Below are 54946 nucleotides of genomic sequence, written 5' to 3'. Positions count from 1 at the left end.
GCTGAAGGCATCTAAGCGTGAAGCCCCCCTCAAGATGAGATATCCCATTCTTTAAAGAAGTAAGACCCCTTGAAGACGACGAGGTAGATAGGGCAGAGGTGGAAGTGCAGCAATGTATGTAGCTGACTGCTACTAATCGGTCGAGGGCTTGACCTGAGCACGGAAGTGCGAACGGCGGAGTTGAAAAAAGGTTTTTGAGTTTTGTATATGCGGTTTTGAAGGTACATTTCAGAAAATTGTTTTTTTTGAAAAAAAGTCTTGAAAGAAAATCTATTTTATGTATAATAATAGATAGGATATAGGGGATTAGTTCAATGGTAGAGCACCGGTCTCCAAAACCGTCGATGGGGGTTCGAATCCCTCATCCCCTGTTAAGAAAACTTTATAATTAAAGGAGAAAATGGCTGTATGTTGATATGAGTCAATATGACCGTTTGAATCCTTTGGTAAGCAGTGATATAAGAGTAAGATATATCTTATTTTTATATTACTGCTTATTTTTTATTGCATAGCACATTTGTGTGATGGACCAGTGTTCGAGACACCCAGAGCTTCATATCCGGTTTCTAAAAATTCTGTATGCGTCATAGCCACGTTTAACTGCCGAGGTGAAATAAAAACCCTTGCGTGTTAGATTAAGGCTTGCCGAAGGACACATAGACGTGTATATAGATAGGATCGTTTCGACAGAACATTATAATGGCTATAAATATACGTAGGTTTAGAGTGCTGGTTTCTGCAAGGCTATTGCATTCCTGTACAGGGTATAATAGAAACCGTGCAAGGTAAATTTTGCGTCTTAAAGTATGGAGCTGGAAAAGAGGGTATCAGGTTAAGAACAACAAGGCTGTATAAGAGCGAATCTGAAACTAGGGTGGCGATTCCAAACTATGGTAGACGTTGGCGTAATCCATATGATTATGAATATTAAAAAAAGACTGCATAATTACAGTCCTTAATGCAGAAGTTATTTGACCGGTGTTTCTGATGGTTAATTGTTTGATGAAAGTGTTCAAAATGCCTAATTAATATTAGTTTTAACTAGATAATATTGTTGTTTTTAATATAAATAAAAACTACTATTGACATTTACGACTATTCATTTTAACATAGTATATAGAAAGAGGTGAAAATGTGAGATATTGTGATGGATTTAAAAAGGGAATAATGGATTTTTTGTATTTAAGAATTCTTGTTGAAGGAGATTGTTATGGGTATCAAATCTCACAGATTTTAAAAAAGGTAACAAATGGTGTAATTGAGGTAACAAATGGTTCTATGTATACATCACTTGATAGATTAGTGAGTAAAGGGTACATAACAGATTATAAGCGGGCCGTTGGCGATACGCCTCCTCGTATATATTATCACATAGAAGATGCCGGAAGAGAAGTGTTAGGATATATGCTTGAAGGTTATGATGAATTTGAAAAAGCTGTCCATATGGTATTGGATTACGTTCCCCATGAGGTATCGCAGGAGGATGTTGTATAGTATGGAATTGGTCTATATGAGAAATAATTGTGCGAAAAAGTATTATAAGATATTGAGAGAATTATTCTTAAACGTAAATTATATGAATGGGAGGTTTTTAACAAATCTAAAATTCAATTTAACAGAATATGTAAAAGAAAATCCGGGATGTACATACGAAGAATTGGTTGAAGTGTTTGGACGGCCAGAGGAAGTTTTTTGTGAATATATTGCCGGACAAACCCCAGATTATTTAATATCAAGCATAAATAAAAAACATTTAAGAAAATGGGTGGTGTTAGGTTTAAGTGTAGTAGTTCTTTGCTGTTGTTTTGTCTGGGGATTATTTTATTATAGGTTATATATTGAGTGTAAAAATACTATTATTGATAAAGAAGTAATTATTATTGAGGAGGGGGATAGTTATAAAAAAAATTAAAAAATTAGTTGGGATCTTATCGGTTATAATGATGTTATGTTTACAAGTGGTGGTGGTTTCAGCAGCTCCAACAGATACACAAGAAAACATTATTAGTGTTGAACGAGAATATCTTGAAAATGTTGATTATATAGAGACTGTTTTAGCAGAATCACCAATTGCTCTGTATGGTAACGGAACTAAATCAGGTTCAAAAACGTCAACATATTACAGTAATAGAACGGCTTTATGGTATGTGAAAGTTACAGGAAGTTTTGCATACACAGGTAATAGTGTGAGGTGCACAAGTGCTTATGTGGATGCTGACTCATATACCAGTTTTTGGAAGAACACAGATTGTTCTTCCAGCCGCAGTGGAAATATAGCAACAGCAAGAGTTACAGGTACACATTTTTATGGAAACACTATTTTAGAAACAATTGATAAGTCTGTTAGTTTGTCTTGCAGCGTGGATGGTTCACTATACTAGAAGCTGTAATACCATCAGTTATGTCAAGCTATCCAAACGATGATATATTTTTAGAGTACAGTCAAATACCTCACTCTTTTTCAGGGGCTGGTGGCATAGGAACTGTCGTTTGTCATTCAAGCACTCAGTTGAAAAAGATACTCATAGATATGCATGTGCTGTTGTAGCTTTATTGAATATTTGTGCTCAATCTGGGACAATGCATGGTACTTTAGCCACAACATTTAATAATCTTTGGACAAAAACTAACACAGTTGAAGATCCGGAAACGAGTCCTGATAAAAATGGTAACATATTAGGAACAACAACAAATGGAAATATCGGGATAGGTATGAAAAATTATATGAAAACATATTTAAATAAAGATATATCATATACCCAAAACTCAAACCCATCATTTGAAGTTATAAGGGTGACAGTTAATGCTCCAAGACAGCAAACTTTTTCATATGGTCTTAATGTAGGGGGAGACCGTCATGGTCATACAATTACAGTTGACGGATATAGAATAATAACAAATGAGGGACATTATCTTCAGGTGGCAAATGGTTGGGATAGCTACACTAAATATTTAAATATGGATACAACTAGTTTTATGGATAAATATCAAACTACTTTTATAGGAGTTCCGGTTTACCTTGATTAAAAAAATTAAATTATGCATATGCCTCATATTTTCAATTATTGCATTAATAGTCATAGTTTATATGGTTCGAGAAAGTATAAATGTTCATTACATATCTAATTTGTCGAGTGGACCAGGAGATTTGAATTTAGAAGAATTAAAAGGTGAAGTGATTCAGATAATTGATGAGCATACTCTTATAATTAAAATTACGGATTTATTTGACTATGAATACGAAGAAATACAAGTGGATGACAACGTTATAGTAAAAAGTCATCTGGTATTATTATCGCCATATATTCATCCTGACTATAGTACACCGTCAAGAAACTATCAGATTAAGACGGGTGATGTAGTCTCATTTTATGCTTCGGATATATCAGATGAAAATGGAATAAATATTATAATTAATGACTATTTATCAATAAAAAAGGCGATTCCAATGGGGAGGAACCCCACTGGGTGCCTGCTACATGACGGAGTCTGGCACATACGAGCATTAAAGCACTCTGCCCATCCGGGAAGGCACAGATCGCTTTTGTTCGTCTCTTGATTTCACGGTTGAGACGCTCAATTGTATTATTGGTACGGATTCGATTCCAGTGCTGGTTGGGGAAATCCATATATGTAAGTGTTTCATCAATACCGTCTTCTAGTTTCTTGGCAGCGGCGGAAAGCTTCCTTTCACGGAGTTTTTGGGCTGCCTGAGCAGCTTTTTCACGGGCTGCTGATTTACATTCCTGTGAATGAATTGCCTTTAACATCATGGCTGCTTCCTTCATACATTTGCGTGGTGTTGCAGAGAAGATGTTGCGGTAGAAATGTACAGTACAACGCTGATATTTTGCATCAGGAAACACTTCGGGGATTGTTTCAAGCATACCAAAGCATTTATCACCTATGATGAGGCGTACACCATATAAACCACGCTCTTTGAGCCAGATAAAGAAGGAACGCCAACTCTCTTTATCTTCCTTCATGCCCTCGGCTGCGCCAATAATTTTACGGCAACCGTCCTGATTAACGCCGATTGCAACAAGGATGGAGATGTTTTGAACCTCACCGCCCCAACTGCGTTTCAGATATACACCATCCACATAAACATATGGATATTCTCCTGTCAGTGGTCTTGTACGCCAAGTTTCAATGTGTTCATAGGCCTTTTTGTTAAGGTTACTGATGGTTCCGGGAGACACTTTGGTTCCCCACAGAGATTCTGTGATATCCTCAACACGGCGAACAGAAACACCGGCAAGGTACATCTAGATAAGGGCTTCTTCAACAGAGCATTCTCTGCGGCGATACCGTTCGATAATAGCAGTTTCAAACTGAACACCTTTTAGTTTAGGAACTTTTAGGGTGACATCCCCAGCAGTGGTCAGGAAGTTACGGTTGTAATGGCCGGAACGGTACCCTTTACGATTACCAGAACGCCCATACTTCTCAGCATTTACTAACTCTTCTGCTTCATGATCAAGCAGGGCATTGAGAGTTTCCTCAACACTGGAGCGGACTAAATCTCGTAAATCGTGCTTTATTAAATCCTCGTTGAGTTGTATAATGTTATCAGACATGTTTTATAGCCTCCTTTGTGAGATTTTTGTGTGGTAACTTAATTCTACCAAACGGCTATAGAACATGTCTATTTTTATAAAAGTGAATTTTCGAAAATAATTATACGTCATCTTAGTGAGTGGTGGTTATTAACTGTTTTGAGAGGAGAAGTATATGAAAAAACGAATCATTTCTTTGATAATTATAGGGCTATTATGTGTTTCATCTGTTGTGCCTGTGGGTACAGCAACTGATGCAGAAGTCGCTAAAGCCGCAAGTGAATTTGCTTTTCGACAATAATGTATGTCTTTGGTAAATACGCTGGGTGATACTATTGAACTTGAAAGAGCAGAGGCTGGAATCTCAGATGTGCAATCATACAAGAAATATTGGATAACTGCATTGCGACTTCGACAGATGAAAATGGAAATGTAACTGATTTAAAAATAAAGGCGACAATAAGGGATTTGGGAACAGTCACGCGTTCTGCCAATGAAGAGAGTAGTAATTTATACGCATTAACTGCAGTAGCATCTGAGCAAGTATATAATGAGGAGTATGTAACTCAAGATGGAATTACTGCTTATAGAACTTTGATATGGATAGATAATTTTGGTCCGCTAAATGAGTTGTACGGGGTTAGTGGACAATGGGTTAGTAGGACAAGTGATTTTCCTAATTGGAGACAAGTAGATTATGGTTCTACCAGTGGGAATTACAGAATTGCATATCCTACCATTAATGCGTTTACTTATTACGGAGCCGGATATGGGTCTTACATAGGCTTAATCTTATATTTAGATATGGAATGTAATACCGGATACGGCACAGATGTTCGCTTACGAATATTAAGCCATTAAATTAAACATTCAGACTAATTGGAGATGAATTAAATGAGAAATGTTCTATACCAGATACTAAAAACATTGGGTTTATACTTATTTGCATTTGTTTTATTTTATCTTTGTAATATGGTAATAGCATGTATAACCAATAATAGCATGGTATGGTTTGTGTTAATATGTGTACTGATGGTGGTTGGAGGGATTTTGCTTTCATTATTCATCAGAAATAGCCATATAACAAAAAAAGAAAATTTGAAAAATATTGCGATTCAAATTGTGACTATTTGCGTGTTATTGATTTTGATTGATTTGAAATCATATAATCAAATTTATTATCCAATTAGTCTGTTGCGTGATAATTTGGAAAAAGTGATTAGTAAAGATGCCGCTTCATTCGTCACAAGAACGCTTCCTGTACTTCATACGACTTATTTTTTAATTGCGTCTATTTTCTGGGTGTTTTATACATTGACTCGTACTGTGAAAATACATAAGATGAATTATTAATTAGAAAGATAGGCGATACCAGTTATAGGTCAGTTCATCTAAAATACCGTATACTATAGTTATTATGATATGCGTGAAGGAGATGTATTATGGTTAGCATTTTCTATATAATCTTAGTATTGTTGCTGATTTTACATACGATTTTATCTTTAAAAAAGAATAAATTTTTAGGACTAATAGTACCATTAATAACTATATTTATACTATTCTGCAGAGATAAAACAGAATTATATAGTATTATGTGGAATAATAATATGTATGAATATTCAGCAAGAAGTGATTTTGAGGAAAAAGCAGCTGATCTTATTGAGCGTAATGAAAATTATACAGGTGTCATAACTGAAGGACATGGAAGGACCATGATACTTACGTTGGTTATAAAAGGTGTTTTATGCCTAGAAGTTGTAATTTGTATTATTTGTTGTCAAATAAGAAAAAGGAGAACGTAATATATGAGAAAAAATCAAAAAAATTGTTGAGTATGTCTATAGCAACATTGTTAATAATATCCACATTAAATAGTAGCATGGTATATGCTGCTGAAGAGAGTAGCGAGTCTCAAAAGACTATCAATTATTATTCAGTAGTGGTAGGGAATAGTTTTTTTCACTTTCTCAATACTTTTTCCAGATTCATCAATCAAAGTCTTTAAAGCGATTAGAATAGGTTAATCCTGTAAGCTGTTTTTCTGGTCGTGTCATGAAATTCAGCAGGTCAGCGCAGAAATGCGCTGACCGTAAGAATCCGCTTAGCAGCCAGGCAAAAATCCTATCGCCAAAGGTGGATTTGCGTGAATGTTTTTCTTTAACTTTGAGGGCACTGATTTAAATGAGCAGGAACATATATTTAATACTTTTTCATTAAGTGATTAAATATCACAATACCAATCACAATCTGAAAGACTAAATATCCGCCCAGGACTAAAACGATAATATTACCTGTTTGTACGATTTCCAGAGAATTTAAGACTGCAAAGAGCATCATGGAGACCGCAATCACAAAAAGTCCTGCCGTATATGCGTATCTTCCGGACTTGTCTCTCATCTTTTCTTTTAATTCATCGTGTAATTCGATTTTTTCATTTTCCAGTTTTTCAGCATAACGCTCTTTATTTTTCGGAGAGGACCAATAGCAATATTTAAATATCATCATGATTCCGGGGATGATACCGGCGCCTGCAAAACCGAAAAATAAACCATCTAATTTTGTATCAGTCAATAATGCGGTGCCCAGAAAAACGATTCCTGCCAATAAATACACGATTCCTGTGATTAAATTACTTTTTTTCATTTTGACAACCCCTTTCATGAATAAAAATTTTTTCTATGCTTGTGTCAAAGAAATCTGCAATCGTAAAGGCCAGTTCCAATGAAGGATTATACTTCCCTGTTTCGATTGAACTGATCGTTTGTCTTGAAACTCTAATTGCTTTTGCGAAATCATCCTGGTTCATGCCAGCTTTTTTTCTTAATTCTTCAACTCTGTTTTCCACATAATACCTCCTCTCTTCAAGGTTTTCTTATATCCTTCGTGTGATCCAATCTGATGTTATGACAAGTTTCCTTTACAATTTTAGTATATTCTACTATATGGGTTTTGTCAAGGTTCCTTTACATAAAAATGCAGCTTACGGCACGTTCTTATTGAAAGTATGCCGAGTATAGCAGCAGCTGCTATAAAAAAGGATGGAAATATTATGAATGATGCATTAGCGGCAGAACAGGTCGTCGCTTATTTAAAAGATTTGGCGGAGAATGTATGTGATAGATGGGAAAAGTTTGATAAAAGAGGCAAGATGGACCAGAGTGCAGATAAGTTTCTTCGGAAGCCGAAAGGCACAGATGCTCAAAATCGAATTCTGTCCTTGTCGGTCGGAATACCGTTGGTTATTGTTTCCCATTCGCCGTTTTTAAATACTTCGTAATTGGCAAACGCGCAGGGAATCCCCTTGGCTGAACACATATCATCACTGTCCATGAGCTGAAAATGCAGATGAGGAAAAAAGGAATTGCCGGAATGTCCTATGCAGCCTAAAAGGTCTCCCTTTTTTACCTTCTGTCCTATTCGGACCTTGACAGAGCCGTATTTTAGATGTGCAAACGCGGCATAGATGTGGTCATCATATTTTATAATAATATAGTTGCCTGTGACAGACTGTATGCTGTCTCTCCGGGGGCGAAAAAAATGTGCACTTTTTAAAGCAATAAAAATATCAGAAAGAAAAAATGCACGTCTTCTTTCTTTATAAAAATCTTTTGCATCAACTACAGTACCGCTGCAGGGGGCATAGATGTCTTTTCCCCAGCAATAGCATTTGCTCAGGGAGACGCCGAAGAGCAGGTAGGAAAGCCAGTGCACCCGATAATTCGGATGGCCTCTGCGTGTCCAGTCCACCTGTAAAAAATCATAGGCATATCGCGTGCCGAAACGGTTTGTGCCGTGGCTGGGGACCCGAGTTCCGGGGGTATTGGGAGACATCCACTCACCCCTCAGGGGAAAATCAACAATGACAGGCGTATTCACATCACTCATTTTGCACCTCACATTAGATTGCAGAGTTTTAGGCAGCATATTAAACAGTTTCCGATGTATAAAATATCTTGCGCAGTTCTGCAAAGTAATGATTCAGTCTGCGTATGAAAGCGTCACTGTCTATATGAGCCACTTCCATGCTTCGGATCTCTTTCAGTATCTCATTCGTAAAGCCGACATTGGACCAGAAGATAAACTGCTTGCAGGTTTCAATATCTAATCCTTTTCTGAATTTTGTTTCATCTATATTGTCAAATAATTTCGGATAGCAGTCGGCCGGCCTGGCAGTGTCGGAATTCTCTGTGTGTGAGAGCTTGCTAAACTCTAAAATCCAGGGATACTTTTCGGATAATTTAAGCTGCAGGAGATAGGACTGCTGCAGTCTGGCAAAGATATCCTTTTCATCAAAATTCATCTGTTCCCAATACTCTTTTTTTATCAGATTGGAAAAATAATCATGTACAATAAGATAGAGTTCCTGTTTGCTGTTCACATAGTGAAACATGAGTGCTTTGGATATACCGGCTTCTTTTGCAATGATATTTGTGGATGCCTTGTCATAGCCCTGCGATGAAAATTCTTTTAGCGCGGCATTTAACACAGCATCTCTTCTTTGAGGCTCCATGTTTAATAGTTTTGCGGGCATGATAAACTCCTTCCTGCTGTTTACCTATCAGATCAATATCTATTATAACTTTATTTACCTAAAAGGTCAACGAATTCTTCTGTTATTTTTTTGATCTTACATATGGTATTTGCAAGCAGGACAGTCACAGCTAAGTTCGGCATGATCAGGAGGGTTTCTATCCCCGGTTCGGCATCATATGGCAGTTTGGGTACGGCAGCATCTGTGTATTGCGGAATTGTTAATGGATACGGGGCGTAATGGCATGCTTGTGTTTTGGAGATCTTGTTTTACCGATTGTTTCCGAGGGATAAAAAAGGTATAATAGTTTTGAGATTACATGTGCGAATCACAGACAGAACCTATAAGGTAGGAAAGAAGGTCAATGTGAGATACATAAAAACAGAGAAAGGATATTGCGGGTATATCCTGTGCTGACAAAAAAAGGAGACAGTTTATGAAAAAGTATGAATACAAATTTATTGAGATTCCCCTTGTGCCGGTTAAGAAGGAAAAGGCAAAAACCGTACGCGGTGAGATGCCGCCGGTTCCCTTTGAAGCCTGCAGGGAGGCGATCGTCCGGGAAGCAGCCGATGGCTGGCGCTTAAAACAGATATTGGAACCAAAAGTGAGCGTTTACGGCGGCAATTGCTATCAGATAATTTTTGAAAGAGAAACAGAAGAATAAGAATCACAGATATAAGTGAGCCCTCCGGCCGTTTGAGCGAAACGGGCCGGAGGGCTCACTTATGTTTTTACTCGTTTGTTAAACTAGCGAGAACTTCATCAAGTGATTTACCTGATTCCATTACTGCTTTATATAAAGCCTCTTTTTTGTCTTCCGTGATTTTCTGTTCGATTTCTTTTTTCCTGCGGCGCAATTCTTTTAATTTTTCTTCATATGTGGCGATTTCCCCGATAACTGCCTGCAGTTGTTCGTCCAGTGTCCTTGTCTCTTTTTTGCGTCCTCTCGCCATTCTGTAATCCTCCTCATACATAAAATAAATTCATTTAACAGTATAACATTTAAAATAGGGAATTTCCACTATTTTATCCTTAATATTCTGAAATGTTTTGTCATAGGGGGTATAGGTAATCGCCATAAACGAAACACTTTTTTGTGTATTATTTCCGAAAATCAGTAAATTTTATCTGCAATTACTGCCAATTGACTTTATCCGGATAGAGTGGTATCCTACTATAAAAGAACGGTTCTGTAAGCGTGCTTAAAATAACTGGTAGTTTACAGTGCGAAAGTGAAAACGAGGAGGATTTTTATGAAAAAAGAGAGGAAATTCAAATTTTCTATGCCGCATGCCTATGTGATCATGATGACCATGGTTCTCATCAGTGCCATTTTAACCTGGGTACTGCCTGCAGGGCAGTTTGACCGGGCTGTGGATCCGGCACTTGGAAGAGAACTGGTGGTGCCGGGGAGTTATCACGGGGTGGATGCTAACCCAATCGGCCCTTGGGCTTTCTGCATGAGTATTTTTCAGGGGTTTGTAAATGCAGCGGATATTATATTTTTCCTGCTTTTCGCATGCGGTTATGTAACGCTTCTGATGAGCACAGGGACCCTGAATGCCCTGGTGGGATCCATACTTAGAAAAATTAAAGACAAGGATTATTTTCTGATTCCCATATTTTTCACACTTTTTGCCCTGGGAGGCACCACATTCGGAATGAATGAGGAGGCATGGGGGCTGATTCCTGCCTTTGTGGCCATTGCAATTACACTGGGATATGACAGGATCGTGGGTTCCTCCATTGTCATTCTGGGTACAGGTGTCGGGTTTGCTGCTGCAATCTTAAATCCCTTTACGGTTGGCCTGGGCAGCAGTATTGCAGGCATACCCAGTGTTGGGACGAAGATCACCACATTCCGCATCGTGGCATTTGTCTGTTTCGTGGCTGTGACGATCCTCTACATAATGCAATATGCAAAGAAAATAAAAAAAGACCCAACAAAGAGTTATCTCTATGGTGTACCGGAACCTACCGTCACGGCAAGCCGTGATGAGGTTATGCAGATGCCCTTTACAGGAAGACAGAAGATCACTTTGCTGGGATTCGGAATCATTATCATGACCATTGCCATAGGCGTGGCAAAGTTTGGGTTTTATCTGCAGCAGCTTGCAGCCGTATTCTTTATCGGTATGATCATAACCGGCTTGATCAACGGTATGGGGCCCAGCAAAATCGCGGATTCCTTTGTGGAGTCTTCCAAGTCCATGGTATTTACAGTTCTTATGATCGGATTTGCACGCTCCATTGAAGTTGTGATGAGTTCCGGTAACATTATCGATACGGCTGTTTTATATCTGTCAAATATCGTGAAAGGATTTCCATCAGGGTTTTCAGCATTTGCCATGCTGCTGGCACAGAATCTGATCAATTTCTTCATACCGTCAGGAAGCGGGCAGGCGGTTGTGACTGTGCCGATCATGGCGCCTCTGGCTGATGTTGTGGGGCTGAATCGTGAGATCGCCATCATAGCTTACCAGTTCGGCGACGGCTTTTCAAAAATGTTCTGGCCTACCGGATGCGCGATGATGTGCGGTGTCATGGGAATCGGGATGAATAAATGGTATAAATTTATCTGGAAGCTGTTTCTCATGTGGTTTGCACTGGAGGTTATCCTGATCATGGGAGCTGTAATGGCAGGTATATAAAAAGGAGAAGAATTGGATATGATACAGGAAAAAGAAAGATTATGCAGAAATATTGAAAAGAGAGAAGAAATTTACTCCCGGATCAGCCAAAAAATATGGGAATACGCGGAACTGGGATTTAAGGAACACCGGTCGGCAAAGCTGCTTCAGGAGACATTGGAGAGAGAAGGATTTCAGGTGGAAACTGGGCTTGCGGGAATCCCAACTGCTTTTAAGGGCACTTTTGGCAGCGGAGGACCTGTAATTGCCATTTTGGGAGAGTTTGATGCACTTCCGGGGCTGAGTCAGAAGCCGGGAACAGATGTGCAGGAAAAAAGAGAAGATACGGACTGCGGCCACGGATGCGGGCATAATCTGCTGGGAACCGGCTCTCTTGCAGCGGCTGTGGCTGTCAGGGAATATCTGGACCGGAGCGGGACACCGGGCACTATCATTTATTTTGGCTGTCCCGGGGAGGAAAAAGGCTCCGGCAAGACATTTATGGCACGGGAGGGATGTTTTAAAGGGCTTGATGCTGTGTTCTGCTGGCATCCCTGGGATGTGAACGGGCTTTTCGCATCCAGTTCCCTGGCAGATATCTGCGCCACTTTTATTTTCCACGGCAAGGCATCTCATGCCTCCGCCTCTCCTCATCTTGGCAGAAGTGCTCTGGATGCGGTGGAGCTTATGAATGTAGGGTGTAATTTCTTAAGAGAGCATGTGATCCCCGAGGCCAGAATCCACTATGCGATCACAAACGCAGGGGGAAATGCAGCGAATGTTGTACAGGAAACGGCAGCTGTCTACTATGAGGCAAGGGCACCGCGGCTGAACCAGGCGTTTGAAATATTTGAGAGAATCTGTGAAGTAGCGCGGGGAGCAGCAATCATGACAGGTACTTCCTATGAAATGGTGCGGGGAGATGGATTCAGCGATTACATACCCAACAAGGTACTGGGAAAAGTTCTGATGGAGAACTTTCAGGAAGCTGGTGCTCCGGCATTTGACCATGCGGATCATGAGCTGGCCGAAAAAATACGGGATACTTTTTCAGAACAGATGATACAGGAGGCCGCAGCAGCGGTGGAGAATCAGCATGGAGAAAATGCGGCAGCGGCAATGGAGGGCAAGGTGTTGGCAGATATAGTACTGCCTGTAAATCCGCTGAAAAGTACAATGCCCGGGAGCACAGATGTAGGGGATGTGAGTTATCAGGCACCCACAGGTCAGATTCTGACTGCCTGTAAAGCCTTTGGAACACCGGGGCATTCCTGGCAGGAGGTCAGCCAGTCAGGTTCCTCCATAGGAAAAAAAGGAATGTTGACAGCAGCAAAGGTCATGGGAATGGCTGCTATAGATGTCTTCCGAAATCCGAAAATCGCTGAGGATGCGAAAAAAGAATTTGACGCAGCAGTAAGAGGAGGATATCATTGTCCGATCCCGGAGGAGATAAAACCGGATTTATAAAAAATACAGGAAAATATGAGAGCAGCCATACGGGGATACCGGAATGGCTGCTCTCATGTTTCCTGAAAGGAATGTGCTGTCAGGTCAGTATTTCAGATTGATCTGGTAAATGTTGATGGGCCGCCCCTTATTGCCGGAGCGCCTCATACCCACAACCTCCGCATATCCGTCCTTCTGCAGCGCAGCCAGGAATTTGTTGGCAGCTCTGGAAGAGATATTCAGATGGTGCATCAGTTCCTGGGAGGTAAGTTTGTTGGTACCCTCTTGTTTCATGACGCGGATGATACGCACAATAGTTTCTGAGGAGAGACTTACCTTATCTGCGATATCATTGATATAATCGCCGGAAACCTTCATTCCAGCAGGAACCAGACCAATCTGCAGGACCGTGAGCTGATCATTTTCATCTATCAGATAACTGCCGTCTTCCCGGAGACTGCCGTTTCTGGAATAATGACTGGCATCAACGGCATTTATCCTGGCCTGATAAAAGGTGTGGCCAATGCCATATCCTACAGAACCTTTAAAAGAGAGCAGGCTGTGAAGCTGTTCCAGTATCTGGCATTTCTTAAAATCCCCTGTGATCTCTTTTATGATGCTGTAATCTCCATACAGTTCAAAATCCCGGTATGTGTTTTTTATCACAAGGCGGTTCAGGTATTTTTGGTTCAGCTCCATGATCATCTTATTGATCTCCAGCCGTGTCTTTTCGTATGACACCTCATCCTGAACCGGCATATTTTCCATATTAATATGTATGACAGCAGGCAGATGGCTCTTCATATTTTTTATGGATATGCTTTTTTTCATGCTTTTTACAATATCACTGATCATGTTTTCATCAGGATAGACATAAATACAGGGAATGGATGTATCCCGCATATTTTCAATCACGCTGTAGAAATAAGTGATGATCATATCCAGTTTGTTCTGGGCTGCCAGCTCCCTGTACTTTACGGAGAGCGCAGCCTCCCGTTCATCCAGATCCACAGAGGAAGAGAAGTCTCTCCACTCCTCCTCGAACTCACGGATGCGCTGGGCGAACCGGTTGCTGACAAGAAGCTCTTTCAGGGTATGGCCGTCCTGAATAAAATCCATACCGATTCTGGAGAGTTTCAGGTGTTCATCCAGCACAATCTGCTGGAGCAGAATGTGGTAGGTGTTCTCCACACTGATGTGGAAATAATCCACCACAGCGTCGGCTGCCTGCTCGCCAAGGGAATATATGGCTTTCATGGGGGCAATACCGCTGACAAGAAATCCTTCAAAATCATCTTTGATTTTCAGATAAATATTTTTAAGCTCGTCCAGAGTATCATAAGTGAAGTATTCTACGGAGACATCTTCGCTGATTCCAGGGAGATGATCATTATAATGCTGGTAATAGTGCTGTTTCAGCAGCAGTGCAATTCGGTATCCCATAAGTTTTCCCCTTTAATATATAACAATAGTAAATCAGCCGGGCATATTTCTATTGTTTTGTTACAAAGCGATCATAAATATACCGGTTGGCCTCAATCTCCTGGCTGTCGTCGAGAGGGGCAAGTTCTGCCTTTCCGTATTTGCGCTCCAGAGCGTTTGCAATGAGGTAATCGCAGATATGCGGGTTTTTGGGAAGGAGGGGGCCGTGGAGATAGGTGCCCACTACATTTTTATAGAGCACGCCCTCGGCTTTGTCTTCCCCGTTATTGCCGTTTCCGTAGAGGACTTTTCCGAAAGGCTCATTATCTCCGATATAGGTGCGGCCTCCGTGATTTTCAAAGCCGACGATGGGAAGGCTGAATTTATGGTTTTCCAGGACGATATTGTCAATCAGACGGGGGCTGCCCTGCTCTGTATACAGGTCAACAAGGGAAAGACCCTCAATGCGCCCGTCATCCGTGTCGTAATAATGGCCCAGAAGCTGATAGCCGCCGCAGACAGCGATCACTACGCCGTTGTCCTCCACATAGTCTTTGAAATCTTTTTGTATGCTGCGGAGTCTGTCGCAGACCAGCATCTGCTCCCTGTCGGAGCCGCCGCCCAGAAGCACAATATCAAGGGTGGAAAAATCAATGTTGTCCTCAAGCTGGAATTCCACAGTTTCTGCCTCGATGCCTCTCCACTGGCAGCGTTTCATCATGCACTGGATATTTCCCCTGTCCCCGTACAGATTCAGGAGGTCCGGATATAAATGTCCGATTGTGATTTTCATGATTTTCTGCCCTCCATTTTCTTCAGTATGTTGTGAGTGGTATAAAGGCCGGTATAGTTTACAAGCAGGTACAGGTTTTTAGTTCCGTTTTTGAGTTTTGAGAGGATGGCCTTTTCAATATCCGGTTCCAGAGTGGACGGGATGTCCACGTATTTCAGACGCAGGCGCATATCCTGGCAGCGGATGCCGCTTACGGTAATAGAGGCGGCATTGGCGTCCTTCAGCCTGTCAAAATCCACATCCCAGAGCCAGGATACATCTGTGCCGTCCTGACTGTTGTCATTGATCAGGATGATGATATCTTTTGGAGCCGTGTCTGTCATGACCGCGCCGATATTCTGGTTAAATCCTGCCGGGTTTTTAGCCAGGTTGAGCATGACCATGGTGCCATCAATCTCAAAGAGTTCGTTTCTTCCGAACTGGGGTGTGTAATCCCCCAGAATCCGGTTGAAGCTGTCAAGAGGGATACCCGCCAGGGAGGCGGCTCCGTAAACGGCCAATATATTATAAATATTGTAGAAACCGCGGTAATTTGCTTTTACATGAAAATCACCCACATCAAAGGACAGACCGTCTGACATATCAATATGGCTGCCGTCAAACTGGGGCACAGGGCGGGCAAATCCGCATTTGGGGCAGTGATAATCTCCAAGCTGGCTGTAGTGATAGAAGTTGTATTCCATCTTTTCCCCACAGCGTTTGCAGAAACGGCCTTCCCGGATCTCCCTGGAGTCCTGTTCCTGATATACCTGCTCACTGATGCCGTAGGTGGTGTACGCATTGTCATTGTCCATGGCAAGGAAGGCGGATAAGGAGTCATCCGCATTGACCAGAAGTTTCATGTCCGGCGCCATCTTCATGGCCCGGGACAGGAGATTCATGGTAGTGTCAATCTCCCCGTACCGGTCAAGCTGGTCACGGAACAGATTGGTGAGTACCATATAGTCAGGTTTGAAATGAGGAAATACACGGACTGTGGATGCCTCGTCAATCTCAATACAGGCGTAATCCGCCCGCAGATGTCCGTTTGCCCGGGCATTCAGGACAAAGGCGGAGACGACTCCGTTCAGCATGTTGGAGCCGGTGCGGTTGCAGACAACGCGGCAGTTATTTGCTTCCAGAACAGAGGCTAAAAGGTTGTTGGTGGTAGTTTTGCCGTTGGTGCCGCAGACAACGAAAATGTCTTTTTTGACCTCAGACGCCAGTTCTTTTAAAATTGGGGGATAGATGGACAGCGCTATCTTACCGGCCAGTGTCACACCCTGCCTGCCGGTGATCTGGCAGGCTGTCTTTATGAGCTTGGCGCTCCATACAGCGAAAAGTCTTCTTATATTCATATACAAAAGTTCCTTTGTTTTTATTTGCGGTTTATCGAGCCGCATTCAGGGTTTCCAGATTCCCCATTTATTATACATAAAGTGAGGAAAGAGTACAAGCGGCATTCTGAATTGAGAAAAAAATCCCCGGCCCTTTTCGGCCGGGGCAGGGCTAATCGTCGAAAAGCCCCATCTCTTTTGCTTTTTTAATGATGTTTTCCAGTATCTTATCTTCGTACCTGTCACAGATTTCGATAAATTGTTTTTTGTCGTATTCTGATGAATACTTTGGCTCCTCATGATTTGTCATAAAATATTCCCCCATTCCATTCTTTTGTTTTAAATATACTCAATATTTTGAGTATAGTCAAGAGATTGAGTATGATACTATTCAATAAATGCACTGGATAGGAGAAGGGATTATGATAAGCTACAAACCATTTTATGAGACACTGTTCAGAAGAAACTTCACAGAGTATCAACTAATCCATCACCATGGTGTATCAGCGAATACCTTACACAGAATTAAAAAAGGTGAGGCCATAACCACAAAGACGATTGATACACTGTGTGACATCCTCAATTGTGAGGTACAGGATATTATACTTCATATATGAGGAGAGGCAGCAAAATGGGGGGAGAGAAAAAAGAGAAACACAGCTTTTACAGTGTGTTTCTCTTTTTTGCTATCTTACCAGCATATAAGCGGCGGCAGCCAGTATTACCTGGATGATCAGGAAGCGGACCACTACTTGTGTATCTGACCAGCCGCATTTTTTCCTTACGTGGTCATGAATGGGAGTTCTTGTATTTTTCAGGATAGAGATTTTCAGAAATCTCTTCAGAAATACTTTTACAAGACCCAGGCCGCCGTCAATGATCAGTACGCCTGCCAGCAGAAGGTAAATAACCGGGTGCTGGGATTTGATGGCGATCACTGCAATATAAAAACCAAGGGCCCTGGAACCGGCATCTCCCATGAGCATGCTGCTGGGCGAGGAATTAAAGTACAGGTATGCCAGCAGAACTGCGGCAAAAAGGAAGTTGGCGATCACATAAGTACCCAGAGTTTCTTTGAAAATCAGGCCAAAGGACAGCATGACAATAACACAGAGGCTGGCGCACAGCCCGTCCACACCATCGGTACAGTTTGTCACATTGATGGAAACCCAGAAGAGGATAATGCCCAGTATGGCATAGACAGCTTTGGGGATTTCCAGCTCGGTGAAGCCAAGGGAGATAGTGGTGCTGTTGAAATTCAGGAAAGTGAAGACCGCTACGGCTGATATGATGAGGTCAATCAGCCCCTTTTTGTATTCGTTCCATGGTGTCTCGGCGGCATCATCCAGATAACCGCTGAGCATAATGCAAAAAAGCAGTATGGCATAGACAATGTACTCTTTGCCAAGAGGCATAAAAAGTACGGTGCCGATAATAAAGCAGATGACAAATGTCAGTCCAACGCCTCTCGTTTTTCCTTTTGAGAGTGCGCCGTTTAGGGCAAAATCACGCCCCTGGTCACTGGGGAGAAAGGAAAACGGGTGCTTCAGTGCAAAAAATGTGATGAGAAAGGTAAGGATGATCCCCAGCATCACAATCTGTTTGGTGTCTAAATATTGATTTAGTAAATGGTACATAAGATTTCTTTTGCTTTACAGCAATCCTCCTTCTTTGTTTTAAAACACTTTTAGTATACCACATCCGGAAATGAGGGGAAACAAAAAATTTATCAGATATGTAGACCCGGAAAAGGCCAAAAAACCGGCTGTGCGCTGCAGGTCATTCTGCGCGTCACAGCCGGTTTGGAGAGCAGCGCATCTCAGGGGCGGAACATGGATTCCACATATTCCCGCATCTCGTGGCGGGAATTTACCTGTCTTGCCTTGTCTACCAGAGGCTTCTGTTCCGACTTGGAAAGTCTGGCAAAATGGTTCAGGATATCTGAGTGCATGGCCAGTTCCATGGTGAAGCCGATGGGAAGTTCTTCGTTGTCAATCATTTCAGGTCACCTCGCTTCCTGTCAGCCTTCTCCGCCGGGGCCGTCTTTGCGCGGCACTTCGTCGGGGATCACGTCAGTGGCGTCGGACTCCCTGGGAAGGTCGATTTCAGGAATGTTTCCGTCATCATAGTCATTTCTGTAAGGTTTTTCTTTTAACATGGCAGTTTCCTCACTTTTTTTACTTGTGTTGGGAGGCAGCAATGTTGACCGCGCTGCAGAATTAGTATGCGGAAAAAAATTTTTTCTATGCAGAGTGTCACCTTTTGTCGTTTTCGTGCGTCTAATATATGGTTGGTTCATTCCCAGCAGAATTCTGTGACAGGATAGAATATGAAGAAAAATTTTCACATACAATAAAAAAATAGAAAGTATGACAAAAGCTTTAAATTTTTTTAAGGATTGATTTATATTTATCCGGTTGTAGAATTTTGTGTTATAATAGACAAGTGTTCGCGCTTATGTCGAATACTGGCGGCTGCGGCATGGAAAATCAGGTAAAAATAGCTGCAGGCCGGACAGAAATGTAATATCGGGGAGCAAATTAAATGAAGAAAAAAACACAGCAAAAGAAGATGCAGCAGGCAGAGAAAAAGGCAGAAGCTGCTGTCCGTCAAGGGGAGAAAAAGCAGACACAGCCTAAGTCAGAGATGGAAGCGAAAATCGACTCTGCCATGGAGAAGATCATCCAGGATACCATAGGAAGCCAGGAGGAAGCGGCTGTTTACCGGGAACCGGATAAAAAAGCTGAGAAAAAGCAGAAAAAGGCAGCTAAGAAAGAGATAAGGGCTGAGAAAAAGAAGGGTAAAAAGACCGGAATAAAAATTGCACTGGGCATCACAGGAGCTGTCATCATACTGGCAGCAGCCGGCTATGGCGCAGGTGCTTACTATTATAAAGATAAATTCTTCAAGGGAACGACCATCAACCATATAGCCTGCGAAAATATGACCGTGGAGCAGGCAGAAGACCTGATCCGGAAAAAAGTGGAGGATTATTCCATCCGGGTGCAGTTCAGGAATGACCAGACAAGAGAGATCAAAGGCCAGGATATCAGCTATGCCTATGTCAGTGACGGAAGTGTGCAGAAGCTTTTGGATGACCAGAACCCATTTACCTGGATCAAGGGATATTTCAGAGGAACGGACTATGAGACCGCGGAAAACATACAGTATGACAAGGAGGCCTTAAGGGCGCAGCTTCAGTCCTTTGACTGTATGCAGGCGGCCGGTATGGAGGCTCCCACGGATGCGTACATTGATTTCCGGGAAAATCAATTCGTCATTGTGGATGAGACGGCAGGGACCACTGTGCAGGAGGATGTCATGTTCTCTGCCCTGGAAACAGCAGTGGCAGGCAGTCAGGAATCCGTCTCCGCTGAGGAGGCAGGCGCCTATGCGGCTCCGGCTGTCACAAAGGAGGACCCCACGCTGCTCCATCAGAGGGATGTGTGGAATTCCTGTGCGGCGGTGACAATAACTTACACCTTCGGAGATAAAACGGAAGTGTTGGATGGCATGACTGTGAAAGACTGGATGACGTACGATGAGAACGGAAATTATGTGGAGGACCCGGCAACCCTGGAGGCCAGAGTGACGGAATTTGTGGGCTGGCTGGCTGAGAATTATGACACAGTGGGCAGAGACAGGACTATCACGAGCACTGCCACAGGGGAACCGATCACGGTCTCCGGCGGCAATTACGGTTTCCAGATCAACCAGTTAAAGGAAAAGGCACAGCTTTTGGAGGATATAGCAAACCATGTGGTGACGGTCCGTGAGCCTGTATACTCCAAGGCAGGCGTGACCTACGGGGATAATGATATCGGAGGCACCTATGTGGAGATTGACCTGACAAGCCAGCACCTGTGGTTCTACAGGGACGGTGCGCTTTTGATGGATACTGACTTTGTGTCCGGTACTTATGTCATGAGGGACAGAAGAACACCGGGAGGTGTGTATTCTCTCATGTATAAACAGACAAACCAGGTGCTTAGGGGACGTAAACTGGAGGACGGCACCTATGAGTATGAGCAGCCCGTAAAATACTGGATGCCCTTTAACGGCGGTATCGGCCTGCATGACGCCAACTGGAGATACAGCTTTGGCGGTTCCATCTACCGGACCAGCGGTTCCCATGGCTGTATCAATCTGCCGACCTCGGCGGCGGCAACCATATATGAAAATATAGAAGCCGGCTGTCCTGTGGTATGTTTTTACAGGGAATAGGGAAGAAATTAAGTCTTGCAGGGCACAGAAGATTGTGCTAAGATATAAGAAGAGACAGGAGACAAGAGGATAAAGCCGTATCACGGCTTTATTGTCTTGTCTTTTTAGAATCAAATGGTTTACTAGTTTACAGTACAGAAATGGAGCGTCTCATGAAACAACAGGAAATTCTGGAACAATTTGAGGACTGCCCTGTGGTGGCAGCCATTAAGGATGAACAGGGACTGAAGCAGTGCCTGCAGTCAGAGATTGGAATCGTCTTTGTGCTCTATGGGGATATCTGTAATATCGGAGATATTGTAGAGCGTCTGAAAAAGGGCGGCAAGACGGTTCTGGTACATATTGACCTCATCGGAGGTCTGAGCAGCCGGGAGGTTGCCGTGGATTTTTTGAAGAATACCACAGAGGCCGACGGTGTGATCTCCACCAAGCCGGGAATCATCAAACAGGCAAGGGAACTGGGGCTGTTCGCAGTCATGCGTTTTTTTGTCATTGATTCCATTGCTTTTGAGAGTATCAGAAGACAGACGGAGAGTGTGCACCCGGATATGATCGAGGTGCTGCCGGGGGTTATGCCGAAGATCATTGCAAAAATCTGCACGCACAGCAGAACACCTGTCATAGCAGGGGGACTGATCGCAGATAAGGAGGATATCGTGGCAGCGCTCAGTGCAGGAGCCGTATCCATATCCACCACCAACCAGAAGGTCTGGTTTATGTAAAAACATAGATATAACGCTGGAGAACAGAGACAAAGCGGAGGACACATGTAAGAAGCATGTGTGTTCGTTTTGTCTCTTTTTATTTTTTATGGAAAACAGGAGGAATGAAGAGATGAAGTATGATGTGGTGATTATCGGCGCAGGTGTTGTGGGAAGCGCTGTGGCAAGGGAACTGTCCAGATATGATTTAAAGACAGCCGTCCTGGAACGGGAGGAGGATGTGTGCTGCGGAACCTCCAAAGCCAACAGTGCCATTGTGCATGCCGGTTTTGACGCTGAGCCCGGTTCCATGAAGGCCAGGATGAATGTAAGGGGAAGCAAAATGATGGAGGCTCTGTCAAAGGAACTGGATTTTCCATATAAGAAAAACGGTTCTCTGGTCCTGTGTTTCCATGAAACGGACATTCTGAAGCTGGAGGCGTTAAAGACGCGGGGAGAAGAAAACGGCGTGGAGGGTCTCAGGATCGTGACGGGAGAGGAGATCCATAAATTGGAGCCGAACATTTCCCATGATGTGAAAGCCCTGTTATATGCGCCCACCGGCGGTATTGTATGTCCGTTCAAGCTGACCATTGCCTTGGCGGAGAATGCCAGTGTGAACGGTGTGGATTTCTTTTTGAACACAGAGGTTAAGGCAGTCAGAAAGCTTGAAAAGGGCGGTTATGAGATCGAGACTGACCGGGAATGTTATGAGACAGCCTGTGTCGTCAACGCGGCAGGCGTGTACGCGGATGTTTTCAACAATATGGTAAGCAAGAGGAAGCTTTCCATCACCCCAAGAAAGGGAGAATACTGCCTGCTGGATAAAAAGGCCGGAAATTTTGTGTCACATACCGTATTCCAGCTCCCCACCAAGATGGGAAAAGGTGTCCTTATCACCCCGACAGTTCACGGCAACCTTCTTGTAGGTCCTACTGCGGATGACATTGAGGACAAAGAGGGAATCCAGACAACAGCCCGGGGACTGGGAAAAGTGGCATCCCTGGCACGTGTCAGTGCCGCGGATGTGCCCCTGCATATGGTGATCACCTCCTTTGCAGGACTCCGGGCCACGGAAAAAGATGAGGATTTCGTACTGGGTGAGGCAGAGGACGCGGAGGGATTTTTCAATGCAGCGGGCATTGAGTCACCGGGTCTGTCAAGTGCCCCGGCCATAGGGGAATATCTGGCGGAGCTTGCGGCAGAGCGTCTGCAGGCCAAAAAGAAAGAGAATTTCATCAGCACCAGAGAGGATATCCCCAATGTGGCACAGGCATCCCCGGAGGAGATTGCAGAGCTGATCAAAAAAGACCCGGCTTACGGCAATGTGATCTGCCGCTGTGAGACTGTGACAGAGGGCGAGATCATAAATGCCATCAGGCGGCCTCTGGGCGCCAGGTCCTTAGACGGTGTAAAGCGGAGGACAAGAGCGGGAATGGGCAGATGTCAGTCCGGCTTCTGCGCGCCCAGAACCATGGAAATCCTGGCAAGGGAACTGCACATGGACCCGCTTAAGCTGACCAAGGCGGGAAAAGGCTCAAAGCTTCTGACCGGCGTGATCAAAGAGGACGAAACGGGAATTACAGAGACATTCTAAACGGGGAAAGAGAGGAAAAATCATGCAGTATGATCTGATTATAATAGGCGGAGGCCCTGCAGGCCTTGCAGCCGCTGTATCTGCCAGAAAAGAAGGGGTGGAGAACATCCTGATATTAGAGCGTGACAGGGAACTGGGTGGCATTCTGAACCAGTGTATCCACAATGGCTTCGGCCTTCATACCTTTAAGGAGGAGCTGACAGGGCCGGAATACGCCTGGCGTTTCATTCAGCAGGTGGAGGAGCTTCGGATTCCCTATAAGCTGCACACCATGGTGCTGGATATCCGGGACGGGGAAGACGGTAAGACCGTTATGGCTATGAACCGGGAGGATGGCCTTATGATGCTTACAGCCCGCGCTGTTATCTTAGCCATGGGCTGCAGGGAGAGGCCGAGAGGTGCCCTGAACATTCCGGGATACCGGCCGGCGGGTATATACACCGCAGGAACTGCGCAGAGACTGGTAAACATGGAGGGATATATGCCGGGCAGGGAAGTTGTGATCCTGGGTTCCGGTGATATCGGTCTGATCATGGCCAGAAGAATGACTCTGGAGGGAGCCAAAGTAAAAGTGGTGGCAGAGCTGATGCCCTTCTCCGGCGGTCTTCAGAGAAATATCGTACAGTGTCTGGATGACTTTGACATCCCCTTAAAACTCAGCCATACGGTGATCGACATTCAGGGTAAAGAAAGGGTGACGGGAATCACATTGGCAGAAGTGGATGAGAACAGAAAGCCGATTCCGGGAACAGAGGAATTTTACGCCTGCGACACCCTGCTTTTGTCCTGCGGCCTGATTCCGGAAAATGAACTGTCGGGAAAAATCGGTGTGGAGCTGTCCCGCATCACCTCAGGTCCAGTGGTGAATGAAAGTCTGGAGACAAATGTGCCCGGTGTATTCGCCTGCGGCAATGTACTCCATGTACATGACCTGGTGGACTATGTGTCCGAGGAGGCGGCAAGGGCAGGCGCCTGCGCGGCAGCGTATATCCGGGGTGAGAAGGAGAAAGAGGATACAAAAGAGATTCCCGTCTTCGCTGTGGACGGTGTGCGCTATACCGTGCCCCAGACAATACGTCCTGCCTGTATGGAGGATACCCTCACATTGCGTTTCCGTGTGGGCGCTGTTTACCGGGACTGTTATGTGAGTGTGTATCTGGGAGACCGGCGGATCTGGCATAAAAAGAAGAGAAAACTGGCACCCGGCGAGATGGAACAGGTTGTCCTAAAAAAATCGGATTTGACAGACCGGGAAAGTTTCGATAAGATTACTGTGAAAGTGGAGGAGGCATAGAGATGGAAACAAGAGAATTGATCTGTATTAACTGTCCTCTGGGATGCAGCCTCACTGTGACCATGGAGAACGGAGCTGTGAAAAAGGTGGAGGGAAACACCTGCAAAAAAGGCGAGGCATATGGAACGAAAGAAGTGACCAATCCCACAAGGATCGTGACCTCCTCTGTCCGTGTGACAGGAGGCACACTTCCCGTAGTGTCTGTCAAGACAGCTTCCGATATTCCAAAAGGAAAGATTTATGACTGCGCGAAAGCTTTAAAAACCGTGGCAGTGAATGCCCCGGTACATATCGGTGACGTGGTACTTAAAAATGTGTGCGGTACCGGTGTGGATATGATCGCCACAAAGAACATTCCGGCGGTATCAAAATAAACAGGTTTTACAAGGAGAAAAAAATGCTGACAGATAAGAACGGTAAAAATGCAGAGAGCTTAAGAGACAAGAAACTGTATCTTCTGGATATGGACGGAACCATCTATAATGAAGATGAGATTTTTGAGGGGACACTGGATTTCCTGGATGAGATTGAGCGAAGGGGCGGACAGTACATATTTATCACCAACAATTCCTCCAAGTCAGTGAACGACTATGTGGATAAAGTGGCAAAGATGGGCATACGGGCCGGATACGAGAACTTCTACACATCCAGCCAGGCGACTGCCATGTACATCCATGAAAATTATCCGGGCCAGGTGGTCTACTGTATGGGAACCCGTTCTCTTGTCAAGGAGCTGCGCGAGGCAGGTATTCAGGTGGTTACAGAGGTGGATGACAGAGCATCCATTGTCCTCATCGGATTTGACACGGAAAATACTTCGGAGAAGATCAGGAATACCTGTATCATGCTTGGTAAGGACGTGGTGTATCTGGCTACGAATCCGGACTTCGTATGTCCGGTGAGCTTTGGATATATCCCTGACTGCGGCTCTATGAGCATAATGCTGAAAAATGCCACAGGAAAAGAACCATTTTTTATTGGTAAACCTGAGCCGATTATGGTAAACTGTGTATTAAAGAAGCTGGGAATGAAGGCAGAGGATGCTGTCATCATTGGAGACCGGCTTTACACAGATATCAAAACCGGAGCAAATGCCGGAGTGGATACCATCTGTGTGCTTTCCGGTGAAGCGACTACACAGGACATAGAAGAAGGAGATGTAAAGCCAACCTATGTCTTTGACAGCGTTAAAGAGATTTATGAGGGACTGACAGAAGCATGAGATATAAGAATATCAGGGAAGGGCGCTTTGTAAGCCGCCCCAACCGTTTTATTGCCCGTGTGGAGATCGACGGGCAGGAAGAAATCTGTCACGTAAAAAACACTGGAAGGTGCCGGGAATTGTTAGTTCCCGGTGCCTCTGTTTTTTTGGAGAAAAGTGACAAAAAAGAACGGAAAACAGCGTATGACCTGATCGCTGTGAGAAAAGGGGACCGCCTGATCAACATGGATTCCCAGATTCCCAACCGGGTAGTGGAAGAGTGGCTGCGAAATGGCGGCCTTTTTGGTGAAGGCGCATACATCCGGCCTGAGACAAAATACGGAACTTCCCGTTTTGACCTGTACATAGAACAGGGAGAGCGGAAAATTTTTATGGAAGTAAAAGGCGTGACCCTGGAGGAAGAGGGAATCGTCCGCTTCCCGGACGCGCCTACGGAGCGCGGCATCAAGCATATAAAGGAGCTGTGCCAGTGTATAAAAGACGGCTATGAGGCGTATATTATGTTTGTTATCCAAATGAAGGACGTGAGATATTTCGAGCCGAACAAAAAGACACAGGAGGCGTTTGCCCGGGCACTTTTGGAGGCAGAACAGGCCGGTGTGCATATTCTGGCCTATGATTGTTTTGTGGAACCGGATTCCATCTTTCTGGGGGAAGCGGTGGAGGTACAGCTTATATGAAACTGGAAGAGATAATAAAGCCCCTGCTCTCCTGGTATGAGGAGAATAAGCGGGACCTGCCCTGGCGCAGGGAACCGACTCCCTACCATGTGTGGGTTTCTGAGATCATGCTGCAGCAGACTAGGGTGGAGGCTGTAAAGGGATACTATGAGCGTTTCCTTACAGCTCTTCCGCAGATTGAAGACTTGGCTGCCTGCCCGGAAAATAAACTCTTGAAATTGTGGGAGGGTTTGGGCTATTATAATCGTGTGAAAAATATGCAGAAGGCAGCTAAAGAGATTGTTTTGAAGTACGGAGGAGAGCTTCCCGCTGATTACGAGGAGATTCTGGAGCTTCCCGGCATCGGCAGCTACACGGCAGGTGCCATTTCTTCCATTGCCTACGGCCTGAAAAAGCCGGCCGTGGACGGCAATGTACTGCGGGTCCTTTCCCGGATCACAGAAAACGGGGAGGATATCCTGAAGCAGTCCGTAAAGCGCCGGGTGGAGCAGGAGCTGGAGGCAGTCATGCCCGCAGACAGGCCGGGGGCCTTTAACCAGAGCCTGATGGAGCTGGGGGCTGTGGTGTGTATACCGAACGGTATGGCAAAATGCCAGGTCTGTCCGGTACAGCATCTGTGCAGTGCCAGAGCTCACGGCACGGTTTTGGAGTATCCGAAAAAGGCAGCGAAAAAGCAGCGCAGGATTGAGGAAAAGACAGTCCTTCTCATACAGAACGGGCAGGAATACGCTGTCTGCAGGCGCCCGGACAAAGGGCTTCTGGCAGGTCTGTATGAATTTCCGAATATGGATGGATGGCTGACCGAGGAGGAAGTGATCAGGGCGGTTGAGGCGTTAAAGCTCATGCCTCTTCACATAAAACACGCCGGAGAGGCGAAACATATCTTTTCTCATGTGGAGTGGCATATGAAAGGATATGTGGTCAGAGTAGCCTCCACAGAGAAGAGGGCAGGAAATCTGCTCTTTATTGACAAAAAAGAGTCGAAGGGAAAATACCCGATTCCCTCCGCTTTTTCCGCATATAGAAAATATATTGAGGAGGACGAATAAAATGAAATTATTGTCCGTAACAGTTCCCTGTTATAATTCACAGGCATACATGGAGAAATGCGTGGATTCCCTGCTGGAGGGCGGGGATCAGGTGGAGATTCTGATCGTCGATGACGGGTCCGTGGATGACACGGCGAAGATCGCAGATGATTATGCAGCCAGATATCCCGGCATTGTAAAGGCCATACACCAGGAGAACGGCGGCCACGGGGAGGCCGTGAACACAGGTCTTAAAAATGCCACAGGAATCTTTTTCAAAGTGGTGGACAGCGACGACTGGGTGAACAAGGAGGCTTATGACGCGATCCTGACAAAGCTTTCAGAGATCGTGGGAGGGCCCCAGACCCTGGATATGATGATCAGCAATTTTGTCTATGAAAAGCAGGGTGCCAGACGGAAGAAAGTCATGCGCTATAAGAAATACCTTCCCCAGGGAAAAATTTTCACCTGGGAGGAGATCAGTAAGATGCCGGTGGGCAAATATATCCTGATGCATTCCGTGATCTACAGGACCGGACTGCTGAGGGAATGCGGCCTGGAGCTGCCGAAACACACCTTTTATGTAGACAACCTGTTTGTCTACCAGCCTCTGCCCTCTGTGAAGACCATGTATTATATGGACGTGAACTTCTACCGGTATTTTATCGGCAGGGAGGACCAGTCAGTACATGAGGATGTGATGATACGCAGGATTGACCAGCAGCTTCTGGTGAACCGTCTCATGATCGATTCCGTGGCCGGCAAGAGGATCAGCGACAAACATCTGCGCCAGTATCTGCTCCGGTATCTGGACATTATCACAGCCGTATCCTCCATCATGCTGATACGCTCCGGCACGGAGGAAAATCTGGAGAAGAAAAAGGATCTGTGGAAATACCTGAGAAACGAAGACATCCATATCTACAGAAAACTCCGCCTGGGTATTCTGGGCAGAAGTGTAAATCTGCCGGGATGGAGCGGAAGGAATATTTCTGTGGCGATCTATAAAGTGGTGCAGAAGTTCTATGGGTTTAACTAAAGGATAAAGGGCAGCGGCATTTGCCGGTGAAGCCATATAAAAAGGACGTTCCAAAAGCGGAACGTCCTTTTTATATGCAGAATTGTGAATTGTTATTTTACAAAAGCAGGCTGTTTCTGTCGTGCCGGATGTTCTTTGTAGAACATCTGGTAGCAGAAGACATTCAGCGCAAATGCCGCCACCACATCCACAAGTGTATGCTGCTTCAGGAATACGGTAGCCATGATGATAAGTATGGTCAGAAGCAGGGTACCGCCCAGAAGAACGGGATGCTTTCTTGCTTTTGCGTTTTTAAACACTGCGGTACAGCAGGCCACGGAATTAAACACATGGATGCTGGGCAGTATATTGGTTGGAGTGTCGATCCGGTATAAATGCCTCACCAGCTCTATGAAGATGCTGTCACCCGTAAGCTTGGGACGCAGGTCCTGTCCGTTGGGGTAAATGTAGGAGATGACGAGAAACAGTGTCATGCCCACTCCAAGGGTAAATATAAGCTGGTAAAATTCCCGCTTGCTGTCATTAAATAATGAGAAGTACAAAACGGTCACTGCGATGTAGGCAAACCACAGCAGATACGGGACGATGAAATATTCACAGAAAGGGATATAGTCATCAATCTTCATATGGATGATATGAGGCCGGACATCGCGCTGTTCCAGATACTGGAAAGCTGTAAGATAAAAGATGCCGTATACCGGGATAATCCAGGTGTGTTTGTATTTTTTCAGCAGATTCACATAATCACCTTCTTTTCGATGCCGGAGCCTTTCTTTGTCCTGCCCATTATAGCACAGGAAAATCAAGATAACAATGGGATTTACAGTAAATTCAGAAAAGCTTCACATCCCATTCACACTCTGAAAAAAACGTCTGTTCATGCCTGTTTTGGCGGAAGAAAGCTGTCAAAAATGACGGAATCAAAACGCTTTTTACAGGTTTCATAGGCTTCCGGCGTGCGCAGTGTCCAGGCAAATACAGGTGTTTTGTACAGATGGCGGTTCAGACAGAAGCTCAGGTTTCGGCTGTCCTTATAGCAGTAGGCAATGAAGTCAGGGCGTCCGATGCAGTTGGTGAGCAGATGCTTGACCAGAAAGCTTAAGACATATCCGCCCTCAGCTACCGGACTTGTCAGGTTGGAGGAGAGCTGTCCTCTCACAACATCCGGCCGGTTGCGGCGGTACCAGAAAAGTGCCAGGGAATTAAAGGATTCGATACAGTAGCTTCCCTGATACCCTTGTAACAGTTTATCCACCAACGCACATGGATATGTATGGTGAGAGTGAAGTTTTATCTCGATCAGCAGGGGAACCCGTCCGTCCACAAGCTTCAGTACGTCCGAGAACAGAGGAATCTTCTCACCGGTATTCTGCAGGGAGAGCTTCTGCAGCTCCTCGTACGTCTTTGTCTCCAGCGGGAGGTCAATGCCGCACATACGGCCCAGTGTGTAGTCATGGAAAACTACGATCTTGTTGTCCTTAGTCACCTGGACATCCAGCTCAATGGGATATCCGCACAGAACTGCCCGTTCAAATGCCGGCATGGAATTTTCCGGGATGCCCTCCCCGGGGTCGAACAGGCCCCGATGGGCAAAAAGCCTGTGCATAAAGGCGCGCGTCTGCGATTTTCTTGTAAAACGCGGCATGATACAGTAAAAGTAAAGTAAAAAACCGAGCAGTACAATGGAAGCGGTTATCAGCAGTAATTTCATAAGTTAAACCTTCTTTCAACTATCCGGTGATGACTGAGATCTGTTCCCGGGCTGTCGTTAGGGAAAGAGAATCCCTGAATCCAAAGGATTCCCCGTCACAGTGTACAGGGAGAGGACGCCGGCTGATGATCTCCACCACATGCCCCTTTTGTATTTCTATGCCGCGGAACCATATATGTTTCCCGATAAAGGCAGTGGGCAGCATGGTGATGATCTTTAACTTGGAGAGTTTCCCGGCTACACAGATATGTATATTTCCGTCTGCGTGATCCGCGTCCGGACAGAATTTGCATCCTCCGCCCTCATATTTCAGATTCATGCCCGCCACGAAAAAGCAGCGGGGAAAACGGCAGATCCTCTGCCTGTCCAGCCGGATATCCACACGGCAGGGGCGGTAGAGGAATAATTGTTTCAGGGCAATGGCCGCGTAGGTGAGCTTGCCCAGATGGTATTTGTTCAGAAAATCCTTGAGGCCGGAATTCAGCGCCTCGTGGCAGATGGAGGCATCAAAACCAATGCCTGCACTGATGAGGAAATACCGCTTCTCCCCGTTCGACTGCGCGATTCCAATGTCCATCTTCTCTATGTCTGCCGGGGCCAGGATCTGTTCCACGGCTTTTTCGGTGTCTTTGGTAAGCCCAAGGCCTCTGGCAAAGTCATTGCCGGAGCCGGTGGGGATATAGCCCAGGGTAATGTGGGTGTACACGGTTTTCACAAGCCCGTTCACCACCTCATTCACGGTGCCGTCACCGCCCACAACAACCAGGGTGCAGGGTATGGAAAGGGCAGCGATCTGGTGTGCCAGCTCAGCAGCATGTCCCTGCTTCTGGGTAAAATAGGCCTCATATTCCAGATTTTCCTCATCCAGACGTTTTTTTACACGGTCCCAGATCTCCTGTCCTTTGCCGGAACGGGAGCGGGGATTGATGATAAAATAGTACATATACTTCTCCTTCTTTGCCATTATTGTAGCAGTTTCCCGTTGTGAGGACAAGTAAAATATGTTATGATAAAAAAACAGTGAGCTGAAAGGAGTTAAGATACATGGACAATGAATTTGTAACCTTTACAATAGGTAAGAAAAAACATATTGCGCTGATCGCCCATGACAATGAAAAACCGAAACTCATCGAATGGTGCAAAGAGAATTATGATATACTGAAAAACCACAGCCTTTACGGAACCGGCACCACAGCCAGACTGATCGCGGACAAAGCAGGGCTTCGTATCAAGGGATACAACAGCGGCCCTCTGGGCGGTGACCAGCAGATTGGCGCCAAAATCGTGGAAGGTGTCATTGATTTTGTGGTGTTTTTCTCAGACCCTCTGACGGCGCAGCCCCATGATCCGGATGTGAAAGCCCTTATGCGTATCGCACAGGTATATGATATTCCCATGGCTATCAACAAGGCTACAGCGGATTTCATGATACATTCCCAGTTTATGGACGCAGAATATGACCATGAAGTGATCAACTTTAAAAAGAATGTGGAGAGACGTGCGGATTCCATGTAGGGATACGTGTACACTCTATAAAACCAGAAAAGATGTCTTCCTGCCGTAAAGCAGAAGACATCTTTTTCTTTGTTATCTCAGGTAGTGATCCAGGTGCTGTATCCTGCCCGCCGCAGGGTCTGCTCCATCCTGACGGCATTTGCCAGATACTGATAAGCGCCAACCTGCACTTTATAAAAGCCGTCCTCACTTAAAATGTATGCCGGAAATCCCTGGTCCTGCAGTTCATAGAGCAGGTTATCGGCGTATTGTTTTTCCCGGAACATGCCCACCTGTACCCGGTAAAGCACGGGCTCCCCTGCAGGCGGCTTCTCCACCTCTTCCTCCTCCAGTGTTCCCAGGATCGCGTAGGCGATGCTCTGGGCGATCTCATCAAATTTCTCGTCAAACAAAGCGTTGTCCGCGTCGTTGTTGATAAAGCCAACTTCAACCAGTACCGCGGGCATCTGTGTGCGGCGAAGGACTACCAGACCGGGCCTTGCTCTTACGCCCAGGTTCTTAAAGCCAAGTTCCCCCAAGGCTCCATTGATATTTTCCGCCATGTCAACCTTTCGTCCCGACAGGTCATAGACCAGGGATTCCACGCCGGAATACTGGTTGGGCTGAGGACTGGAGTTCCGGTGGAAGGAAATGAACCAGTCTGCCCCGGTCTGATTTGCGATGCGGGCTTTCTCAAATGGTGTCTGATATACATCGGTGGTGCGGGTGTACACCACATCCACCCCGTTCTGGGAGAGAATCCGGCCTACTGCCAGGGCCAGGCGGAGATTGTCATCTTTCTCCTGTCTGCCCTTATAGACAGCGCCGGGATCCGTTCCCCCATGCCCGGCGTCTATTACAACTTTATATGCCAAATGGTGACTCCTTGAATCGCTTTATGATTATTATATGCGCTGCCTCTGATTTTGTGCCCTGCACAGACGGCGGAATTTGAAAATCAGGGGCAGGATCATCAGGCACCAGATGATTGGCTCTGCAATGATGATCCCCATATACTGCAGAATGGGGGTCAGAAACAGGGCAATGAGCACCTTGCCTGCAAGCTCAATGAAGCTGGATATGACAGGGGTGATATGGTCCCCGATGGCCTGCAGGGCGTTTCTTAAGATATTGATCCCGCAGGCTACAAAGTACAGCAGAGAATTTATACGCAGATATTTGGATGCGTTCTCTATGACCGCCGGACTGCTGCTTCCTGTGACCAGATGGATCAGGAAGGGGGCGGCTGTGTAGCTTAAGAGGATGATAATAAAGGTCCATCCCCATGTGATGAACAGTGCCTGCCGAATACCGATCTTCACCCGGTCAAACTTTCCGGCGCCGAAGTTCTGTCCGCAGAAGGTAGCCATGGTCACGCCCATGACGGAGATGGGCAGGAAATAAAACTCGCAGATTTTTCTGGCAGCGGTATGGGCCACAATGATCTCCGTGCCGAAGGTGTTGATGGCACACTGAAGAGCCAGGGTACCGAAAAATACCAGGGACATCATAAGAGCCATGGACATGCCGGAGGAGTAAAGGACTTTAACCATGGTTCGGCTCAGCCTGAAGTCCCCGGGCTTCAGCCGGAAAATGGGATAGCGCCTCCACATGTACACAAAACTCAGCACAACGGATACGCTCTGGGCCAGGACCGTTGCCAGGGCAGCGCCTCTCACTCCCATATGAAACTGCAGGATAAATAAAAGGTCAAGCCCCACATTCAGAAGGGCAGCACAGACCAGGAACAGAAGCGGCGCTACGGTATCCCCCACTGCCCGCATGATCCCGGCCAGGGCGTTGTAGAGCATGGTGATGAGCATACCCATCAAAATGATTTTTATGTACCCGGATGCCTCTGAGAGGAGCTGGTCCGGGACCTGCAGCAGGGACAAGAAGCCATTGAGCCCCAAAAGGGACACCACAGTCAGTACCACTGTGGTCAGAAATCCCAGTAGAAAGGTTCCCGCAGCCGCTTTTCTCAGCCGCTCTTTCTTGTCAGCCCCGAAGTTCTGGGAGACAATGATGGAAAAGCCGTTGGTCAGGCCCTGCAGAAAGCCGATGAGCAGTGTGCTGATGGCTGTTGTGGCACCGACAGCGGCCAGGGAGGATTCCCCCAGTGTGCTTCCCACGATTCTGGTGTCAGCCAGACTGTAAAAAAGCTGGAACAGATTGCCCAGGCACACAGGCAGGGCAAAGGAGAGCATAAGCTTGGTTGGGTTCCCCTGAGTCAGATTCTTCATATTTTTAATCTCCAGTGATCGTATTTCTAAAAATCCTTTACCATAATATCACAAGTTGTGAAAATAGCAATAACAATTCTAAAATCTCCATAAAGTCTCGAAAAACCTCTTCCTTTCTCAATTTAGAAGTGATAAAATCTAAATCAGCATAAAAAAAGGACGGATGAGTGAATCAATGAAGAAACCACAGATGAAAGACGAAACAAGAAAAAAAGTTGACAATTTCTGGTACTATTATAAGTTCCACGTACTGATCGGAGCATTTCTGCTCTTTATGGTCATTGTGTTTATCAAGGATATGCTTGGGAAAGTGGATTATGATTACAATATTGCCTTTGTCACGGACTACATGATCGCGGATGAGGACAGCCAGGCGCTGCAGGGGTATTTTGAAGCCAATGCAGAGGATTTGAACGGAGACGGGGAAGTCCACGTACAGATCCAGAACTATGTGCTCCCTCCGGATGATGCCCAGGGATATGATCCCCAGATGCTGGCGGCAGGCCAGACGAAAATGACAGTGGATATGCAGGAAGGAACCAGCATGATATTCTTTATCAGCCAGCAGAATTTTGAAAAGTTCAAGGACGCCGGTGTTTTCCCGGAAAAACTGGAGGACTTTGCCAAGGTGGAAGACTGTGCCGCCTATGAAGAGATTGGCAGGCCTGCCTCTGTCAAGGATCTGTATGTCGCCATGCGCAGCCTGGAAGGGACTAAGATGGAGAAGGACGAAGAGATGACAACCTATTATGATGCCTGCGAGACACTCCTTGATCAGTTTGTCTCCGGCCAAAAATAAGAAAAAGATGATTGAGGAACCTGTCAGTTCAGTTCCCCAATCATCTTTTTAATATTCTGCATCTGGTTGTCAACAGCCGTGATGGTGTGGGCGCATTCCAGAAGCTCCATACTGATGAGTTCGTGGTCTTTGTTGCTTCCCAGTTCTTTTTTGTAGCGGAGCTGGTGTTCCAGGCTTGCCCAGAAATCCATACCTATGGTTCGGATCTGCACCTCAGCCCGCATGGGTGTCTTTCCCTCAGCGAAGAAAACGGGAATCTCCACGATCATGTGATAGCTTCTGTAGCCGTTGGACTTGGGATTCAGGATGTAGTCCTTGATGCGGAGGATTTTGATATCGTCCTGTTCCGCCAGAAGATTGGCAACTGTGTAGATATCGTCTATAAAGGAGCAGATAACGCGGATTCCGGCCACATCGTTTAACTGTTCCCGGATATTGGTCTCCGTAAATTCGTAACCCAGTTTCTGCAGCTTGCTGTAGATGCTCATGGGCTTTTTGATCCTGGTCTTGATGGAGGAGATGGGATTTCGGTTGTATTTTACGGAGAATTCATCATCCAGCACTTCCAGTTTGGTCTGGATCTCCCGTATGGCACAGCGGTACATCATCATGAGAGAGTTGTAGTAATCTGTATTTTTTATAAAGCGCTCAGGAAAGCGCACGTCAAAGTCCTGTGGAGCTATGTTCATATCCTCTGTTTTTTTCTGCAAAAATATGCCTTCTTTCATGTTTTTTTTCAGTATATCGGAAAAATAAGGTTACGTCAATGTGGGGATGGTATTTTGCAGAAACTTATAGTATAATAATATAGACTATGTCAAGAAGTAAGAACCTGCAGCAGGCAAGATGCTGCTGTTCAGAGAACTGCGTTTTTTGCAGGGCTGTGAATAGTAACGGCAGGAGAAAGGCAGCTAAATCATATGTTTGGATATGTGACGGTGGATAAACCGGAGCTGAAAGTAAAAGAATTTTATCAGTACAAGGCATATTACTGCGGTCTTTGCCGGACCTTGAATGAGGAATACGGATTTCGGGGGAGAATGACACTCACCTATGATATGACATTTCTGGTGGTACTCCTTACTTCTCTTTATGAGAGCGAGACCAGGGAAATCAGCTCCAGGTGCCCGGTGCACCCTGTGAAGAAAATTCCCATGCTCCAAAATGAGATCACACAGTATGGTGCCGGGATGAATATTCTGCTCTCTTTTTATCATTTTGCCGATGACTGGCAGGATGACAAGAGCATGAAAGGACTGACAGGCATTCATTTGTTTAAGAAACAGGCCAGAAAAATCAGTCAGGAGTACCCAAGACAGAGCAGGGCGATTAGGATGAAGCTTCGTAAGCTCTCGGAGTATGAGAAGAAGCAGGAGACAGACCTGGATCTGGTGGCTGGCTGTTTCGGGGAACTGATGGCTGAGATCTTTGTGATTCGGGAGGATGTCTGGGAAGAGTATTTGAGAAAATTCGGTTTTTATCTGGGAAAATTCATTTATATTATGGATGCCTATGATGACCTGGAAAAGGATATGGAGAAGGGCAGCTACAATCCGCTGAAACCCCTCTATGAATCTTATCGGGAGGACAGGGAAGGCTACGAGAAGGAAGTATACAATATTCTTCTCATGATGATGGCTGAGGCCAGCGGTGCCTTTGAGAAACTTCCCTGTATTAAGGAGTCTGAACTGCTTCGGAATATCATCTATTCAGGAGTATGGTCAAAATATAATAAATTAAAAAAAGAAAGACAGGAGATAAAAGAGAACCATGATCAACAATCCTTATGAAGTGCTGGGCGTATCACAAAACGCCAGCAATGACGAAATCAAGAGAGCATACAGGGACCTGAGCAGAAAATACCATCCCGATTCTTATGTGGACAATCCGCTGGCAGGTCTGGCAGAGGAAAAATTCAAGGAAGTACAGGAGGCTTACGACCAGATCATGCGCGAGAGGGACGGCGGCTACCAGAGCGGCTACGGCAGCAATGCAGGGAACAGCTACAGTTCAGGTTATGGCCAGCAGAATTACGCGTCCTCCGAGGACAATGTACAGCTTCAGGCAGCAGCCAATTACCTGAACGCCCGCCAGTACCAGCAGGCGCTTAATGTGCTGTCCCGTATACAGAACAGAAGTGCACAGTGGTATTATCTCAGTGCAGTAGCCAATATGGGAATGGGTAACAATGTAAATGCCCTGAATCTGGCAAGGCAGGCATCCAGCATGGAACCGGGCAATCCGGAGTATTCCAACCTGGTGAACCGTCTGCAGTGGAACAGCCAGCGCTACCAGGGCGGCGGCAGTCCTTACGCCAACAACGGCGGTTCCTCCTGTGGTACAGGAAACTTCTGCTGTGATCTGTGGTGCGCCGACAGTTTGTGTGAGTGTATGGGAGGAGATCTTTGTCCATGCCTGTAAATGGAAAGAAAATGGCCGTATCCGGCCTTCTGATGGCTTTGTCAGTGGTTATGATCGTACTCAGCGGTATTCTGGACTTTAATACTTTGTTTTTTCTGGCGGCAGCCGCCTTCTGTGTGGGTATCATTGTGAGAGAATATGAGCTGAAGACAGGAATCATCTTTTTCGGGGGAACCCTGCTTCTGGGATTTCTTCTGGCGCCTCAGAAGCTCTACTGTATTACCTTTGCCATGATGGGGGCCTATGTGCTTTTGATAGAGGGCCTGTGGCGTTTTCTGGGAAAACACCAGAATATGAAAAATCCTAAGCTGGTTTTTGCGGCAGGAAAGGTTGTGATCTTCAATATCATGTACCTGCCTGCGCTTTTTCTGTTTCCGAAGCTTCTCTTTGCAGGTGAGGTTTCCGGAAAGCTGATGCTTGTCTTTGTACTGGGAGGCCAGATTGCCCTGTATCTGTTTGACAAGGCATATGATTACTTTTTGATCCGCATGTGGGGGAATTTACGCGGAAAATTATTTGGGAGAGGTTAAAAAAATGCTGACAAATGAAATAATAGAAGATTATATTAAAATCCTGGAATCCGAGCTGGTTCCGGCCATGGGGTGTACAGAGCCCATCGCGCTTGCCTACGGCGGCGCCAGGGCAAGAGAAGTTCTGGGCCAAATGCCCGAAAAAGTTATTGCAAAGTGCAGCGGCAATATCATCAAAAATGTACGCTGTGTCACCATACCGAATTCAAAGGGGCTGGTAGGTATTGAGGCCGGCGTGCTTCTGGGTATTGCGGGAGGTAATGCACAGAAACAGATGGAAGTCCTGGAGGATGTTGCGGACGAGGATATTGAGAAGGCAAAGGATATGCTGAAAAAAGGTGTCTGTAAGGTGGAATTCCTGGACAGTTCCAGTGTACTCCATATTATTCTGGAGCTTTACACCGAAGAACACAGCGCCGTGGTGGAAATCCGTGACGGACATACCAACATCACCAGCATTCGGAAAGACGGGAAAGAGCTGCTCGAGGGTGCCGCTTTAGTTGAGCACGATGACACAGACGAGAGAAAAGTCATCCTGAATATGGAAAACATCAAAGAATTTGCCGACACGGTGGAGCTTTCCAAAGTGCAGCATTTGATAGAGAGACAGATCACCTGTAATATGGCGATCGCCAATGAGGGAATGAAAGGCGGATACGGCCTGGGTCTTGGAAAGCTTTTGGTGGAGTCTTATCCTGACACTACCTTAAATCAAATGAAGGCATATGCCGCGGCAGGCTCTGAGGCCAGAATGGGAGGATGCGATCTTCCGGTCATCATCAATTCCGGCTCCGGCAACCAGGGAATCGCCTCCTCTGTTCCTGTGGTGGTCTATGCCAGGATCAAGCAGGTGGACCAGGAGACACTTTACCGTTCCTTAGTATTTTCCAACCTTCTGACCATATACCAGAAGACATATATCGGCAAGCTGTCCGCCTTCTGCGGCGCGGTCTCCGCCTCCTGTGCCAGTGGTGCGGCTCTCACCTATATGGTGGGCGGAACCCTGGACCAGATCAAAATGACCGTGGAGAACACGCTGGCAAATATACCGGGTATTATCTGCGACGGAGCGAAAATCTCCTGCGCAGCCAAGATCGCCACCAGCCTGGATGCAGCCATTATGGCACATAACCTGGCAATGAAGAACAAAGTCTATGCCCCCTATACGGGTATTCTGCAGGAGGATACGCCTGAGACCATCAGTTGTGTGGGATACATAGGCAAGGAAGGCATGAAGCAGACAGACAAAGAGATACTGAAAATTATGATAGAACATAACGAATAGAAGGGATACAAATGAACTTTTTACGTTTACTTGCCGGGCCGCTCATCGGGGCGGTCATCGGCTACTGTACAAACTATATTGCAGTGAAAATGTTGTTTCGTCCCCTGTATCCGGTGAAGATCGGAAACTGGACCCTGCCCTTTACGCCGGGCATCATTCCGAGAGGAAAAAGCAGGCTGGCAAAGGCTCTGGGAAGCGCGGTGGGCGACCATCTGATCACAAAGCAGGATCTGGAGGACATGCTGCTGTCCGATGGTGTAAAGAATACCATTGTGGGCCGTATCAGCGAGGGTATCCAGAAGGTGCAGAAAAGCGATGACACAGTAGAGGGGTTCCTGCAGCACTATGTGGAGCAGGACGACTATGAGGCCATGCGGGAGAAGCTGGAAAATTTTATCACAGAACGCATCACAGAGGGGCTTAATAAGCTGGATGTGGGCTCCATCATTGCGGAGGAGGGTGCCAAAGAAGTGAAGCAGAAATTCCAGGGCTCCATGGTGTCCATGTTCCTTACAGATGATCTGATCAACTCCATTGCAGAACCCATCGGCAGAAAGGTGGGGGATTACATCCGTGAGAACGGCCATGACAAGATCCATCCGGTTGTGGTAGGAGAGATCGCGGCTGTGGAAAGCCGTAAAGTCAGTGAGATTGTGGAATCCATCCCTCTGGGCGAGGAGAGAATCCGTGGCCTGGTGGAGAGCATCTATGTAAAATTTGTAGGTGACAAAGCAGGAGAACTGGCGGAACAGTTCCAGATCGCCAAAGTAGTAGAGGAGAAGGTAAACGGTATGGATGTGCTGGAAGTGGAGAACATCCTCATGTCTATTATGAAGAAAGAGCTGAATGCTGTCATCAATCTGGGAGCATTGATCGGGTTTGTCATTGGGCTGCTGAATCTGCTGCTGTAGGGATGGCAGCCTGAGAATAGTGTGCCGGACAGAGATTATTTCTGTCCGGCACTTTTTAATTGCTGTTTTCTTTTTCCAGATTCCGCAGATGAAGGTAGACGGTGTTTTTAGAGATGCCAAGGCTTTCCGCCGCCTTAATGACTGCGTCCTTCATATTAAAGATACCTTTTTCGTACAGGAGATGAATGATCTCCTTATTTTTATTGGTGGTGGAGATCAGAGGATTGGCGTATACTTTGTTTTTGGCCTCGTCCAGTGCAGAGGTGATCAGGTCGTCCACATTGTCGCTGAAGGTCTCTGTCACACCGGGGACAATGCTGTTTGCAGGGGTGAAGCTTGCCAGGATGCTGGCGAAGGACACTTCTGTGTGAAAATTGATGCAAAGAAGGCCGATGATGCGCTTCTTTTCCCCCAGGATAGGGATGGTAGCGGATTTTAATGTGTTTCCGTTTTTCTTATTAAAATAACACAGGGCCGCGGGCTCCTTTTTCTGACGGATATTATCCAGCATTTTTAAAGCAAGGTCCGTGATGGGGGCGCCCTCCACGCGTCCGGTATAGTGGCCGTTGATGATCTTGATGACGGAGTGCTCCAGATTCTCCAGACTGTGAAGAATCAGTTCATATCCATCGCCTAAATATTCTGCAAGTCCGTCCAGGACTGTCTTATATGATTCCAAAATAGCTTTGTCTGTTTCTGTCAGGGTAAGGTAATTCATGGTAAAATCCTCCTTTTACCCATTATAACTTTTTTACGGGGGAAACGCAACCTGGACTGAAAAATATTTCAGTCAAAATGATGAAAGAATGAAAAAATAACTATTGACTAAAAAATAGTTTAGTGATATACTCTTTAATATGATAAAACGACAGAGAAATGGGGGGACTGAAATTATGGAAATCATCAGTACAGAAAAAGCACCGGCCGCAATCGGCCCATACTCACAGGGAATGAAGACAAATGAACTTTTGTTCACTTCAGGTCAGATACCCATTGACCCGGCTACCGGCCAGGTAGTGGAGGCGGAGATCACCGCTCAGGCAAAGCAGTCTATTGAAAATGTAGGTGCCGTGCTTGCAGCAGGCGGAAGCAGTTTTGAAAAAGTGATCAAGACGACCTGTTTTCTTGCGGACATGAAGGATTTTGCGGCATTTAATGAAGTTTACGCAAAATACTTTACCACCAATCCGGCGCGCTCCTGTGTTGCGGTTAAGACGCTGCCAAAGGGTGTGCTCTGTGAAGTCGAGGTGATCGCCGAGCGTTAGAAAGGGGGGAATGGAAGCATGCATTTGCTGGAGACTTTTTTGGAGAAGACAGAACGCGTACCGCTGATGCCCGCTCCCACGCCGCTTCACCGTCTGCACAGGCTGGAAGAGCAGTGGGGCTGTCCGGAAATCTATATCAAACGTGATGATATGACAGGCATAGGCCCCGGCGGCAACAAGATCAGAAGCTTGGAATACATACTGGGAGAGGCAGTAAAAGAGGGCAGTAAAGTGATTCTGGCTGCAGGACCTGCCCAGTCAAACCTGTGTACCCTGACAGCTGCAGCCTGCGCGAAAGTGGGACTGGACTGTGAACTGGTTCACAATGGCATCGAGCCGGAGAAGAAGCAAGGAAATCTGCTGCTGAATCAGATTCTCGGGGTGAAATCCCATTTTCTCGGGGACGTGGATTCTGACGCACGCAATGCCTTTGTGGAGGAGCTTTTTGAAAAATACCGCAGAGAGGGGAGAAATCCCTATGTAGTGAGAAACGGGGCTACCACGGGAAGAGGCGCTCTGGGCTATACGGCAGCCGTACCGGAGCTTATGAAACAGTGCGAGGCACAGGGAATCACCGGCATGACAATCTTCGCACCGGGTGGCAACGGCGGTGTGGCAGCAGGGCTGGTGTATGGAAATGCAGTTATGGGAAATCCCTTCCGGATCGTGATCGTGAGTGTGGAGGATGACAGGGAAAACCTGAAGAAACACATTGCGGACACTGTGCGGGAAGTGGAGGCTATAACCGGAATCCCTGCAGGGAAGTCCGTGGAAGAACTCTGCAGTATTGAGGACGGTTTCCGGGGCCGGGGCTGGGGCGTAAATACCAGCGAAAGTGCCCGGGAGATTTTTGAATTTGCCAGGGCAGAGGGTATTTTCATTGAAAATATCTACAACAGTAAAGTTCTGGTCGGCATGAGGGACTGGTTGGAAAAGGGGAAAGCAAAGGGGCCTGTCTGTTACCTGCATACAGGAGGGTTTGGCTCTTTGTTTGCCCAGTATTGACACAAAAGAGGAGGGAATACTATGGATTATGGATTTTTGACATTAATTCCGCCGATCATTGCCATTGCATTTGCTATTGCGTTTCGTAAGGTGGCGCTTGCTCTTTTGATCGGTATTTTTTCCGGAGAACTGATTCTGTGCGGATGGAATCCCATCACCGCTGTAAATGAGCTGGTGAACCAGATTCTAAATGTATGTGCAGATACCGGAAATCTGAAAACGTTTTTGTTTACCACGCTGATGGGCGCATTTGTAATACTGGTGCGTGTGTCGGGCGGCGTCAATGGCTTTGTGACGTATTTGACTGAGCAGGGAAATAAAGTGAGAAGTAAAAAGATGGCTATGATGATCGCCTATATTATCGGTGTCATTATTTTCATTGACGGCCTTTTAAGTATCATGTTCACCGGCGTTGTGACAAGACCGCTGATCGACAAATATAAAGTTTCCAGAGAAAAGCTGGCTTATATCTGTGACTCCACGTCAGCGCCCATCAATGCCATTATTCCGCTGAACTCCTGGGGTGCCATGCTCATGGGACTGATCGGGGCGGAGATCACTGCCGGCGTTATCGCCGGAGACCCTATGAATCTTCTGATCCGGAGTCTTCCGTTCCAGTTCTACAGTATCGTGTCTCTCGTTATGGTATTGTTCTACATACTGAGCGGAAAAGACTGGGGCCCTATGAAGAAAGCTGAGGAGCGTGTGCAAAAGACAGGCAAGCTGTACGATGACGGAGTGGTTCCTCTGTTAAACGACAGTGAAGGATTTGATGAGCTGGTAGAGCCGGGCAAGGAGAACAAGTGGAACATGATGCTTCCGCTTATCGTGCTGATCGGCGGTACCTTCATCGGCCTGCTGGTCACAGGAAAAGGAAATATCACAGAGGGTGACGGAACCACATCCATCCTCTATGCAGTTACCATTACACTGCTTGTTATGGGTGTGCTCTACACAAGACAGAAGATCATGACCGGAAAACAGTTTGGGGATTATGTGCTGAAAGGTGTCAGCAATATGCTCACACTTGTCATCCTGCTGGTTCTGGCATTTGCCATCGGCGGTGTGATCAAGACACTGGGTACCGGTACCTTCCTTGCCAGCCTGATTGGAGGAAAAGTCAGCGGAGCCTTCGGACCTGCTATCATTTTCCTGTTGGGTGCAGTTATGGCATTCAGTACAGGTACAAGCTGGGGAACGTTCTCCATTATGATGCCTATTGCCATTCCAATGGCGGTTGCCATGGATTCCAATATTCTGCTGGCAATCGGAGCGGTTGTTTCAGGAGGTATTTTCGGAGACCACTGTTCTCCTATATCAGATACCACCATTCTGTCCTCCATGTCGGTGGGCACGGACTTGTTCTCGCATGTGAAGACACAGCTTCCCTACGCACTGGTGACGGCGGCGATTGCTACGGTGCTGTATGTGGTATGCGGCTTGGTAATGTGATATTGCATGAAATAATGCGGCGTCTGCCTTCCCGAAGATGGGGGGCAGGCGCTTTTTCTTTTGTTATACTTAGAAAAATCCGTGAACTTTTTAGCCGCAGGCGGCTGCACTCAGGAGCGGGAGTCCGAAAACCGGACTCTTTCTTCTTTTTGTTTGATGCAGGAAAGGGTTTTCGGTTTGACAAGAAAGAGGGTACAGGGTAGACTGGTAGAAAAGGAAAAATGGAGGCAGTTATGGCGAAAGCAAATATGAAGATCCAACTGTCCGCCAGCGCGGAACAGGTCTGGAAGGTGATCACGGATAATAAGAATTACGGCTGGCGCAGCGATTTGGACAGGATAGAAGAGATGGGGGATGGGAAGACCTTTGTGGAGTACACAAAGAGCGGGTTTCCCACTACATTTACAATCACAAAAAAGGTACCGTTTTGCCGGTATGAATTTGACATGGAGAATGAAAACATGAAGGGCCACTGGACAGGCCTGCTCCGTGAAAGCAGAAATGGCACGGAGATAGATTTTACTGAGGATGTGGAGCTGAAGAAACCGTTTATGAAGTTTGCAGCGGGGATGTATCTGAAGAGGCAGCAGAAAAAGTATGCGGAAGATTTGAAAAAAGAGCTGGGAGTATAGAGGTGACAGAAGTGTCCCCTGCTTTACGGGCAGTCCATCTATTACATACCGGATGCAAAACATAGCAACAGAATAGAGTTTCTGCCGGGGTACACTTACAGGGGGCTGGAAGGGGAGAAACTTGGGGAGCTTCAGGGAACAGAGGGATTTGACAATTCCTTGTTGTTTGATGAGAAGGGAAGAACAAATACATATATAGTGTTTTATGCGGAAATACATGGAGAGATTGCAGGGCTTGCCGGGGCCTCCATAGAATCCGGAAGGGTTTGGGAGATCGGCGTGGATGTAAAGGAAAGGTATCGTAAGGGTGGACTGGCATCAGTGCTGGTGAATCATTTGATGCATGATATTCTGGAGAGGGATATTCTGCCTATTTACTGCGTCGCTTCCTCAAATGCAGCATCCCAGGCAACAGCATTCCGGGCGGGATTGAAGCCTTGTTGGATCAGTACATATAAAAATATACTGGATGGGAGTTCGGGGTATGATGAGTTGGTGCGGAGGCTGTACCTAAAATAGGGTATTTTTCCTGACCTGGGATGTAGGGCATTCCCATGTGGATTCCAAAGAGTTTGAGAGCTTTATTTTGGAGCATGAGAAGAAATTGGTACATTTTCATATGCATGATGCGGCCGGAAATAAGAATCATCTGGCTTTGGGGACAGGAGAAATTGACCTGAAAGAGAAATTTGAGATTGCCGGCAAAAGAAACTGCAGATGTGTGCTGGAGACAAAGACTGTTCAGGCACTCAGAGAGTCTGTGGTATGGCTGCAGGAAAATGGTATGATGGAGAGGTAAATGAGCGGAAGGGGAATCGCCAGCAATGGTTCAGGAAAAATATTCAGATATTATCAAAGAACAGACAAACAGGGCATTGTGGGAAGTGGAAAATGTAGTTACCTGCATTCCGGATGCGATGTGGGAAAAGGAATACTGCGGAATGCCTTTGTGGAAACATGTGTACCATATGCTGCACTCCCTGGATTTGTGGTTTATAAATCCAGATGACCCGGGGTATGCAAACCCCTGGTTTCATGAGAAAGATTTGAATAATCTGGATGTGGTTACGAATAAATTGCTTTCCCGTGAGACTTTGGAGGCGTATTTTCTGGAGATTGAGAAGAAAATTAAGAATTATACGGAAAATCTGGAGGATGATATGCTGCTTTTGAAACCGGAAGGGTGTAAGTATAAAAGATTTACACTTATACTGGCGCAGCACAGGCATCTGCATACGCATATGGGAATGATTATGGGCGTTATAACAGCAGAGACAGGCCTTTGGCCCAGAGTCCTGGGACTGGAAGGTAAATTCCCGGATGGGGAATATGAGAAATATTTTTGAGGCGAAGATGCTTTTCTGGAATATTTGGATTAGGTGTGTTATAATGATATAGTGCTTTGGTGGTGCGAAACGTAAGTGGACATTAATTTCTTAGGGGATTCGCACTGGAAAAAGCGCATTGTGATAGAGGGATTGGTGGAGGAATGGGGTGGAGAATATAAAATATTGGTTGATTTGTATAAGGAAATGTGTAGAATATAGATGAAAATTGGTAATAATTGCTGTCTCCGGCTTCGCGCTGGAGTGGATTGAAATACTGTGTTTTTATGACCGGATGTGATCCGGTTGAAGTCTCCGGCTTCGCGCTGGAGTGGATTGAAATCGCAACAGACTTGAGCCATTTATCATGGCCTTCCGTCTCCGGCTTCGCGCTGGAGTGGATTGAAATAAGCTCCGCCTTTATGTCTTCGCATTTCTTCCTAGTCTCCGGCTTCGCGCTGGAGTGGATTGAAATCGGAGCTTGCAGCAGGCAGGCTGGAGAGTGTACTGTCTCCGGCTTCGCGCTGGAGTGGATTGAAATAGGCGGCTGTTCCTGTTTGTCCAGGGCCTCCACTGTCTCCGGCTTCGCGCTGGAGTGGATTGAAATTTCGTAAATTGTACCTTTTACTATATCTCCTTCTGTCTCCGGCTTCGCGCTGGAGTGGATTGAAATCGACAGACACACTGGCTACAATGCTTAAAACGTGTCTCCGGCTTCGCGCTGGAGTGGATTGAAATTCTCTCACACCCTGGTATATCTTTAATCTTTTCCGTCTCCGGCTTCGCGCTGGAGTGGATTGAAATTATTTTCGCATAAAGAGATTCCTCATGTAATTTGTCTCCGGCTTCGCGCTGGAGTGGATTGAAATTATTTCTACATCGTAACTCACATTCATCTTGACTTGTCTCCGGCTTCGCGCTGGAGTGGATTGAAATGAGTTTAATATACAGACAAACGTGGGAAATGCTTTTGGTCTCCGGCTTCGCGCTGGAGTGGATTGAAATCTATGCTCTTCCAGGTATTTCCTCCACCTCTAAGTCTCCGGCTTCGCGCTGGAGTGGATTGAAATTTATTCTTTTCCCATTTATCTGGATGCAGCTGTCCGTCTCCGGCTTCGCGCTGGAGTGGATTGAAATCTATTATATGGCGACATATCACCCACGTTTGAATGGTCTCCGGCTTCGCGCTGGAGTGGATTGAAATTGGGAGAGGTGGAGATTAACGCTGCAAAGTTCGAGTCTCCGGCTTCGCGCTGGAGTGGATTGAAATTCATTAAAGAGGCAGCTTTAACCATGAATCTGCGTCTCCGGCTTCGCGCTGGAGTGGATTGAAATCTTACTTTGTCATTCAAATCATAGAAATAAATCTCGTCTCCGGCTTCGCGCTGGAGTGGATTGAAATGGAGAACACACATGATAAAAAGTTAGAAGATATGTCTCCGGCCTCGCGCTGGAGTGGATTGAAATTGCTGATAACATCTGTTTTAATGCTTTGTCTGATAAAGTCTCCGGCTTCGCGCTGGAGTGAATTGAAATATGCAACATCTGCTTCTACTCTTGGACAATTACGTCTCCGGCTTCGAGCCGAAGCAGATAGAAATGCTTGTAGGAATACAACCACAGTTTTAGGTATTGTCTTTAGCTTCACACCGAAGACAGTCACAATAGTATTAACACTAAATACACCGGACAAAATTCGTACCTTGAAATTAACGTCCACTTAAATTAGAATCAAGACATGATCACCTACCATTTATTCAACATTTTATATTTACGTTTAATAAAGACATAAAGATAATAATCAGCACTGCAAATTCAAATTTTTATCGCATTTATGCATAAAAATCATCTTGCAAATGATTCCCCAACAATAATACATCCCAGGAGGTTTACAGCGTTATAACGTGACCGGAATCTGTATACCAGAGAAACATTATATGGTAGACATATCACAAAAAGTAAAACAAATTGTAGAAGAATACATTGAGCCAGGGTATTATTTTGCAATTAACAGAGGCAGACAATACGGGAAAACCACAACGCTGTATCAGTTAGAAAAATATTTGCAGGATCAGTACATGATTATCAGTATCAGTTTTGAAGGCGCAGATGATTTATTTGATTCCAGAGAAAATTTTGTAAGAGGATTTGCGCAGCTGGTCACCAAAGAATTGGAAAATGAAAGTTTAGATGCTAATGTAATTGAACAATGGAATCATTATGAAGAAGATGAGCTGACTTTTCAGAACCTCGGCGATAAGATAAGCCGGTTATGTACGGATTCAGATAAGGAAATCATCCTTTTGATTGACGAAGTTGACAAAAGCTCAAGCAATCAGATATTTCCCTCTTTTCTCAGTTTACTTCGAGACAAATACCTGGACAGAGAAAAGGGAAAAGAGAATTTTTTTCATAACGTGATTCTTACGGGTGTTTACGACATAAAAAATTTAAAATTGAAGATCAGGCCGGATGCAGAGCATAGATATAACAGTCCATGGAATATTGCAGAAAGTTTTGATGTAGATATGTCCTTTTCGCCGAAAGAAATAGCTACAATGCTGGAAGAGTATGAGGCAGATTATAAATATGGAATGGATATAGACAAATTAAGTAATGAAATATATGCCTATACGTCCGGATATCCATACCTTGTATCACAAATCTGCAAATTGCTGGATGAATCAGTCTGGAAAAATAAAGATTTTGGTGACAGAGCCTCTGTGTGGTGCCCGGAAGGAGTAAGAGCTGCTGTTAAATATATGCTGATGAGCCGGAGTACACTATTTGATGATATTAACAAAAATCTTGACTTGTATCCTGACTTAAATGAGATGCTCCATCATATACTTCTGGGCGGAAAATCGTACCCGTTTTCGCTTGCGGATAATACAATTCAAATAGGCACAATGTTTGGATATTTGAAAGAAGAAGACTATAAAGTATCCATAACAAACCGTATTTTTGAAACGTATCTGTATGATTTATTTTATCTCAATGAAACAAAGAACAGCAGGCTGGCGGATGCTGCGGCAGTTGAAAGAAACCAGTTTATTTCAGGACACTATTTGGATATGGATAAAGTTTTGGAACGATTTCAGGCTCATTATACTTCTTATTATGGAGAAAAAGATTGGGAATTCCTGGAGGAAGATGGCAGATTTCTGTTTCTTACATTTTTAAAACCAATCATTAACGGTACAGGACATTATTATGTGGATGCCGGAACACGCGACCAGCGGCGGACAGATATCATTGTAGATTACCATGGAAAACAATATATCATTGAACTGAAAATATGGCATGGTGAAGAATACCAGGCAAAAGGTCGAAAGCAGCTCTGTGATTATCTGGACAGCTATGAGCAAAATAAAGGATGGCTGGGGTCAGTTTCTGTTTTAATAAAGCAAAGGAAAAGAAGACCGGAATTAAAAAAATCAACGAAGCCGGAAAGATAATCACCGAAGTGGTCGTATAGGAGGAACATGCATTGATATACTTAGAAACAGAACGCCTTATTTTACGGGATTATACAAAGGATGATGCAGAAGAGTACAGCAGACTTATGGCAGACGACGAGGTGATGTATTATCTTCAGGATATCCAGCACCATTCCAGGGAGGAATCGGAGAAGTATTTTGCGGATATTCTGCAGGATATCCGGGGGAAAGACAGGTGCAGATATTTTCTGCACATGCAGAAAAAGGATACAAAAGAACAAATCGGCAGTATCGGATATACGGTCATGGATACAACACCTGTGGGAAAGCTGGTGCACCTGGGGTATTTTACATATCCGAAATTCTGGGGCTGCGGTTATGTGACAGAAGCGCTGGAAAAGGTGATGGACTTTGCTTTTTCAAAGGGCGGCGTATACCGCATCACCACCGGATGCCTCAAGGAAAACAAAGGCTCCGAGCGTGTTATGCAGAAATGCGGCATGATCAGGGAGGCAGAACATGTGGACTACGAATGGCATGACGGTAAAATGAAAACACGTATGGAATACCGCATGCTGAAAAGCGATTGGGAGAGTATCCCTTGCCGCGCAAAGCGTGCCTGCCGCAGGCATGAATGACGGAATGCGCTTTGAGGTATGCCTTAAGATTCCACAGGGGTCAGCCCCAGCAGGTCTACAAATGTATAGGACATCATAATAAACAGCCTGACATTGGCATTATCCAGATTAGTATGGATGATGCCGTTTATTTTTTTCAGTCTCTGGTACAGGGTGTTCCTGTGGATATAGAGTTTCTGCGCGGTCAGAACCGCATTTCCTCCGCAGTCCAGATAAGCCCTCAATGTTTCCAGAAGATTTGTTTTATTCTTAGAATCATATATATAAAGCTGCACTACACCGGGATGGCACAGATGTCTTCCGTCGATCCGGCTGGTGCCGTAGTGCATAAAATAGTGCAGCACATAGTCCTCAAAATCATAGCACCACTCATGAGGACTATATTTTTCTCCCATCTCAAGAGCTCCCAGAGTCTGTTTATAATAGCTGGAAAAAGTGCTGAAATCAAAGAAAATATAACTGATGCCGGCGTGAAATAATCCCTCTCTCAGGAAAATAGAGAGCATATGGACAGCATCCGTCTTGGTCAGGCGGGCCTGGTCCAGATTGATAACAGTGAGAAGATTGTCTTCAAAATAAAAGGCAAAACTCTCAGGTATCTGTTTTTCAATGTTTCCGCAGATGTTATTGTAGATAGAATTGATCTTGTCGAAACGGTTAGTCTGAAAGGTAACCAGCAGGTAGTTGTCCCCGTTTTTCCAATTCATAGCCAGCAGATAGCGGTCTATCACGGCCTGTTCAATCTGCGTGTCGTACAGAAGCTCTTTCAGAAAATCCTCAAACCGCAGAGAATGTCCGGAGCTTAAATGATTTCTTCCCAGGGCAAGCCGCAGAATACCGGAAAAGTACAGGGCAAGCTGCCGGTGTACCCGGGTGAGAGGGCAGTTCGTCTCCATAACAGCCAGGGTCAAAGGGGAGCCGCTTCCCTCCACAGGGGCAAAAAGCGTATTGTATGCAAAATATTCCTCCGATACAAAACAAATATCAGAGGATTCAGAAGCTCTGCGGTATTCCGGAGAAGTCTTGATGGCATTGACTGTATCAATGGAGAGCATTTTGGAATCCGACCATTTGTCACACACCAGCTCCAGTTTCTCCAGGCGGGAATCCGCTTCCCCTAAAATGCAGTAATTTTTATCGAAAAGAATGAGAGGGTTTCCGAAGAGGGCCTCACCGATTTTCAGTATTTCCTGCAGAGGGGCGTTTTTCATGACAGCAGAACTGAGCCGCGTGTCAATCGCCTGGTATTTTAGGAAAACGGAATTAAGCGCATTGAACATGTCGCTGAATGTGCACTGTGCATCCCCTCGATCCAGTATCAGAATATCCGCGTCCGCTGTATCCGGCAAAAGCCCGGCTGTATTTCCCATGACAGCCAGTGTGATGCCAAAAGGGCAGCTAAAAGAATCCGAAATACTGTCTGCATCCACGGCATAACAGATTTCCGGCGACAGGGAGGATTGGGAATGGTACAGGCCGACACCCTGCAGGTTTGGCGCTGTAGTATCTGATTTTTTCCTGCCTGCCCGTCTGGGGGAGAAGGCAGATAATTCTTCTGCGATGATATCCAGATTGATTTTCATAAGAATATACTCCTTTGTCAAAATATTATAATTTATGCCTCTATTTGTCAAGAAAAAGTATGGGCAGAGTGCCTATAAGGAGTGGAAAAACAGATACAGTCTGTACATTTTCTGAAAACATAGATTGTTATACAATAGAACTATAAAAGTAACTGTTCAGTCAGGTCTGCGCATTTACTGCGCTGACCGTGCATAAGAGTAGTGGCAGCAGGTATTCGCCCCATCGCGAAGCGATTTTTAATGGGCGAATACCCGTAACGATTCAGCTGGCTGAATAGTTACCTATAAAAAGTTTTCGGAAGACAAAGGAGGAAACGATCATATGAATCTGCGGGAAAACGCTATGGCGATTTATAACAGGGAACAACCGGATTTTTACGGGGATTTGATGGATGCCATCGTACTTGTGCCGGACCCTGTGCTCATGGGAGACATGTGCCCTCAGGATGGGCTGGAGCACAAGGATTCCTGGGGAACGGTCTATGTTTATAAGCCGGGTGCCCCCGGCCCTCATCCAAGGGTGAACAGTGAAAATGCTGTCATCAAGGATATTGAAAAATGGGAGGAGCAGCTCACCGTACCGGATCTGGATCATCTGGACTGGACGCTGGTGAAAGAGGAAGCGGCTAAAGTGGACCGCAGGGAAAAATTTGTGGGATTCATGTGCGCCGGAGGCCTTTTTGAGCGCTCTCACCATCTGATGGGAATGGAGGAGGCCCTGGTAAATTATCTGGAGTATCCGGATGAGATGGCAGCACTGCTCCGGGTGATTGCTGATTATAAAATAAAGTATATCAAGATGGTGGCAGAACAGATCCACCCTGACATAATCTTTTATCACGATGACTGGGGTTCCAAGCAAAATGTTTTTCTTCCGCCAAGGGTATGGCGCCAAATCATAAAACCTCTGCAGAAAGAGATCGCGGATACCATACATGCCTGCGGTATGATTTATATGCACCATGCGGACTGCATCTGCCAGCCCATTGTCACAGATATGGTGGAAATCGGCGTGGATATCTGGCAGGGTACGATCGCGCAGAATGATATTGTGGAAATCCAGAGAGTGACAGAGGGAAAGCTTGCTATGGTCGGAGGCATTGACGGCCCGAAAGTAGATATTGAGAATATCACGGAGGAGGAGATCAGGGCAGAGGTCAGAAGAGCGATTGATACCTATTGCCCGGGCGGAAGATTTTATCCATCCATACCAAACGGCATCTGTTTCAGGGAGTGGAATAACAGCATTGTCATGGATGAACTGCACTCCTACGGAAGAAAATATGCGCAGGAGCATCCGGTTGGAAAATATCCTGGCTAATCAGTCCGGCAGTATCCCGTAAGATACCGCGCATCAATATGGCGGAAGCGTGAAAGGCAAAAGAATAGAATACAGAAACGAAAAAAGGAAGCAGATTTTTATTTTCTGCTTCCTTTTGCACTATTATATTACCACAAAACAGGGTTTTTTTCAAGGCTTGTAATGGACTTTCTGCGACTGTATAATGAGCGTTACCATTCATATCCACTGTCCTGCCAAGTGTTTTTTGCCCAAAGCATGCAGAGACCGCGGCGGCCGGTGAGATATGGAACAGAATGTTCTGTGTCTGTGTATCGCGAAGTGCACTGCCGGGCACAGAGTGAGCAGTAATGAATGAGCAGCTATAGAAACCGGCCGGCAGCTGTCTGGCCGGCCTAATAGTTCCACCGGTTAAAGGTTTTCAGGAAAGGACAGGTAGATAAGTCATGGAAAAACAGATTGTTGAACTGCTTACAGAAAAGAGGCAGAAGGATGAACTGGCTTTGCTGGACGCGTACAATCAGAAGACGGAAAAATTCGGGCTTACACTTACGGAGCAGGAGGCAAAAGAATTGATCGTAAGGCGAAATGAAAGTCTGAAAAAGTACGGCAGAGTTGAGTTCGGCAGGGGAATTTTAGACAAGATCGTCTATAACTTCTGCGATTCCCAATATGTCAGCCAGGAAAATTATCTCGCTGTTCTCACCAGACTGCAGGACATCTTTTATCATTTTAAGAACGAGTCTCAGGATAAAATGACAGATGATGAGCTTTTGAATTTTATGAGGCAGCAGTTTGAATCTGTGTGCTTCGGGGACCTGGATTATCTGGAAGATACGTGCCTGGAACGCTTTGCAAAGGCTGTCAGAGAAGGCTATCAGGGGTTTACGGAAAGCGGTGGATTCGACGAATATGAATCACTCAGTGAGGAAAAAAGATGGGATGACGAACTCTATCAGTCTGTCCTGAGGGAGCTTTTCTGGGAGTAAAAAGAGGGTGTTATCTGTAATTTGGAAAGGGGAAAAAGCAAATGGAATACCAATTGGAAGAATTACTGCCGCTGACAGCACGGCTTGCGGAGAAATACACCTCCAAGGAGAGCAGTTCTGTGACGTATGAGACAGCGCAGATGCTGATGGAGGCAGTGCTCTATTGTGTGAGGGAATGCCGGGATACCTCAGAATATACATTAGTGTCCGAACATACAGTGAAAGCGGAAGATGCATATAGAATCGGCTATGACAGGGTAGTAGAAAAGACCCGCAAGGCAAAAGAAATCTACGATAAACTGATCAAAGATTTCTGTGATTACGGCTGCAGCAACTACAGGGAGACGATACTGAAAGGAATGCCTGCATTTTTTATTGCCTATGATGCCAGATTCAGGCCGCAGGACCATTTGCTCACACTGGATTATCCGACCGTGAATATTCAAAGAGAAATGTGCGGAATTGATGTCATCTATCAGTATTTATGTGATATAGTAGTGGAGAAGGATTTTCTGGAATGTTTTCCGCAGCAGGCTGTGAGGCAGCTTCTGGAACGTGTTCAGAGAGGGAATAGTACTGGATATATGGGGAATCTCAGTGAATTGGTGCTCGTCACGGCATTTGGCTGCATGATAACGGACAGGCAGCTTTCACAGCTTCGGCTCTGCAGTCAGGATATGGAGGCAGCAGAACAATATTTCCGGGGGGATGATCTGCAGAGGACAGAGGGAAAACTGAGAATGCTGCTTCGGGTTCTTGCTGAAAAGTCCGGCAGACAGATATGGACTTCTTACTTTGACAGCCTGTGTCATGAATATGCTGTCCGGATTCAAAACGGCTTAGCCTACGGCAATCTGGAGACTGTATTTTTCGGATAGGAGACAATATGGAACGTAAGATAAAATATGCGCTTCCCTGGATCATTTATCTGGGGAGCCTGTTGGGATTCGTACTTGCCAGGTTTATCCTGCGGGGGATTGGGGTTGAGTTCAGATTGTGGGTGCAGGCCCTGTTCTGGGCGCTGGTTTTCCTTTTTCCGGCCCTGCTTATCGGATATTACCTGACCAGAATAAAGTATAAGGTGCTGGCTGTTGTACTGACAGTTATTTATGCTGTTTTGGCAGTGATTGTGTTTATAGGAGGCTTTGTTTACTTCCTGTTGACATCGCCCTCGGAGCATGATATCGGCCTGGGTATGATCTGCGTGGCAGAGCAGTCAGGTGGTTATACAACAGGCTATACCTATTGGGATAAGATATCTTTCTTCGGAAGAAGGCAGTTTGAATGGGACGAGGAGAGAGATATCAGGCTTCTTGAGGACAAATACGGAATGAAATTTGCGGAGAATTCCGGCGCGTATGTGACGGAAGAATATCCGCAGATCGCGGTACATATTTTAGGCTATCCCACCGTTTCCGGCAGCGGGCTTTCTGATGAT

The 54946-nt window shown here is 45.6% G+C and carries 59 protein-coding genes, 1 tRNA gene, 1 rRNA gene, 1 pseudogene and 1 CRISPR repeat array (1 of these 63 running past the window's edge); of the genes and pseudogenes, 41 read left to right on the top strand and 21 right to left on the bottom strand.

What is annotated here, in order from left to right:
• The 6 genes from MUB35_RS18970 to MUB35_RS18945 all read left to right on the top strand — a co-directional run.
• Nucleotides 1–156 (top strand): 23S ribosomal RNA (locus MUB35_RS18970); the annotation flags it as partial.
• A 144-nt stretch (nt 157–300) separates the two neighbouring features.
• Nucleotides 301–371: transfer RNA gene (locus tag MUB35_RS18965), tRNA-Trp, on the top strand.
• Between the two features lie 763 nt (nt 372–1134).
• Entirely contained in the window at nt 1135–1494 is a 360-nt protein-coding gene (locus MUB35_RS18960) for a PadR family transcriptional regulator (protein WP_054353843.1), read from the top strand.
• Nucleotide 1495: 1 nt separating this feature from the next.
• The gene (locus tag MUB35_RS18955; protein ID WP_103733235.1) at nt 1496–1912 is read left to right on the top strand and encodes a hypothetical protein; all 417 of its coding nucleotides are present in this window, start codon (nt 1496–1498) and stop codon (nt 1910–1912) included.
• Nucleotides 1881–2381, top strand: a complete 501-nt coding sequence (locus MUB35_RS18950) for a hypothetical protein (protein WP_244806629.1) — start codon at nt 1881–1883, stop codon at nt 2379–2381. Before MUB35_RS18955 ends, MUB35_RS18950 begins: the two co-directional genes overlap by 32 nt.
• 109 nt (nt 2382–2490) lie before the next feature.
• Nucleotides 2491–3027 (top strand): hypothetical protein, encoded by a 537-nt coding sequence (locus tag MUB35_RS18945; RefSeq protein WP_244806628.1) that lies wholly within the window; start codon nt 2491–2493, stop codon nt 3025–3027.
• Between the two features lie 386 nt (nt 3028–3413).
• Here the strand turns inward: MUB35_RS18945 and MUB35_RS18940 are convergent.
• Nucleotides 3414–4580: pseudogene (locus tag MUB35_RS18940) on the bottom strand (IS256 family transposase).
• A gap of 154 nt (nt 4581–4734) precedes the next feature.
• Here MUB35_RS18940 and MUB35_RS30505 point away from each other — a divergent pair.
• Together MUB35_RS30505 and MUB35_RS18935 are read left to right on the top strand one after the other, a co-directional pair.
• Nucleotides 4735–4860 (top strand): hypothetical protein, encoded by a 126-nt coding sequence (locus tag MUB35_RS30505; RefSeq protein WP_255786139.1) that lies wholly within the window; start codon nt 4735–4737, stop codon nt 4858–4860.
• A 1141-nt stretch (nt 4861–6001) separates the two neighbouring features.
• On the top strand, nt 6002–6361 hold the full coding sequence (locus MUB35_RS18935; protein ID WP_244806627.1) for a hypothetical protein: 360 nt from the start codon (nt 6002–6004) through the stop codon (nt 6359–6361).
• 397 nt (nt 6362–6758) lie between these two features.
• Here the strand turns inward: MUB35_RS18935 and MUB35_RS18930 are convergent, their stop codons facing one another.
• The 4 genes from MUB35_RS18930 to MUB35_RS18915 all read right to left on the bottom strand — a co-directional run bounded on the left by MUB35_RS18930 (nt 6759) and on the right by MUB35_RS18915 (nt 9090).
• Complete coding sequence (locus tag MUB35_RS18930) at nt 6759–7202, bottom strand: hypothetical protein (protein WP_244806626.1); 444 nt, start codon at nt 7200–7202, stop codon at nt 6759–6761.
• Complete coding sequence (locus MUB35_RS18925) at nt 7189–7404, bottom strand: helix-turn-helix transcriptional regulator (protein WP_033144073.1); 216 nt, start codon at nt 7402–7404, stop codon at nt 7189–7191. The genes MUB35_RS18930 and MUB35_RS18925 overlap by 14 nt, the downstream gene beginning before the upstream one ends.
• 353 nt (nt 7405–7757) lie before the next feature.
• The gene (locus MUB35_RS18920; protein WP_187370679.1) at nt 7758–8444 is read right to left on the bottom strand and encodes a peptidoglycan DD-metalloendopeptidase family protein; all 687 of its coding nucleotides are present in this window, start codon (nt 8442–8444) and stop codon (nt 7758–7760) included.
• Between the two features lie 40 nt (nt 8445–8484).
• Complete coding sequence (locus MUB35_RS18915; protein ID WP_199687331.1) at nt 8485–9090, bottom strand: TetR/AcrR family transcriptional regulator; 606 nt, start codon at nt 9088–9090, stop codon at nt 8485–8487.
• Between the two features lie 436 nt (nt 9091–9526).
• Here MUB35_RS18915 and MUB35_RS18910 point away from each other — a divergent pair, with 436 nt between their 5' ends.
• Entirely contained in the window at nt 9527–9757 is a 231-nt protein-coding gene (locus MUB35_RS18910; protein WP_033144072.1) for a DUF4177 domain-containing protein, read from the top strand.
• Between the two features lie 67 nt (nt 9758–9824).
• Here MUB35_RS18910 and MUB35_RS18905 read toward each other — a convergent pair whose 3' ends face one another.
• Nucleotides 9825–10046, bottom strand: a complete 222-nt coding sequence (locus tag MUB35_RS18905; RefSeq protein ID WP_033144071.1) for a hypothetical protein — start codon at nt 10044–10046, stop codon at nt 9825–9827.
• A 300-nt stretch (nt 10047–10346) separates the two neighbouring features.
• On the opposite strand from MUB35_RS18905, the gene MUB35_RS18900 reads away from it, so the two are divergent.
• Nucleotides 10347–11744: a YfcC family protein gene (locus MUB35_RS18900; protein WP_148393573.1), complete on the top strand. Its 1398-nt coding sequence runs from the start codon at nt 10347–10349 to the stop codon at nt 11742–11744.
• Between the two features lie 18 nt (nt 11745–11762).
• Nucleotides 11763–13190 carry a M20 family metallopeptidase gene (locus tag MUB35_RS18895; RefSeq protein ID WP_148393574.1) on the top strand — a complete coding sequence of 476 codons (1428 nt, stop codon included), beginning with the start codon at nt 11763–11765 and terminating at the stop codon, nt 13188–13190.
• An 84-nt stretch (nt 13191–13274) separates the two neighbouring features.
• On the opposite strand, the gene MUB35_RS18890 is transcribed toward MUB35_RS18895, so the two are convergent.
• The 4 genes from MUB35_RS18890 to MUB35_RS18875 form a co-directional block, all read right to left on the bottom strand.
• Nucleotides 13275–14612, bottom strand: coding sequence for an HTH domain-containing protein (locus MUB35_RS18890; protein ID WP_103732145.1), 1338 nt, complete (start codon nt 14610–14612; stop codon nt 13275–13277).
• Between the two features lie 49 nt (nt 14613–14661).
• Nucleotides 14662–15384 (bottom strand): type 1 glutamine amidotransferase, encoded by a 723-nt coding sequence (locus tag MUB35_RS18885; protein ID WP_244806625.1) that lies wholly within the window; start codon nt 15382–15384, stop codon nt 14662–14664.
• Entirely contained in the window at nt 15381–16721 is a 1341-nt protein-coding gene (locus MUB35_RS18880) for a MurT ligase domain-containing protein (protein ID WP_244806624.1), read from the bottom strand. The genes MUB35_RS18885 and MUB35_RS18880 overlap by 4 nt, the downstream gene beginning before the upstream one ends.
• A 151-nt stretch (nt 16722–16872) precedes the next feature.
• Nucleotides 16873–17010: a hypothetical protein gene (locus tag MUB35_RS18875; RefSeq protein WP_156120846.1), complete on the bottom strand. Its 138-nt coding sequence runs from the start codon at nt 17008–17010 to the stop codon at nt 16873–16875.
• A gap of 112 nt (nt 17011–17122) precedes the next feature.
• Here MUB35_RS18875 and MUB35_RS18870 point away from each other — a divergent pair, with 112 nt between their 5' ends.
• Nucleotides 17123–17317, top strand: coding sequence for a helix-turn-helix domain-containing protein (locus MUB35_RS18870; RefSeq protein ID WP_033141345.1), 195 nt, complete (start codon nt 17123–17125; stop codon nt 17315–17317).
• A 69-nt stretch (nt 17318–17386) separates the two neighbouring features.
• On the opposite strand, the gene MUB35_RS18865 is transcribed toward MUB35_RS18870, so the two are convergent.
• From MUB35_RS18865 to MUB35_RS18855, 3 genes are all read right to left on the bottom strand, one after another.
• Complete coding sequence (locus MUB35_RS18865; protein WP_033141344.1) at nt 17387–18337, bottom strand: phospho-N-acetylmuramoyl-pentapeptide-transferase; 951 nt, start codon at nt 18335–18337, stop codon at nt 17387–17389.
• A 182-nt stretch (nt 18338–18519) separates the two neighbouring features.
• Nucleotides 18520–18699 (bottom strand): hypothetical protein, encoded by a 180-nt coding sequence (locus MUB35_RS18860; RefSeq protein WP_033141343.1) that lies wholly within the window; start codon nt 18697–18699, stop codon nt 18520–18522.
• 21 nt (nt 18700–18720) lie between these two features.
• Complete coding sequence (locus MUB35_RS18855; RefSeq protein ID WP_181014426.1) at nt 18721–18858, bottom strand: hypothetical protein; 138 nt, start codon at nt 18856–18858, stop codon at nt 18721–18723.
• A 386-nt stretch (nt 18859–19244) separates the two neighbouring features.
• On the opposite strand from MUB35_RS18855, the gene MUB35_RS18850 reads away from it, so the two are divergent.
• The 9 genes from MUB35_RS18850 (at nt 19245) to MUB35_RS18810 (ending at nt 28485) form a co-directional block, all read left to right on the top strand.
• The gene (locus tag MUB35_RS18850) at nt 19245–20924 is read left to right on the top strand and encodes a L,D-transpeptidase family protein (protein WP_244806623.1); all 1680 of its coding nucleotides are present in this window, start codon (nt 19245–19247) and stop codon (nt 20922–20924) included.
• A gap of 152 nt (nt 20925–21076) precedes the next feature.
• Complete coding sequence (locus MUB35_RS18845; protein ID WP_244806622.1) at nt 21077–21646, top strand: glycerol-3-phosphate responsive antiterminator; 570 nt, start codon at nt 21077–21079, stop codon at nt 21644–21646.
• Between the two features lie 112 nt (nt 21647–21758).
• Nucleotides 21759–23222 carry an NAD(P)/FAD-dependent oxidoreductase gene (locus tag MUB35_RS18840; protein WP_244806621.1) on the top strand — a complete coding sequence of 488 codons (1464 nt, stop codon included), beginning with the start codon at nt 21759–21761 and terminating at the stop codon, nt 23220–23222.
• Nucleotides 23223–23244: 22 nt separating this feature from the next.
• Nucleotides 23245–24516, top strand: a complete 1272-nt coding sequence (locus MUB35_RS18835; protein ID WP_255786135.1) for an NAD(P)/FAD-dependent oxidoreductase — start codon at nt 23245–23247, stop codon at nt 24514–24516.
• A gap of 2 nt (nt 24517–24518) precedes the next feature.
• Nucleotides 24519–24890: a DUF1667 domain-containing protein gene (locus MUB35_RS18830; protein ID WP_033141338.1), complete on the top strand. Its 372-nt coding sequence runs from the start codon at nt 24519–24521 to the stop codon at nt 24888–24890.
• Nucleotides 24891–24913: 23 nt separating this feature from the next.
• Nucleotides 24914–25738 carry an HAD-IIA family hydrolase gene (locus tag MUB35_RS18825; protein WP_181014425.1) on the top strand — a complete coding sequence of 275 codons (825 nt, stop codon included), beginning with the start codon at nt 24914–24916 and terminating at the stop codon, nt 25736–25738.
• The gene (sfsA, locus tag MUB35_RS18820; protein ID WP_244806620.1) at nt 25735–26418 is read left to right on the top strand and encodes a DNA/RNA nuclease SfsA; all 684 of its coding nucleotides are present in this window, start codon (nt 25735–25737) and stop codon (nt 26416–26418) included. The genes MUB35_RS18825 and sfsA overlap by 4 nt, the downstream gene beginning before the upstream one ends.
• Nucleotides 26415–27467: an A/G-specific adenine glycosylase gene (mutY, locus tag MUB35_RS18815; RefSeq protein ID WP_244806619.1), complete on the top strand. Its 1053-nt coding sequence runs from the start codon at nt 26415–26417 to the stop codon at nt 27465–27467. Before sfsA ends, mutY begins: the two co-directional genes overlap by 4 nt.
• A gap of 1 nt (nt 27468) precedes the next feature.
• On the top strand, nt 27469–28485 hold the full coding sequence (locus MUB35_RS18810; protein ID WP_227210053.1) for a glycosyltransferase family 2 protein: 1017 nt from the start codon (nt 27469–27471) through the stop codon (nt 28483–28485).
• A 92-nt stretch (nt 28486–28577) separates the two neighbouring features.
• Here MUB35_RS18810 and MUB35_RS18805 read toward each other — a convergent pair whose 3' ends face one another.
• The 3 genes from MUB35_RS18805 to MUB35_RS18795 all read right to left on the bottom strand — a co-directional run bounded on the left by MUB35_RS18805 (nt 28578) and on the right by MUB35_RS18795 (nt 31139).
• A complete protein-coding gene (locus tag MUB35_RS18805; RefSeq protein ID WP_033141334.1) occupies nt 28578–29225 on the bottom strand; it encodes a phosphatase PAP2 family protein in 648 nt (215 codons plus the stop codon).
• Between the two features lie 137 nt (nt 29226–29362).
• The gene (locus MUB35_RS18800) at nt 29363–30196 is read right to left on the bottom strand and encodes a glycerophosphodiester phosphodiesterase family protein (protein WP_244806618.1); all 834 of its coding nucleotides are present in this window, start codon (nt 30194–30196) and stop codon (nt 29363–29365) included.
• Between the two features lie 19 nt (nt 30197–30215).
• Nucleotides 30216–31139, bottom strand: coding sequence for a diacylglycerol/lipid kinase family protein (locus tag MUB35_RS18795; RefSeq protein WP_103731569.1), 924 nt, complete (start codon nt 31137–31139; stop codon nt 30216–30218).
• Nucleotides 31140–31240: 101 nt separating this feature from the next.
• Between MUB35_RS18795 and MUB35_RS18790 the strand changes: the two genes are divergently transcribed.
• The gene (locus MUB35_RS18790; protein WP_033141331.1) at nt 31241–31711 is read left to right on the top strand and encodes a methylglyoxal synthase; all 471 of its coding nucleotides are present in this window, start codon (nt 31241–31243) and stop codon (nt 31709–31711) included.
• A gap of 77 nt (nt 31712–31788) precedes the next feature.
• Here MUB35_RS18790 and MUB35_RS18785 read toward each other — a convergent pair whose 3' ends face one another.
• On the bottom strand, nt 31789–32565 hold the full coding sequence (locus MUB35_RS18785; RefSeq protein WP_033141330.1) for an N-acetylmuramoyl-L-alanine amidase: 777 nt from the start codon (nt 32563–32565) through the stop codon (nt 31789–31791).
• 30 nt (nt 32566–32595) lie between these two features.
• The gene (locus tag MUB35_RS18780) at nt 32596–33933 is read right to left on the bottom strand and encodes an MATE family efflux transporter (protein WP_033141329.1); all 1338 of its coding nucleotides are present in this window, start codon (nt 33931–33933) and stop codon (nt 32596–32598) included.
• A gap of 175 nt (nt 33934–34108) precedes the next feature.
• Here MUB35_RS18780 and MUB35_RS18775 point away from each other — a divergent pair, with 175 nt between their 5' ends.
• Nucleotides 34109–34732: a hypothetical protein gene (locus tag MUB35_RS18775; RefSeq protein ID WP_033141328.1), complete on the top strand. Its 624-nt coding sequence runs from the start codon at nt 34109–34111 to the stop codon at nt 34730–34732.
• 23 nt (nt 34733–34755) lie between these two features.
• Here MUB35_RS18775 and MUB35_RS18770 read toward each other — a convergent pair whose 3' ends face one another.
• Complete coding sequence (locus MUB35_RS18770) at nt 34756–35421, bottom strand: GTP pyrophosphokinase (RefSeq protein ID WP_033141350.1); 666 nt, start codon at nt 35419–35421, stop codon at nt 34756–34758.
• Between the two features lie 231 nt (nt 35422–35652).
• Between MUB35_RS18770 and MUB35_RS18765 the strand changes: the two genes are divergently transcribed.
• Genes MUB35_RS18765 through MUB35_RS18745 form a run of 5 tightly spaced genes read left to right on the top strand, consistent with a single transcriptional unit; the run spans nt 35653 to nt 39879 of the window.
• Nucleotides 35653–36522, top strand: coding sequence for a DUF5685 family protein (locus MUB35_RS18765; protein WP_033141327.1), 870 nt, complete (start codon nt 35653–35655; stop codon nt 36520–36522).
• On the top strand, nt 36503–37153 hold the full coding sequence (locus tag MUB35_RS18760; protein WP_148393581.1) for a J domain-containing protein: 651 nt from the start codon (nt 36503–36505) through the stop codon (nt 37151–37153). Before MUB35_RS18765 ends, MUB35_RS18760 begins: the two co-directional genes overlap by 20 nt.
• On the top strand, nt 37144–37683 hold the full coding sequence (locus MUB35_RS18755; protein WP_033143905.1) for a hypothetical protein: 540 nt from the start codon (nt 37144–37146) through the stop codon (nt 37681–37683). The genes MUB35_RS18760 and MUB35_RS18755 overlap by 10 nt, the downstream gene beginning before the upstream one ends.
• Before the next feature lie 4 nt (nt 37684–37687).
• The gene (locus tag MUB35_RS18750) at nt 37688–38968 is read left to right on the top strand and encodes an L-cysteine desulfidase family protein (protein ID WP_033143906.1); all 1281 of its coding nucleotides are present in this window, start codon (nt 37688–37690) and stop codon (nt 38966–38968) included.
• A gap of 11 nt (nt 38969–38979) precedes the next feature.
• Entirely contained in the window at nt 38980–39879 is a 900-nt protein-coding gene (locus MUB35_RS18745; RefSeq protein WP_033143907.1) for a DUF445 domain-containing protein, read from the top strand.
• A gap of 55 nt (nt 39880–39934) precedes the next feature.
• Here the strand turns inward: MUB35_RS18745 and MUB35_RS18740 are convergent, their stop codons facing one another.
• A complete protein-coding gene (locus MUB35_RS18740; protein ID WP_033143908.1) occupies nt 39935–40597 on the bottom strand; it encodes a helix-turn-helix transcriptional regulator in 663 nt (220 codons plus the stop codon).
• A gap of 175 nt (nt 40598–40772) precedes the next feature.
• Between MUB35_RS18740 and MUB35_RS18735 the strand changes: the two genes are divergently transcribed.
• The 9 genes from MUB35_RS18735 to MUB35_RS18695 all read left to right on the top strand — a co-directional run bounded on the left by MUB35_RS18735 (nt 40773) and on the right by MUB35_RS18695 (nt 49636).
• Nucleotides 40773–41144 (top strand): RidA family protein, encoded by a 372-nt coding sequence (locus tag MUB35_RS18735; protein ID WP_033143909.1) that lies wholly within the window; start codon nt 40773–40775, stop codon nt 41142–41144.
• A 39-nt stretch (nt 41145–41183) separates the two neighbouring features.
• Nucleotides 41184–42149, top strand: a complete 966-nt coding sequence (locus MUB35_RS18730; RefSeq protein ID WP_244806617.1) for a 1-aminocyclopropane-1-carboxylate deaminase/D-cysteine desulfhydrase — start codon at nt 41184–41186, stop codon at nt 42147–42149.
• A 21-nt stretch (nt 42150–42170) separates the two neighbouring features.
• Entirely contained in the window at nt 42171–43601 is a 1431-nt protein-coding gene (locus MUB35_RS18725; protein WP_033143910.1) for a Na+/H+ antiporter NhaC family protein, read from the top strand.
• Between the two features lie 233 nt (nt 43602–43834).
• Nucleotides 43835–44233 carry an SRPBCC family protein gene (locus tag MUB35_RS18720; RefSeq protein ID WP_033143911.1) on the top strand — a complete coding sequence of 133 codons (399 nt, stop codon included), beginning with the start codon at nt 43835–43837 and terminating at the stop codon, nt 44231–44233.
• Between the two features lie 159 nt (nt 44234–44392).
• The gene (locus tag MUB35_RS18715) at nt 44393–44752 is read left to right on the top strand and encodes a GNAT family N-acetyltransferase (protein WP_225305345.1); all 360 of its coding nucleotides are present in this window, start codon (nt 44393–44395) and stop codon (nt 44750–44752) included.
• Nucleotides 44753–44762: 10 nt separating this feature from the next.
• Entirely contained in the window at nt 44763–45032 is a 270-nt protein-coding gene (locus MUB35_RS18710; RefSeq protein WP_330425244.1) for a hypothetical protein, read from the top strand.
• A 25-nt stretch (nt 45033–45057) separates the two neighbouring features.
• Nucleotides 45058–45579 carry a hypothetical protein gene (locus tag MUB35_RS18705; protein ID WP_103732900.1) on the top strand — a complete coding sequence of 174 codons (522 nt, stop codon included), beginning with the start codon at nt 45058–45060 and terminating at the stop codon, nt 45577–45579.
• A gap of 223 nt (nt 45580–45802) precedes the next feature.
• Nucleotides 45803–47159: a CRISPR direct-repeat array (repeat unit 32 nt; unit sequence GTCTCCGGCTTCGCGCTGGAGTGGATTGAAAT).
• 336 nt (nt 47160–47495) lie between these two features.
• The gene (locus MUB35_RS18700; protein WP_244806616.1) at nt 47496–49016 is read left to right on the top strand and encodes an AAA-like domain-containing protein; all 1521 of its coding nucleotides are present in this window, start codon (nt 47496–47498) and stop codon (nt 49014–49016) included.
• 32 nt (nt 49017–49048) lie between these two features.
• Entirely contained in the window at nt 49049–49636 is a 588-nt protein-coding gene (locus tag MUB35_RS18695) for a GNAT family N-acetyltransferase (RefSeq protein WP_244806615.1), read from the top strand.
• 23 nt (nt 49637–49659) lie between these two features.
• On the opposite strand, the gene MUB35_RS18690 is transcribed toward MUB35_RS18695, so the two are convergent.
• The gene (locus MUB35_RS18690; protein WP_244806614.1) at nt 49660–51219 is read right to left on the bottom strand and encodes a PucR family transcriptional regulator; all 1560 of its coding nucleotides are present in this window, start codon (nt 51217–51219) and stop codon (nt 49660–49662) included.
• 322 nt (nt 51220–51541) lie between these two features.
• Here MUB35_RS18690 and MUB35_RS18685 point away from each other — a divergent pair, with 322 nt between their 5' ends.
• From MUB35_RS18685 to MUB35_RS18670, 4 genes are all read left to right on the top strand, one after another.
• On the top strand, nt 51542–52540 hold the full coding sequence (locus MUB35_RS18685) for a uroporphyrinogen decarboxylase family protein (RefSeq protein ID WP_148393590.1): 999 nt from the start codon (nt 51542–51544) through the stop codon (nt 52538–52540).
• Nucleotides 52541–52965: 425 nt separating this feature from the next.
• Complete coding sequence (locus tag MUB35_RS18680) at nt 52966–53508, top strand: DUF6323 family protein (RefSeq protein WP_244806613.1); 543 nt, start codon at nt 52966–52968, stop codon at nt 53506–53508.
• A gap of 41 nt (nt 53509–53549) precedes the next feature.
• The gene (locus MUB35_RS18675; RefSeq protein ID WP_244806612.1) at nt 53550–54386 is read left to right on the top strand and encodes a DUF6179 domain-containing protein; all 837 of its coding nucleotides are present in this window, start codon (nt 53550–53552) and stop codon (nt 54384–54386) included.
• Between the two features lie 8 nt (nt 54387–54394).
• On the top strand, nt 54395–54946 hold the beginning of the coding sequence (locus MUB35_RS18670) for a hypothetical protein (RefSeq protein ID WP_244806611.1). It continues 747 nt past the right edge of the window; 552 of the gene's 1299 nt are visible here — the first part of the coding sequence; the start codon lies at nt 54395–54397; the stop codon falls past the right edge of the window.

Origin of the sequence: Blautia sp. NSJ-175, assembly GCF_022867815.1 — a bacterium.
GTDB classification, from domain to species: Bacteria; Bacillota; Clostridia; order Lachnospirales; family Lachnospiraceae; genus Blautia; species Blautia celeris.
Note: the sequence above shows the minus strand (reverse complement) of the source record. Positions and strands in the feature narration are given on the sequence as shown.

Bases quoted from the DNA above. Each gene is read 5' to 3' on its own strand.
- MUB35_RS18930 (WP_244806626.1), bottom strand. From the start codon at position 7,202: ATGAAAAAAAGTAATTTAATCACAGGAATCGTGTATTTATTGGCAGGA.
- MUB35_RS18900 (WP_148393573.1), top strand. From the start codon at position 10,347: ATGAAAAAAGAGAGGAAATTCAAATTTTCTATGCCGCATGCCTATGTG.
- MUB35_RS18850 (WP_244806623.1), top strand. From the start codon at position 19,245: ATGAAGAAAAAAACACAGCAAAAGAAGATGCAGCAGGCAGAGAAAAAG.
- MUB35_RS18680 (WP_244806613.1), top strand. From the start codon at position 52,966: ATGGAAAAACAGATTGTTGAACTGCTTACAGAAAAGAGGCAGAAGGAT.
- MUB35_RS30505 (WP_255786139.1), top strand. From the start codon at position 4,735: ATGAAAAAACGAATCATTTCTTTGATAATTATAGGGCTATTATGTGTT.
- MUB35_RS18865 (WP_033141344.1), bottom strand. From the start codon at position 18,337: ATGTACCATTTACTAAATCAATATTTAGACACCAAACAGATTGTGATG.
- MUB35_RS18935 (WP_244806627.1), top strand. From the start codon at position 6,002: ATGGTTAGCATTTTCTATATAATCTTAGTATTGTTGCTGATTTTACAT.
- MUB35_RS18895 (WP_148393574.1), top strand. From the start codon at position 11,763: ATGATACAGGAAAAAGAAAGATTATGCAGAAATATTGAAAAGAGAGAA.
- MUB35_RS18875 (WP_156120846.1), bottom strand. From the start codon at position 17,010: ATGACAAATCATGAGGAGCCAAAGTATTCATCAGAATACGACAAAAAA.
- sfsA (WP_244806620.1), top strand. From the start codon at position 25,735: ATGAGATATAAGAATATCAGGGAAGGGCGCTTTGTAAGCCGCCCCAAC.
- MUB35_RS18725 (WP_033143910.1), top strand. From the start codon at position 42,171: ATGGATTATGGATTTTTGACATTAATTCCGCCGATCATTGCCATTGCA.
- MUB35_RS18790 (WP_033141331.1), top strand. From the start codon at position 31,241: ATGGACAATGAATTTGTAACCTTTACAATAGGTAAGAAAAAACATATT.
- MUB35_RS18830 (WP_033141338.1), top strand. From the start codon at position 24,519: ATGGAAACAAGAGAATTGATCTGTATTAACTGTCCTCTGGGATGCAGC.
- MUB35_RS18835 (WP_255786135.1), top strand. From the start codon at position 23,245: ATGCAGTATGATCTGATTATAATAGGCGGAGGCCCTGCAGGCCTTGCA.
- MUB35_RS18800 (WP_244806618.1), bottom strand. From the start codon at position 30,196: ATGAAATTACTGCTGATAACCGCTTCCATTGTACTGCTCGGTTTTTTA.
- MUB35_RS18915 (WP_199687331.1), bottom strand. From the start codon at position 9,090: ATGCCCGCAAAACTATTAAACATGGAGCCTCAAAGAAGAGATGCTGTG.
- MUB35_RS18675 (WP_244806612.1), top strand. From the start codon at position 53,550: ATGGAATACCAATTGGAAGAATTACTGCCGCTGACAGCACGGCTTGCG.
- MUB35_RS18750 (WP_033143906.1), top strand. From the start codon at position 37,688: ATGCTGACAAATGAAATAATAGAAGATTATATTAAAATCCTGGAATCC.
- MUB35_RS18860 (WP_033141343.1), bottom strand. From the start codon at position 18,699: ATGATTGACAACGAAGAACTTCCCATCGGCTTCACCATGGAACTGGCC.
- MUB35_RS18735 (WP_033143909.1), top strand. From the start codon at position 40,773: ATGGAAATCATCAGTACAGAAAAAGCACCGGCCGCAATCGGCCCATAC.
- MUB35_RS18685 (WP_148393590.1), top strand. From the start codon at position 51,542: ATGAATCTGCGGGAAAACGCTATGGCGATTTATAACAGGGAACAACCG.
- MUB35_RS18705 (WP_103732900.1), top strand. From the start codon at position 45,058: ATGGTTCAGGAAAAATATTCAGATATTATCAAAGAACAGACAAACAGG.
- MUB35_RS18870 (WP_033141345.1), top strand. From the start codon at position 17,123: ATGATAAGCTACAAACCATTTTATGAGACACTGTTCAGAAGAAACTTC.
- MUB35_RS18765 (WP_033141327.1), top strand. From the start codon at position 35,653: ATGTTTGGATATGTGACGGTGGATAAACCGGAGCTGAAAGTAAAAGAA.
- MUB35_RS18780 (WP_033141329.1), bottom strand. From the start codon at position 33,933: ATGAAGAATCTGACTCAGGGGAACCCAACCAAGCTTATGCTCTCCTTT.
- MUB35_RS18700 (WP_244806616.1), top strand. From the start codon at position 47,496: ATGGTAGACATATCACAAAAAGTAAAACAAATTGTAGAAGAATACATT.
- MUB35_RS18745 (WP_033143907.1), top strand. From the start codon at position 38,980: ATGAACTTTTTACGTTTACTTGCCGGGCCGCTCATCGGGGCGGTCATC.
- MUB35_RS18955 (WP_103733235.1), top strand. From the start codon at position 1,496: ATGGAATTGGTCTATATGAGAAATAATTGTGCGAAAAAGTATTATAAG.
- MUB35_RS18920 (WP_187370679.1), bottom strand. From the start codon at position 8,444: ATGAGTGATGTGAATACGCCTGTCATTGTTGATTTTCCCCTGAGGGGT.
- MUB35_RS18760 (WP_148393581.1), top strand. From the start codon at position 36,503: ATGATCAACAATCCTTATGAAGTGCTGGGCGTATCACAAAACGCCAGC.
- MUB35_RS18885 (WP_244806625.1), bottom strand. From the start codon at position 15,384: ATGAAAATCACAATCGGACATTTATATCCGGACCTCCTGAATCTGTAC.
- MUB35_RS18910 (WP_033144072.1), top strand. From the start codon at position 9,527: ATGAAAAAGTATGAATACAAATTTATTGAGATTCCCCTTGTGCCGGTT.
- MUB35_RS18855 (WP_181014426.1), bottom strand. From the start codon at position 18,858: ATGTTAAAAGAAAAACCTTACAGAAATGACTATGATGACGGAAACATT.
- mutY (WP_244806619.1), top strand. From the start codon at position 26,415: ATGAAACTGGAAGAGATAATAAAGCCCCTGCTCTCCTGGTATGAGGAG.
- MUB35_RS18720 (WP_033143911.1), top strand. From the start codon at position 43,835: ATGGCGAAAGCAAATATGAAGATCCAACTGTCCGCCAGCGCGGAACAG.
- MUB35_RS18890 (WP_103732145.1), bottom strand. From the start codon at position 14,612: ATGGGATACCGAATTGCACTGCTGCTGAAACAGCACTATTACCAGCAT.
- MUB35_RS18690 (WP_244806614.1), bottom strand. From the start codon at position 51,219: ATGAAAATCAATCTGGATATCATCGCAGAAGAATTATCTGCCTTCTCC.
- MUB35_RS18825 (WP_181014425.1), top strand. From the start codon at position 24,914: ATGCTGACAGATAAGAACGGTAAAAATGCAGAGAGCTTAAGAGACAAG.
- MUB35_RS18775 (WP_033141328.1), top strand. From the start codon at position 34,109: ATGAAGAAACCACAGATGAAAGACGAAACAAGAAAAAAAGTTGACAAT.
- MUB35_RS18740 (WP_033143908.1), bottom strand. From the start codon at position 40,597: ATGAATTACCTTACCCTGACAGAAACAGACAAAGCTATTTTGGAATCA.
- MUB35_RS18845 (WP_244806622.1), top strand. From the start codon at position 21,077: ATGAAACAACAGGAAATTCTGGAACAATTTGAGGACTGCCCTGTGGTG.
- MUB35_RS18880 (WP_244806624.1), bottom strand. From the start codon at position 16,721: ATGAATATAAGAAGACTTTTCGCTGTATGGAGCGCCAAGCTCATAAAG.
- MUB35_RS18905 (WP_033144071.1), bottom strand. From the start codon at position 10,046: ATGGCGAGAGGACGCAAAAAAGAGACAAGGACACTGGACGAACAACTG.
- MUB35_RS18810 (WP_227210053.1), top strand. From the start codon at position 27,469: ATGAAATTATTGTCCGTAACAGTTCCCTGTTATAATTCACAGGCATAC.
- MUB35_RS18770 (WP_033141350.1), bottom strand. From the start codon at position 35,421: ATGAACATAGCTCCACAGGACTTTGACGTGCGCTTTCCTGAGCGCTTT.
- MUB35_RS18795 (WP_103731569.1), bottom strand. From the start codon at position 31,139: ATGTACTATTTTATCATCAATCCCCGCTCCCGTTCCGGCAAAGGACAG.
- MUB35_RS18840 (WP_244806621.1), top strand. From the start codon at position 21,759: ATGAAGTATGATGTGGTGATTATCGGCGCAGGTGTTGTGGGAAGCGCT.
- MUB35_RS18755 (WP_033143905.1), top strand. From the start codon at position 37,144: ATGCCTGTAAATGGAAAGAAAATGGCCGTATCCGGCCTTCTGATGGCT.